Genomic DNA, 40,400 nt, shown 5'->3' on the forward strand with positions numbered 1-40,400 from the left:
ATTCATGGCCGGAATTTACGGGGCTGGGTCAGGCAAAGCCGACGTCGAGGCGCACCGGTCTGCCCATCCAGATCTATGACGCCGGCCGGCAGGCAGCCTTCGCGAGCCAGCTGAAGGCCACCCCCGGCGCCATTCTGGTTGTCGGCCATTCCAATACGATTCCGGACCTTGTGGACCTGCTGGGCGGCAAAGCCGGCGCCCCGATTGTGGAGGCCACAGAGTATGACCGGCTCTACGTCGTGACGGTGACCAAAGGCCGTGTGAAGAGCGAGCTGCGCCGCTACGGAGGATAGCTCTCACTACCTTAAAGGGAACTCCGGTGTTGGATAAGCCGACCTTCAGACCATGAATTATCCAATGAATAGACCATGTATACGCCATGTATAGCGGCGTCTGACGGGCCCTATTTGCGCTTTTTCGCTTTTGCGGCCAGCGCGACGGCGAAGGCCCTCCGGCCCCATTCGCTGGCGAGGTCTGCCTCGTCCATCGCATCCGGCGGCAGGCTGACATAGCCCATGTCGGTCTGCTTGCCGTCGCTCGGTCGGGTCCAGATGAAGGGCTCGCAGTCTTCGGCTTCCAGCTCCGTACGCAGGCCCGCGTCGGTTTTCAAATAAATCACGTCATCCGCCAGCAACGCGAACATCAGCCCGTCCTTGAAGACGCCGGCGCCGCCGAACATGCGCCGGACGCTGACCGGCCCCATCGGCGCGAACAGTTCCATGACGAATTCATGGAACGGATCCGGCGGCTTGGCCATCAGCTCGCCGCCGGACGTCCGAGCCGGTAGACGCCCTTGAAGGCGTTCGGATCTTCCACCGGCTTGCCTTTCCGGTAGATCAGGACGGTGCCTTCCTTGTGCAGGCGGATCGCCTCGGCGCGCACATCCTTGAGGACGCGCTGGAAGTTCTTTTCGCTGACAGCCCGGGCCGCCTGCTCCGCACTGATCGACTTGCCGGGACCGGCCGCCTCCGTCAGGTCCAGGATCGCCTCGCGGACGGGGTTTACGTGTTCGCTCATGTGTGTGGCGCTTCTTTCAAATAATCGACAAGGTCAGCGAAGTTCTCTGGAAACACAGGTTCCTGCAAGGCCCGGATGTCATCGGGGGACAGCCAGGCGACCTTTTGGATCATTTCCTGCTCGACCGGTTCCCAGCCGGACCTGTTCACAGCGCCAGATTCCACGCGCAGGCAGAAATAGCGCTCATCCGCCTCCACACTGTTCCCCGAGGGTCCGGTGAAGACAGTGTAGCGGCGGTGCACTTCCGCCGAGAGCGTGCCGCGAAATCCGGTCTCTTCATGTAGTTCCCGGTAGGCTGCTTCCTCGAATGTCTCGCCTTCATCTACCGCACCGCCGGGGGTCGCCCAGAAGGTACGGTCGGGAAAGCGGAACCGGAACAGGAGCGCCCGTCCCAATCCATCCAGAATGACGAGGCGTGCGCTGGGCCTTCGTCGCGGAGCAGCCTCATCCGGCACTGTTTACCAATCGACAGCCGCATAGGCGAGTTGCTGGAACTGGGGCCGCATCGGATAGGTCGAGGACGGCATCAGCTGGGTCATCTGGATACCGATGATTTCCTCTTCCGGATCGACCCAGAAGAAGGTGGAGGCGAGGCCGCCCCAGCTGAACGTACCTTCGCTGCCCGGCTGCTGTGTGTCCACAACGTCGGTGACGACCGAGCCGCCGAGGCCGAAGCCCGTGCCGCCTGTGATCACTTCGCTGAACAGGGAGCGACCCATGTCGCGGATCGTCTGCCCGCCGGGCAGATGGTTCTGGCGCATGAACTCCCAGGTCTTGGGGCTGATGATGCGGGCCCCATCCAGCGTGCCGCCGCGTAGCAGCATAAGGCAGAAGCGGTGATAATCGCGCACCGTCGAGACAAGCCCGCCGCCGCCGTTCAGCAGTTTCGGCCGCTTCGAATAGAGCTTCGACGACGCGCCGGCGCCGTCCGACTGTTTAACTTCGCCGGTGATTGCGTTTTTCTCATAGCAGGCCATGAGACGGTCGATCTTGTCTTCGGGCACCCAGAAGTCCGTATCGACCATGCCGAGCGGCCCGGTGATCCGCTCCCGGAAGAACTGGTCCAGCTCCATGCCGGAGGCGATTTCGACAATCGCGCCCAGCACGTCGGTCGAATGGCTGTACCACCACTCATCACCCGGCGAGCATTCCAGCGGCAGTTTGGCGAGGCGTTTCGCCATCTCCTGCAGTGTCTCGTCCGGGCGGCCGATCTTTTCCTTGCGGTAGAGGGCATCGACTTCCGACTGCATCATGAAGCCATAGGTGAGGCCGGACGTGTGTGTGAAGAGATCCAGCACTTTCATCGGCCGGTCGGGCTTGCGCGTCTTGTAGTCTTCGCGGCTGCCGCTGTCGAAAACCTCGACATCGGCAAATTCCGGGATGTAGCGGGCGACGTCATGGTCCAGGCGCAGCTTGCCTTCCTCGAACAGCATCATCGCGGCCAGCGACGTGATCGGCTTCGTCATCGAATAGATGCGGAAAATCGTCTCCGGCCCGATGGGCTTGCCGCCGCCGAGTTCGGTCGTCCCGCGATAGTCTTCCAGCGCGATCTCGCCATTGCGCGAAATCAGCGTCGCCATGCAAGGCAACTTGCCGGTGTCGAGATAGTTCTTCTCGAAGAAGGCCGGAACCGCCGCGAGGCGTTCCGCATTGAGGCCAACTTCATGCGGGTCGGTTGGGTCGTGTTCGAACATCTGCGTGCGTTTCCTGTTTCCCGGTTATTCTCATTATGGCCCCAGCGGGGAGAAGCGCAAACCGCCGGTCTCCCCGCCGAGGAAAAGATCACGCCTAGAGCTTACCGGTCTTGGCGGCGCGGGCCAGTTCACGGGCGATGATGATCTGCTGGATCTGGCTGGTGCCTTCATAGAGGCGGAAGATGCGGACGTCGCGATAGAAGCGCTCGATGCCATAGTCGGCAACATAACCGGCGCCGCCGAATACCTGCACCGCGCGATCGGCGACGCGGCCACACGCCTCGGTGGCGAACAGTTTCGTCGACGAGGCGAGCAGGGTCACGTCCTCGCCTGCATCGCGGCGGCGGGCGGCGTCCATGATCATGCACTCGGCCGCGTAGGTCTCGGCCTGGCTGTCGGCGATCATCGCCTGGATCATCTGGTGTTCCATGATCGGCTTGCCAAACTGTTTGCGCTCCATGGCGTAGTTTACCATTTCGCGGATCAGGCGCTTGGAGACACCGGTCGCCACGGCGGAAATGTGCAGGCGGCCCTTGTCGAGCACGCTCATCGCCACCTTGAAGCCTTCGCCTTCCTTGCCGATCATGTTGGACGCTGGTACGCGGGCATCCTCGAAGATCACGTCGCAGATATGGGCGCCCTGCTGGCCCATCTTCTTCTCCGGCACGCCGACCGAGACGCCGGGCGTGTCACGCTCGACCACGAAGGCCGAGACGCCCTTGGCACCGGGCGTGTCCGGATCGGTGCGGGCCATGACGGTGAAGATGTCGGCCTTGTTGGCATTGGTGATGTAGCGCTTCGTGCCGTTGAAGACGTAATGGTCGCCATCGCGGATGGCTTTCGTCTTGAGGCCTGCGGCGTCGGAACCGGCTTCCGGCTCGGTCAGCGCGAAGGAGGCGATCAGGTCGCCCGAGGCGACGCCCGGCAGCCATTTCGTTTTCTGCTCCTCGGTGCCGAACAGGACGAGGGCCTGAGAGCCGATGCCGATGTTCGTGCCTGCGACAGAGCGGAAGGCCGGGGACGTCTGGCCAAGCTCGAACGCGACCAGGCATTCAGTTTCCATGTCCAGCTGCAGGCCGCCATATTCTTCCGGCACGGCGATGCCGAACAGGCCGAGATTCTTCATCTCGTCGACGATGGACTGCGGCACCTCGTCATTCTCTGCGACTTCGGCTTCGGCGGGCACGCATTTCTCGTTCACGAAGCGGCGCACCTGTTCGATGAGGGCGTCCCGGATCTCGGCGTCGAAGGCCATGGTCTGCTTCCTTTTCAATTCATTCTGACTTTTCGCCCGCGCAATCTATTCCCCAACGGCACGCTTGTCGAAGGGTAACCGTGCGGTATCGTGCCGCCCGTAATGCAGGGAGGCAATGTGAGCACGACAATCGAGGAATCGGGAGAATTCGCGGGCTGGACAACCTGGAAGGAGGAGCCGTTCGAGTATGAGACGGCCGGGCCTTTCTATTTCAGGGTCGACGAAAAGGGGCCGGTCGCCGCGTTCCGCGTGCAGCGCAAGCACATGAATGCCGGCGGCGTCGTCCATGGCGGCTGCCTGATGAGCTTTGCGGATTTCTCGCTGTTTGCCCTCGGCCATGAGGCGATGGAAGGCTCCTACGGCGTCACGGTCGCTTTCACGTCGGAATTCATCGACGGCGCGGTCGAAGGCGAGCGCCTGGAAGCGCGCGGCGACGTGCTGCGCAAGGGCGGCTCGCTGAGCTTCGTCCGGGGAATCATAAGCGGAGAAGACGGACGTCCTGTCCTCAACTTCTCCGGAACAATCAAGAAAAGAAGGAAACAGCCATGAGCCAGCCGCCCTATGAAGCGCTTTCGCGCTCGATCAAAGGCAAGACCGCCCTCATCACCGGCGCCGCCAGCGGCATGGGCCGGGCTACCGCCCACCTCTTCGCCCGCGAAGGCGCAAACGTCGCCGTCACGGACCTGAAGCAGGACGCCGTCGATGCCGTGGTCGAAGAGATCAAGGCCGCGGGGGTCGACCATGTCAAAGGCTGGGCGATGGATGTTGGCGATGCCGACATGATCAAGCGTGTGATCGACGAAACGGCGGCCCATTTCGGTGGGCTGGAAATCCTGGTCAACAATGCCGGCTTCGCCATTCCTGCCAACATCGCCGAGGAAAGCTATGAGGACAGCTGGGGGCCCAGCATTAATGTCATGCTGACCTCGCACCAGCGGGCGATCCGCGCGGCGCTGCCCTATATGCGCAAGGCCGGTTATGGCCGCATCGTGAATGTGGCGTCTACGGAAGGCCTGGGCGCCACGCCGGGCAACAGCCCCTACGTTGCCGCAAAGCATGGCGTCATCGGCCTGACCCGCGGCCTCGCCGTGGACCTTGGCCGGGAAGGCATCACGGTGAACTGCATCTGTCCCGGACCGATCCGCACCGGCATCACTGCCGGCATTCCGGACGAGCACAAGGAAATCTACGCCAAGCGCCGCGTGCCGCTGCGCCGGTATGGCATTCCGGAAGAGGTGGCGAACATCACCCTGTCCTGCGTGCTGCCGGCCGCCAGCTTCATGACCGGCGTGTTCATCCCGGTCGATGGCGGCCTGACGATCAAGAACGCTTAGGGCAAGAACGCTTAGAGCGTACGCCTATCAAGGTGCAGCGGCGAAGGCGGCTTCAAGGTCTGCCTGCGTCGCGGCCTTCTGCGCGATGCAGAGACTGATCTGCTCCCGCGCCTGCGAGAGCGCGCGTTCGTGGCCTTCGGCGAGATCGCCATATTCCTCGAATAGGGCGTTCAGCGCGCCCAGTCCGTCAGTATCGCAGAAATAGGCGGCGAGCCCCGGCGTGCGGCGCTTCCACTGTGCCGGGATCGCTTTCAGGAAGGCCGGGAAATTGGCCTCGAGGAACGTCGACATCGCCTCACGCGTTTCCGGCGTCCGCATCTGCAGCAGTGCCATCGTGTAAGTTTCGCGCGGGCCAAGCTCCGCCGAGGCGATCAGGCCGCGCGTGCGGGCCGCCTGATCCGGATCCGTCACATTGCCGAGGGCGATCGCAACCGACTGGCCAAAGGCCGGATCGTCGATCTCGTCATAAGCCTGCAGCACACGGTCATATGCCGCCTGTCCGCCTTCATCCAGCAGGACAAGAAGCCCGGACGCATAGAGATCGCTGGACAGGTTCACGTCCGCTTCCGGATCATTCAGCCACTTGTCCATTTCGGAGGCGAGTTCCGTCCGCGCCGCTTCCTGCTTCAGGATTGTGGCGTCGAACTCGATCAAGGCGGCTTCCAGTTCCGGATCTTCGTCACCTTCGGCGATGCGTGTGTGCAGGCGGGTAGACGCCAACTCCGCATCGGCCTGCAGGCCAGCCGCGTCTGCGCCCTCCAGCCGGTCCATCAGGTCCGCATAAATGCTCAGTACAGCCGAGGCGACGGCCGCGTCGTCATGCTGCGCACCTGCCGACAGCAGGCTCCGAAACGTGGCCGCGCCCATTTCTCCGGCCGCAAAGTCCGCCTCCGCGCTGTCGATGGCAGTCAGTGCTTCGGTGGCTCTCAGCTCCGGCAGCGCAGCGATCAGCTTGTCCCATCCGTCGCCGGCGAGATTGAACCGGTAATAGCCGGTGCCGTTGGCATTCGGGTGGTAGGTATCGGGACAGCTCGCGCCTTCCAGCGGCAGCACCTTGCGGTGGGATTTCATCAGTGTGCACGAACGGCCTCTGTCTTCGCCTTCGTGCCAGGCGACGCAGACGGGAATGATCCAGCTACGGTCCGGGTCCGCGTCAGATCCAAGCGGACGATACCGGCTCTGTTCCAGAACCACCTTCGCGCCAGCGCTCGTACACTGAAGTTCTGTCGCCAGCAGTGGGACACCATTCTGCGTCACGAAGGATTTCAGCGACCGGCCAATGTTCGGATTGCCGGTCGTGCGGCCGATGGCACGGAAGAACTGCTCGCTGTCGGCCGCCTTGTCGGCATATTGGGCGATATATTTGCCGAGCGCCGGGCGGAATTGTTCCGGTCCGAACCACGCATCCACCATGCCGAGGACGGCGAGGCCCTTGTTATAGGTGATGGCATCATAGGCGTTGCGGATATCGGCATTCTCCGTGATCGGCTGGGCCACGGCGCGTGCACTGGCCAGGCTGTCCAGCTGCATTGCCGAAATCGTATCCACAACGGCCTGAATGTCGTGCCCTCCATTCGGCTCGAGCGTGCCCAGCACTGCCGGTTCCGCCCAGCTGGCAATGCCTTCCTTCAACCAGAGATCATCCCACCAGGGCGGGGTCACGAGATCGCCGAACCACATGTGCGACAGCTCATGCGCATGCACGCCTTTCATCGACCGCAGGAACATCGCGCCCGACTTCTCATTGGCGAGAATGCGGCTTTCCCGGTAGGTGATCGCTGCGGCAAGCTCCGTCGCGCCGGACGGCCATTGCGGCGCGGCGATGATGTCCAGCTTCTCATAGGGATAGGGCTGTTCCAGCGCTTCCTCGAAGAACTCGATCATGGCCGGCGTGATGGAGAGGATCGCTTCGAGCTCATCACCCTTGCCCATGCGCGCGTAACCGCTGAGTGGCACCGGCCAGTCGCGCCAGGCATTGACCGGGATCGTGCCGGCAGAGACCTTCTCGAAATTGCCGACGGCGACCGACAGGAGATAGGTCGACAGCGGACGGGTGCGCAGGAAGGTCACGCGATCAAAGCCGGGCCTTGCCGGGACGCGAGAGGCGACCGGCGTGTTGCCGATGGCGAGCATGTCTTCCGGCACGGTCAGCGTGATGTCGAACGGCGCCTTGAAGCCCGGCTCGTCGAAGCTCGGCAGGAAGCGGCGGGCCTGGATGCTCTCCGACTTGGCCAGCGCATAGGCTTCGCCCTTTTCATCCACCCGGAACAGGCCGGCGAGGTTTGCATCGAACGCTGCCGTGTAGTCGATGGTCAGCGTGATGCCGCCCGCATGAACTCGGTTCGGAAAACCTACCCAGACGACGCCGGTCGGATCGACTTCTGTCCAGCTGGCCGGCCGGGTCTCGCCGCCCGCAGTGACCTGAACCGACGACACGTCGAGATCGGCCCCGTGCATCCAGATACCCGTAGCAGAGGTCATCAGGTTTACGTCGATCTGGACATGACCGGAAAAAGCGGCTTCGCGCGGATCGACCATCATCTCCACCCGGTAGGCCACCGGCTGGGCGACACCTGACAGCTGGCCGGCGGGCGCGGCGGCCTTCAACTCGTCCATCGGCACGGCCCGGACCTGTGGGCCGAACGAGGAGGCCTGCGCACAGGCCGTCAGGAGCAGGAGAAGGGACGCCGCTAAGATCCGCATGAATCGTTTCCTTGTCTTGTTTCGCCCCCCTGCATAGCGCATCACGGGGGCTATGAAACCAGCCCTGTCGATACTTGATCCCTCGCCCCTGTTCGAGGGCCAGACCGCGGCGGACGCTTTCGCGAACACGCTCGCGCTGGCCGGAGCGCTGGACGGGCGGGGCTGGCGGTCCCTGTGGGTGCAGGAGCATCACAATGCGCGCAGCTTTGCCGGCTCTGCACCGGAAGTGCTGATCGCGGCGCTGACCCAGCGCACCCAGCATTTGAAGCTCGGCTCGGGCGGGGTGATGCTGCCGAACTATTCGCCGCTGAAGGTCGCCGAACAGTTCTGCGCGCTGGAAGCATTGGCACCGGGACGGATCGAACTGGGCGTCGGCCGGGCGACCGGGGCCGACCCGCGCACGTCAGCTGCCCTGCTCGGCCCGGGCGCGCAGGCCTTCCCGACCATGCTGCGCATGCTGATGGACTGGATGCTGGATGCGAGCTGCGAGGTGCCCCTACCTGAGGGCCATCGGGCAACGGGCATTCATGTCGGCCCGCGGGGTCAGCGCCCGGACCTTTGGATGCTGTCCTCCTCGCCGGACTCCGCCGCCTTTGCCGGGGCGATGGGCCTGAAGCTCGCCTTTGCCGATTTCCTGGCACCGGGCGCGGCGGGCGCAGCCCTTGAGGCCTATCGGAAAACCTTCGAGCCGTCGCCCTTCGCGTCAGAGCCCTGCGCCGCCGTCGGCCTTGTGGCCCTCGCTGCAGAGACCGAGGCGGAAGCCCGCCGCTTGTCGAAACCCGCCATCGCCTGGAACCTCGCCCGCAGCGCGGGCGACTTCCGCGCCTTCGTTCCGTCCACGGAGGCCGATGCCGTGATCGCGACCGCGTCGCCGGAAGCGCTGGCGGCGGCGGAGGGACGCGGCGTGATCGGCGCGGCGGATGATGTGGCCGGGCGCCTCACTGCCTTTGCGGGCGAGCATGGCGCCGACGAGCTGTTCATCCTGACGCTGGCAGAGCGGAACGAAGACCGTATCCGCTCCTACCAGCTGATCGCGGAGTCGATGGCCTAGCCCGCGAAGCCGCGTGCTTTCATGGCTTCAAACCAGCGGCCGAGATTGGCGTGTTCCTTGTGCGGCGCCCATTTCATCACGCCGCAGAAACCGCAGCCGATGAAGAGGGTGATGTCCGCGATGGAGAAGCGGCCGGCGGCGAGGAACTCATTGTCGGCGAGATGCGCATCGAACCGCTCGGCCATCTTCTTCGCGGCCTTCTCGCCCTTGGCGGCGGCTTCGGCACTTTGCGGCACTTCCAGCGGCGCCATCATGGGATGGGCGTTACGGAACCAGGTGGCGAACTGCATGAAGAACATCAGTTCCACGCGCCGGTCCCACATCTCGATCAGCGCCTTTTCCTTCGGGTCTGTGCCCATCAGGTTCGGCTCCGGGAAGATACCTTCGAAATAGGTGCAGATCGCCCGGCTCTCGGTGATCTTGGTGCCGTCGTCCAGAACCAGCGCAGGGACTTGCGAGAAGGGCGAGACTTCGCGGTATTCCGCGGTCTTGTGCTCTTGCTGCATGATGGAGACTTCCTGGAGGTCCACCGCGTCCAGCTTGCCCTTGGCACGCAGGAAATAGACGACACGGTCCGGGTTCGGTGCCTTGGGGCTGTGATAGAGCTTCATGGGGTTCCTCCTGAATTCTTGCCTAGAATGTTCTGCTGATCCCCACAGTGGCATTTACGGGCTCTCCGGGGAAGTAGCGCGGATTGCCGAAGGAAACGTCCGCCCGGTCGGCATAGCGCTCGTCCGTCAAATTGCGGATGTTGATCCAGACCGTGTGCGTGTCCGTCCAGGCCCAGGCCGCACGGGCGCCAAGCAAGGTGTGCCCCGGATAGGTGTTCTGGTTGCCCGGGTCGGTGAAGTATTCGCCGACATGTTCTACATTCAGCGACAGGGCGAGGCGGTCGGTCGCCTGCCAGTCCAGCCGCGCATTGGCGAGCCATTCCGGCGCGGTGTCGATCTCGTTGCCATCGAGGATGCTGCTGGAGGCGGACGCGACGATCCGGTCGAATGTGTAGGTCTGGTCGGACCATGACACATTCCCTGACAGGGACAGCGTGTCGGTGATGTCGTAGGCGGCGGAGACTTCGACGCCTTTATGCTCGGTCGAGCCGTCGGGCACGTTCAGGCCGTCGGAGTCGCGGAAGAAGAAATTCTCCTTGTCCATCCAGTAGGCGGCGACATCGAAGACGAGGCGTCCGTCCAGGGCGGCGCCGCGTGCGCCGATTTCCACGCTGTCCAGCGTTTCGGTGTCGATCTGGCCGACGACCTGCAGGCTTTGCAGCCGGTAGAGGTCTGACACCTGCGGGGCACGGGCGCCGCGGGCATAGTTGGCATAGAGATCGAACGTGTCGGAGACTGACCAGACAGCGCCTAGCTTCGGCGTCACGAACTCATAGGAATCCGACCGGTCGGCGGGCACGTTGAAGCGGCCATTGATGCCGGCGGGCACCTTGGTCGAATAGTCATAGTCATGGCTCTCGCCGCGCAGGCCCGCAAGGATGCGGAAATCCTCCGAAACCGTCCATTCCAGCTCGGTCCACAGCGCCGCAACGGTCGTGTCGACGTCATAGTCATAGTGGACGCCTTGCGGGAAGCGGGAGTCGCCGGGGAAGAAGCCGAACGGGTCCGGCTGGATTTCGCGCAGGTAACCGCTGGCCGCGTCGAGGTCTGTGCCGACGCGCCAGGTGAGCTGTTCGGAAAGCGGCTGTTCGTAACGCACCATGACGCCGCCGCCGGTATGGCCGTTCTTCTCCACGCCGCCATTCGGCAGGAAGTGCTGGGAGAAGATCATTGCCTGCGAGTGCGCGTAGGGCATCAGGATCAGAGTGCCGTCAAACAGGGGCCGTTCGAGCCGCGCGCCTACCCGGGCGGACCAGGCATTGCGGTACGCATCCGGATTGGGGTTCGTCTTTGCGATGTCCTCGTCCTTGTAGGCATCGGCGCCGACGATATAGCCGCCGGATTCCTGTTCGAGGTTCTGGCCGGACAGCCAGACGGTCGCGTCCCAGAGGCCCGGATTGAACTTGCCGACAACGGAGAGTTTCTGCTGGCTGACATCGGTATTGTCGCGCCAGCCTGTGTCTTTCTGGAGGGAGAGATTGAACAACCAGTACTGCCCCTCGTCCAGCTTCATGTCTGTGCGCCAGCGACCGAGCGTGCCATAGGAGGCGCGGAACTCGCTGCCTTCGCCCGGTTCCGGCAGGATGACGTTGATCAATCCGTGTACCGCGTTGGAACCATATTTCGCGCTGCCCGGCCCGCGCACGACTTCGATCGCGTCGGCGATCTCGTGGTGCGGTTCGATCAGGGAGTTCACATTGCCGAAGGCAGGGGAGCGGGTGGGGACACCGTTCTCGAGGATCAGGAAGCTGCCCTGCCCGGCCCCACCGGTCAGCACCGGCGAGCGGATAGCGATCAAATGCTCCTGCCCGGAATTCATCTGCACGTTCACGCCGGGCAGCTGGTTCAGGATTTCAGCTGGGTGGTCGGCAGCGGTGGCAGCGATTTCGGAAGCATCAAGTGCCGCATAGCTTCCGGGGTCGTTGGCATTCCGATCCCCCCAGACTTCAATCGGCGAGAGAACTTCGCGCGTGGCAGTTTCCTCATCGGCCTGCGCCGGCAGCGCACACAACACCAGTGCGGCGCCTGTCGCGGACAAAAGCGCGGAGCGAGTTATTACGGACGAACGCTTCGCGTTCCCGTGAGTTTTACGGTCTGTGTGACTCTGCATGAACGCTTCCTCCCAAGCGGAAGCCTTGTGTTTCGTACGTGCCGCAGCGGCACGCAAGGGGCAGCCGGTCACGCCTGTGTGTCAGGCACCTGTCAGGAAAGCCTGCCGGTCACAGTCCGGCAAGGCTGCGCCAGAGGTTCCAGGCGCTGATAAGGCAGATGGCAACGCCAACAACAATCGTGAACAGTTTCCGCGGGATACGCCGCGCGGCGAACACCGCCACCGGCGCGGCCAGCACGCCGCCGACCAACAGGCCCAGCGCCGCTTTACCGAATGTGGCGCCAAGCGCCAGCAGGAAAGCGCCGGAGACGGCCAGCGTCACAAAGAACTCCGCAAGGTTTACCGTACCCACCATCCTGCCGGGATCGCCGCCCCGGGCGATGAGGTTCGACGCGACGACCGGCCCCCAGCCACCGCCGCCGATCGCATCCGCCATACCACCGAACAGGCCAAGCAGGCGCACCCGGTGAAGGCGCGGTGCCTGTATGCGCGGCCGCAATCCCTTCCAGATAACGACCACGCCCATGCCGAAAAGGTAGGCCGCGATTACGGGGCGGAAGGTGTCTGTGTGAAGATGGCTGACGAGGAACGCCCCGGCGATGCCCCCGGCCGACCCGAACAGGGCGAGGCGCCAGAAGACGTGCCAGTCGACATTCTTCGCCGCGGAATGGGATATGCCGGACGCCGCCGTCGTGAACACTTCCGCGGCGTGGACATTGGCGCTGGCATAGGCGGGCGGCATGCCGAGCGCGATCATGAAAGTTGTGGAGATGACGCCATAGGCCATGCCGAGGGCGCCATCGATCAGCTGTGCGATAAATCCGATCAGGACAAACCACAGGAAGAGTTCGTCAATCAAGCAAGTTGCTCCGCCGGACCTCGCCGACGGCTGTTACTTACTACGTTGCAGGGCGACCTGAGAAGAGAGCGTTTCTAAACTCAGCCCCATACGGATCAACCGGCATGCCCGGCGAAGAGCTGGTAAGGCAACGCGCCGACGACGGCTGCCGACAGGCAGGTCGCGAAGGTGCCCGCCACCAGCGTGCGCCAGGACAGGGAGAGGAAGTCATCCCGGCGGCTCGGCTCGATGATCGAGAGGCCCCCGATCAGGATGCCCATGGAACCGAAGTTCGCAAAACCGCAAACCGCATGGGCGGTGATCATGCGGGTGCGCGGGTCCATCGCATCCGGCGGCACTTCGGCCAGCTGGAGGAAGGCGACGAATTCGGTCAGCACCGTCTTCACGCCCATAAGGGAGCCCGACTTCGCGGCCTCCTCCATCGGCACGCCAACCATGTACATCAGCGGGGCGAAGATCCAGCCGAGGACGCGCTCGATGGAGAGCGGTGCACCGGCGACATCCGGCAGGGCGCCAAGCCCGGCATTGACCAGCCAGAGCAGCGCCAGCGCCGCGATCAGCATGGTTGCGATATTGAACACGATCTGCAGGCCGTCTGTCGCGCCGCGCGAGAAGGCGTCCATGGTGGACGCGTAGTTGAAGTCCGGCTCCTTCATCCGCTCGGTCGCGGGTGTGGTTTCCGGGATCATGGTGAGCGCGACGGCGACGGCGGCAGGCGCGGCCATGATGGAGGCGGTCAGCAGCTGGGCCAACGGGTTCGCCATCTTGCCTTCCAGAAAGGAGCCGTAAACCACGAGAACGGAGCCCGCGATGGTGGCGAAACCGGCCGTCATCATGATCAGCAGTTCCGAGCGGGTCATGCCCTTGATGTAGGGCCGGATCAGAACCGGCGCCTCGGTCATGCCCATGAAGACATTGGCGGAGACAGCCAGCGACGTCGCGCCGCCAAGGCCCATGCCGCGCCGGAAGATAAAGGCGAAGCCATTGGTGATCCATTTCAGGATGCCCCAGTGCCAGAGCATGGCCGACAGGGCGGCCACGACGATCACGATGGGCAGGATCTGGAAGAAGAAGAGCGGCGGCGGCGTGCCATCCATCAGCTCGGCGCCGGCGACATTGTCCCCGACATAGCCGAACACGAAGCCCGTGCCCGCGCGGGTGGCGGCCTGAAGGCCGTCGACCACATCATTGGCGCGGAAAAGGATGGAGCGGATGAAGGGGATGCCAAACAGGATCAGCGCGAAAACGAACTGCATCACCGTGGCGCCGATCACGACTTTCCACGGGAAGAGCTTCCGTTTTTCAGACCAGGCCCAGCACAGGCCATAGATCATGGCGATGCCAAGCAACGCGCGGGCGTTGTCCCAGCCCCATTCGAAACCCATGATGTTCATCCCGGCCCAGTCTCCCTTCCCCAAAGATATCAGCCATATGGATTAAACGTGACATCGCCGCAGGGGAAGCTTTCATGTGCGCGCCGGATGCGATGCCAGGCAGGCGGCGAACCGGCAGGCAGGGCGCCCGCCAATCGCACACCCGGTTCAACCTTCATTTGACGTCCCGAAAAGCGATGGATAGGTTTTCGCCTTAGTATTCAGGCCTCTGGCGCCATCTCCTGGGAGACGGCCCGCCCGATGCCGAGGAGAAGTGACCCAAATGAAACTGCGCGCTCTTTTCATGGCTGCCCTGATGGCCATGACCGCCCCTGCCTTTGCCGAAACCGACAGCGCCGAAGCGGCAAAGGAAACCGAAGCCAATACAACTTCCAGGCCCGTGCCCGAGCCGGTGATGTTCGTCACCCAGCATTCCGGCACGTTCGGCCGGCAGAAAATGTCCTACAAGGTCGAGGCGGGCGAGACGCAGATCAAGAATGATGAGGGCAAGCCCGCGGCGAGCCTGTTCACGATCTCCTACGTTCAGGAGAAGGCCGGGTCCGACCGGCCGGTGACGTTCGTATTCAATGGCGGGCCGGGCTCTGCCTCGGTCTGGCTGCATCTTGGCCTGCTCGGCCCGAAGCGCGTTGTGGTGGCCAGCGACGCCGACGAGGATGATGGCGCCGCGCCTTATCGGATGGTAGACAATCCGCTCTCCATCCTGGACATGACGGATCTCGTCTTCATCGACCCGGTCGGCACCGGCTTCAGCCAGGCCATCGGCGAAGGCGAGAACAAGGATTACTGGAGCGAAGCGGGCGACAAGGAATCCATCGCGGAATTCATCCGCATCTGGATTACCAAGCACAAGCGCTGGAACGCCCCGAAATACCTGATCGGTGAAAGCTTCGGCACGACGCGCGCGGCTTATCTGGCCGATGAGCTGACGGTGGGCGACGTGGACATTGCCCTCAACGGCATCGTGCTGGTCTCGCAGGCACTGGACTATGAGGGGTCCACCTCCGTCCATGACAATGTCTATTCCTATGTCACCTACCTGCCCTCGATGGCCGCGGTGGCACAGTATCACGGCCGCGCCGGACAAGGCATTCCGCAAGCGGAGTTCCTGGCAGAGGCCCGCGCCTTCGCCCGCGACGAATACGGCCCCGCCCTCTGGAAAGGCGACCGGCTGAGCCCGGAGGAGCGCACCTATATCCGCGACAAGCTCGTCTTTTTTACGGGGCTCGACCCGCAATATATCGAGACCTCGAACCTTCGCATCCTGATGCACCGGTTCCAGAAAGAGCTGCTGCGGGATGAGGGGGTGGCACTTGGTCGGCTCGACGGGCGTTATCTGGGGGATGAGGCCGACGACATCGCCGAAGGCCCGGAAGATGACGTGTCGAGTTATGCGGTCAGCTCGGCCTATTCGGCCCTGATGAACCAGTATCTCGCCACCGACCTCGGCGTTGAGATGAACCGGCCCTATATGGTCTCCAGCCCGGAGGCCGGCGAGCAGTGGAATTTCCGCGATGTGCCGGAAGGCCAGTACTGGGAGCCGCACTATGTGAATGCGGGGCGCAAGCTGACCACGGCGATGCGCCACAATACCGGCCTGAACGTCATGGTCGCGAGCGGCTATTACGACCTGATCTGCCCCTTCTTCGACGCGGAGATCACCTTCGCCCGCTATGGCATCCCGCAGGACCGGGTAGAAATGACCTACTATCAGGGCGGCCACATGATGTACCTGAACGAGGGTGCGCTGGACGCTCTGGTGAAGGACATTCGCAGCTTCTATGCCGGGCAGCTGGAAGACCAGCGGCCGGACTGATCAGTTCAATCCTGATACCGGAGTAAGGTATTGCCAAATATCCTCAAAAGGCTCGTCGTTCTGGCGATCCCTGTGCTGGCATTCGTATTGCCGTGTCCGGCCTTTGCCGAAGACGACTCCCGTCTCGCGCAACGGATCGACGCCTTCCTGTCAGCTGCCGAGCCCCATCATTTCTCGGGCGCTGTCCTGGTCGCGAAGGGCGATGAGGTGCTTTTATCCAGAGGGTATGGGTATGCTGACTATGAGGCGGGCGTGAAGGTTTCGCCGGAGACCGTGTTCAACATCGGCTCGGTCACCAAGCAGTTCACCGCGGCAGCCATTCTCAAACTTGTAGAACAGGACAAACTCCACCTCGGCGACACGCTTGGGGATCTGTTTGACGACACCCCCAAAGACAAGGCTGGGATCACGGTGCACCAGCTGCTGACCCACACAGGCGGCATCTCCCGTCAGGATCTTGGCTTTCGCTATGATGAAGCCAGCAAGGAAGACTTCCTGACGGCCTTCTTTGCCTCAACCCTCGCAACCGAACCTGGCACCCGTCATGAGTATGCCAATACCGGCTATACCCTTTTGGCGGCGATCGTGGAGCAAACGTCCGGCCAACCCTTTGAGGACTATCTTCAACAACACCTTCTGGAACCAGCTGGCTTGAGCCAGACCGGGTATCTGCAGCCGGACTGGCGCGCGGACCGGATCGCGAACGGATACTATTTCGACCTGGAGACCGCCACCTGGAAAAGCTGGGGAACTACTTTCCGGCAATGGGGCAACGGTCCGGTCACCTGGTTCGGCATTGGCAAGGGCGACCTGCACTCAACGACCGGTGATCTCTACAACTGGCACAAGGCCCTGCGTGACGGAACGGTGCTGAGCCGAGAAAGCGTCGCCCTGCTCCAGGCACCTCATGTTCCGGAGACTGAAGGCGGCACGACATTTTATGGCTATGGTTGGAGTATTCAGAGCACGAACGATGGCCGCCGCATTGTCACGCACAATGGGTCGAATGGCCTCTTCTTCGCAGATCTCATCCGGTTTGTGGACGAGGACCTGGTCGTCGTGTTCCTGACAAATGTGTCCCTGCCGGAAGCTGTCGACTCGATCGCCTGGCGCGTCGCCAGACTGGCCCGCGATGAGAACTATGTGCCGCCGCCGATCGCTCCTTTGAGCTATGAACTCGTCTACCGATTCATGGACAGCCATACGGCATCAGAGGCCGGCATCTTGCTGTCCTTCATGGAAGCCGGGCTTGGCCGGCCTGTAGAAAACCCCGCCATCCTGAACCGCATCGGCTTCCAACGGCTCAGGGAAGATGATTGCGATTGGTCGACCGCCCTGCTGCGGCTGAATGCTGGCCAATTTCCCGACGATGGCAATCTCAGGGACAGTCTGGGGGAAGGCCTGCTGGCCTGTGGCCATGAGGCTGAGGCGGCAGATGCCTTCAGGCGGGCGCTCCAACTCGCCCCGGACGTGGATTGTCACTGGTGCCAAAACGCCAATGCGCGGCTCGAACAGATATCCGGAGCGAGGTGACGTCCCCTCCCCACCGGAGAGGAGACGAAACCACTTAGCCCAGCTTGCAGACGCAGATCTTGTTGCCGTCCGGGTCGCGGAAATAGGCGCCGTAGAAGGTCGGCATGCGGTTGCCGGGTTCGCCTTCGTCCTTGGCACCGAGTTCGATGGCCTTCTTGTAGACCTTGTCGACCGTCGCATTGTCCGGGCAGGCAAGCGCCGGCATCACGCCGTTGCCGCAGGTCGCCGCCTTCTCGTCGTACGGGCCGCCGATTGCCAGCATGGGCGCGCCCGGCCCCGTGCCGTAGAAGTGAAGTCGGCCATTATTGAAGACCTGCTTGGCCCCCATTTCGCCGAGAACCGCGTCATAGAAGGCGCAGGCCCTGGCCGTATCATTCGAGCCGAGCGTGACATAAGCGAGCATGATGTTTCCTCCTCTGGTGAATTCCAGAATGGAACGGATACACACCGCGACAACACGCGCAAGGGCTGACGTAAGGGATGTGCTTGACGTTGACGTGAGCGTCTGGTGTGAAACCCCCAAACTTTTCAGGAGAAAGCCCATGTCTGACATCCGTTTTGACGGTCGCGTTGCCATTGTTACGGGTGCCGGCGGCGGTCTTGGCCGCTGCCACGCCCTCGAACTCGCCCGCCGCGGCGCAAAAGTCGTCATCAACGACCTCGGTGCGTCGATGGACGGTTCGGGCGGCAGCTCCGACGCCGCAGAAGCCGTGGTGAAGGAAATCGAAGCCATGGGTGGCGAAGCCATCTCCAACGGCTCGTCCGTCGCTGACGAAGCCGGCGTGAAGAAAATGATCGACGACACCATGGAAAAATGGGGTCGCATTGACATCATCATCGCCAATGCCGGTATCCTGCGCGACAAGTCGTTCTCGAAAATGACGACCCAGGACATCGACCTGGTTCTCGCCGTTCACCTGCGCGGCACGTTCCTGCCGGTGCATGCTGCCTGGGACATCATGAAAGCCCAGAACTACGGCCGTATCGTCGTGACCACCTCCTCCACCGGCCTCTATGGCAATTTCGGCCAGGCCAACTATGGCGCCGGCAAGCTGGGCGTGGTCGGCATGATGAACACCCTGAAAATCGAAGGCGCGAAGAACGACATCAAGATCAACGCCGTCTGCCCGGTCGCCGCGACACGCATGACCGAAGGCCTGATGCCGCCGGAAGCGCTGGAACAGCTGAAGCCGGAATATGTCACGCCGGGCGTGATGAACCTGGTGAAAGACGACGCTCCGACCGGCCTGATCCTGTCGGCTGGCGCCGGTGCCTTCTCGATGGCCCGCATCGTCGAAACCCGCGGCGCCTATGTCGGCCAGGGCGAAGAGCTGACCGCCGAAGCCGTTGCGGCCAAGTGGGACGAGATCACCGACACCAGCAAGACACTGCCGGCCTTCACTTCCGGCGGCCAGCACGGCCAGAACATGTTCTCGCTCGTCGCTGAAGGCAAAGCCAAGGGCTAAGCCCCGGCTCCAGACTTGCCAAAAATGATGGCGAGGCGCAGGCTGTTCTCCCGAAAGGAGAATCCCATGCGCCTCGCCATCCTTTTATTTTCCTCAATCTTTCTCGCCGGTTGCGCCTGGTTTCTCGAACCGGGCGTTGTGCCTGACCGGGCCGTTCCAGCCGACGAAGTGGCCGCGCCCGTGGAGACCCCCGCGGAAGCCCCCGCGACCGGCGAAGGCGCTATGTGCGGTGGCATCGCCGCCTTCCAGTGCGATGACGGCCTGACCTGCATCTTTGAAGATGGCGCATGCCACTCGATCGCGGATGCTGCCGGCGTCTGCCGGAAGACGGGCCCGATCTGCACCAAGGAATACCGCCCGGTCTGCGGTTGCGACGGCAAGACCTATGGCAACCGCTGCGAAGCCTATGCCGAAGGCGTCAGTGTCGCCTATCCGGGCAAATGCGAAGTGAAGGAAAGCTGACGCAAACCCCGGCAACTGCATGAAAAAAGGCCCGTATCCTTTGGGTACGGGCCTTTTTGGCGGTCTGCCTGCGGACTATTCCGCGTTTTTCATGGCTTTCAGATACATGGAGTTCTTCGGCTTGGAGAAGACGCGCTCCACCATCTGCTCGAAAAATTCCAGCGGCTCGCTTTCATAATCCGGGTCGAAAGCCGCCTGATCATACTTGTGGCAGAACTCGGCGCAGCGCTGGTAGTGCGGGCTGTCCTTGAACTGTTCGCGCATATTCTTGTCGAGGCCGAGATACTCGAAGAAGTAATAGCCCTGGAACGCGCCATGATTGGCGACCATCCAGAGGTTTTCCTCGGAAACGAACGGCTTGAGGATCGCGGCAGCCACGTCCGGATGGTTCATGCTGCCCAGCGTGTCGCCGATATCGTGTAGCAGGGCGCAGACGACATATTCCTCGTCTCGCCCGTCCCGGTGGGCGCGGGTCGCCGTCTGCAGCGAGTGCTCAAGCCGGTCGATCGGGAAGCCGCCGAAATCGCCATCCAGCAGGCGGAGGTGGTCCAGCACCCGCTTGGCGAGGCCCTTGTTGAAGATGCGGGAATTCTCCGCGATGATATCCCAGTCTTCCTTGGTGCCTTCCAGCATTTCGCGGAATTTTGCGCGTTCGCCGCCGGCGTGTCCGTCAGCCATCTCATTTCCTCCGGTTTCTTATTGTCCCGCAGCAGGATAGCCTCGCCGCGAGAGAGTTCCAATCCCCGTTCCGTCAGATCGGCGGCGCCGCCGAGGGCGGTACGTCGGAATCTTCCTCGTGTACTTCGATCAGGCCAAGGCCGACATGGCTGCGTTTGCGGCTGTAGAAGAAATAGATCGCGAGCCCGATGGCACCCCAGACCGGCAGAACCATTTTCGCCACGAAGGGCAGGTTCAGATAGAGGCCAAGACAACCGATCGCGGCGATCGGCGCGATGATCCAGACAAACGGCGTGCGGAACGGGCGGAACCGGTCCGGATCCGTCCGACGCAGCATCATCACCGCAATCGCCACCATGAAGAAGGCGAACAGCGTGCCGGAGTTCGAAATGTCCGCCAGCTGGCCAACCGGGAAGAAGGCCGCCGCAATGGCCACGCAGATACCGGTGAAGATGGTCATCTTCCACGGTGTCCTGAACTTCGGGTGCACATCGGCGAGGTTTTCGGGCAGCAGGCCGTCGCGGGCCATGACGAAGAAGATCCGCGTCTGGCCATAGATCATCATCAGGATCACCGAAGGCAGCGCGATGGAGGCCGCGAGGCCGACAAGGTTGCCGATCACCGGGAAGCCGATGGTGCGGAGCGTTTCGGCGAGCGCCTCGTCCGAACAGACGATGGGGGCCTCGCCCACCGCCCGGAGTTCGGCGCAGCGGGCGGCAAAACCTGCCCCATCCGGTGGCAGGACCGCGCCGGCGGCATCGCGCACCGGCTGGGCCCCAACCGTGCCGACCACACCCGCTGCCACGAGGAAATAAAACACGGTACAGATGGCCAGAGAGCCGAGCAGTCCGATCGGTACATTGCGCTGCGGGTTCTTGGTCTCTTCCGCAGCTGTCGAAACTGCATCGAAGCCGACATAGGCAAAAAAGATGGTCGCCGCCGCTCCGACGACGCCGAGGCCGTCATGGCCGAGGAGGCCCGTTGGCATCAGCGGCGTGAAGTTCTCTCCCTTCAGGATCGGTAAACTCAGCACGATGAAGGCCGTAAGGGCCGTGACCTTGATGGCGACGAGCACGGCATTCACCGAGGCGCTTTCGCTGGTGCCGATGACCAGCAGCCACGTGACGACGGCCGCCACCACGATGGCCGGCAGGTTCACCACGCCATGGCTGAAGTCGACGCTCGGAATGCCGCCTGCAAAGCCCCAGGCCGGGCCGCTACTGAGCGCCGCGGGTAAGGTGAACCCGGTTAAGTTCTCGACGAGGCCCATGACGTACCCGGACCAGCCGACACACACGGCCGAGGCTGCCACGGCATATTCGAGGATCAGCGCCCAGCCGACCATCCAGGCCAGCAGCTCCCCCATCACGGCATAGGTGTAGGTATAGGCAGAGCCCGACACAGGCACCATGGAGGCGAGCTCTGAATAACAAAGGGCCGCCACCGCGCAGACGAACCCGGCGATGACGAAAGAGAACATCATGCCCGGTCCGGCCTTCTGGGCCGCCGCGGCGGTCAGCACGAAAATGCCTGTCCCGATCACCGCGCCGATGCCGAGCATGGTCAGCTGGAAGGCGCCGAGGGATCTGTGCAGGGACTTCTTTTCCGCAGTCGCAAGGATGGCGTCGAGCGGCTTGATACGGTCGAATATCATGGGGGAATGCTCCGATAGGCGGCGCTGAGCCTATCCGCAATTCCGGACTGTACAAGATACTTCCGTGAGAAGACGCCTCCCCGTTTCCGGAGAGGCGCCTCCCTTCGGGCGCCCGGATCAGTCCCAGAGAGAGCCCAGCATCAACCGTTCTTCCCAGGTTTCCCGCACCGGGACATGCGCCGGACCGCACCGGCCGCACACATGCTCATGCAGCCGGCGGGCAAGAACCCAGCTGGACTCGCCTGTCCGCCCGCCTGCCAGTTCCACGGCATCGACAATGAACCGGAGCGTTTCCTCGCGCAGGTCCGAATTGTCCTTGCCTTTCGCCTCGGCGAGCCGCCAGCCAGCCGTATCCCGGCGCAGGGCCAGGACGGCCCGTTCCACGCCATCACGCAGGACGTAGACCGCCATATGCCCGGCCGCGATGTCGCTGGTGAAATCCCGCAGGCAATTGCGGAATTCCAGCGCGACCTGTTCCAGCGTTTTCCTGTCGCCGACCCGGAAGAAGGCAGGCGGCAGGTCCGGCGGGGCCAGCATGTTGCCGAAGCGGACGGGCTGCAGGTCTTCCGCCGCCATGTCGAACAGGCGTTCGGACGATGCAGCCCGCTCCCACCGGCGGGCAACCGACGCCGCCTGATCCTTGCCGCGCATGCGCACGGCAAGTCGGAACGCTTCGGCCAGGTCATCGACAGCGCCCTTACTGTCCGGGATATGCCGAAGAATTTTCGGCACCCGGAGCAGGACCGGCAGCCTGCGGATCAGATGAAGCTGTTCCGGACGAATCTCGTCCGTGTGCCGAAGCACCTGCGCCGTGTTCTCGTCGGAGAACAGGGACAGGAACAGATTATAGTCGGATGCCTCCCACAGGATCTCGCCCAGCCGGGACAGCGACTTCATCAGTCCGCCAGCTGCCTGGCCATGCATGAGATGTTTCGCAACATCCCCGTCGCGTCCAAATTCCACAAGACGGGCGATCTCGTTCAGTTCGAGATCACGAGCAAGCAGGATCGCCGCCGCGTGGCGGCGGGCGGACGGCAGGGCCAGAAAACCCGCATGCGGCGCAGGCCATACGATGGCCAGTGCTTCTGCGTGCGTTCCAGCAAGGAACCGCAGCAAGGGCGTCATGGCACCGGTACGGCCGAGTGGCCGCACAGGGCGCCGGGTCATGGGATTGCCCATGATCCACCTCCTTCCAGATCGTCCGCCGACCAGGATGCCGGGCACGGACAGATTGAAGTCAGAAAAATTTGAGGTCAGGCGCCCACCGGCAAACGCGCGGGGGACGCTGACTGCGCTCCCCATCGACTGAGGAGCAGGATTGTTGCTGTACAACCGTGCTTCATCTGTTTGGTCCGTTGTTTGGTTTGAGCAGCCATCCGTATCCGGATGGCTGATCAAGAAGAAGGAGGCGTATAAGACGAGCCACAGTTAACTGTCAAGGCTGCGCCAAAACTTATTCGATCAGCCTTTGACACACACGACCTGTTTCAGCGTGTGGACGATGTCCACAAGGTCCGATTGGGCGGCCATGACGGCGTTGATGTCCTTGTAGGCCATCGGCGTTTCGTCGATGACGCCCGCGTCCTTGCGGCATTCCACACCCGCCGTTGCGGCGAGGTGATCATCCACCGTGAAGGTGCGCTTGGCCTCGGCACGCGACATGGTCCGCCCTGCCCCATGTGAGCACGAGCAGAACGACTCCGCATGGCCCTTTCCGCGCACGATGAAGGATTTCGCCCCCATCGAGCCCGGAATGATGCCAAACTCCCCCGCGCCGGCGCGCACGGCGCCCTTGCGGGTGACCCAGACATCAGCGCCGAAATGGTGTTCCCGCTCCACATAATTGTGGTGGCAGTTCACAGCCATCTTGCCGAGCGTGAAGGCCGGGAGCAGATCACGCAGGGCGATCAGCACACGGTCCATCATCACCTCGCGGTTGAGGCGCGCATAGTCCTGCGCCCAGCCGACAGCCATGACATAGTCGTCGAACAACTCCTCGCCTTCCACGAAGAAGGCGAGATCCTTGTCCGGCACGTGATAGCCGAGCACCCGCTTCTCCAGCGCCTCGCGGGCTTCCTGGATGAAGTAGGTGCCGAGGATGTTGCCCGTCCCGCGCGAACCGGAATGGAGCATGACCCAGACACGGTCCACCTCATCGAGGCAAAGTTCGATGAAATGGTTCCCGCCGCCGAGCGTGCCGAGCTGCGTCGCAAACTTCGTGCGCTGGATGCGCTTGTGCTTCACCAGGATCGCCTCGAGCCGCTCCTCGAGCCCGGACCGGCGCAGGGCCGAGGCCGCACGCGACGGGGTATCCTTGTGGTTCCCGCCCGGTCCGTTGCCAACCGGCACCTTCCGCTCGATCTCGCTGCGGACGGCCGAGAGGCTGTCCGGCAGGTCGTTCGATGTCAGGCTGGTGCGTACCGCCATCATCCCGCAGCCGATGTCGACCCCGACCGCGGCCGGAATAATCGCGCCTTTCGTCGGAATGACGGAGCCGACCGTCGCGCCGCGCCCGAAATGCACGTCAGGCATGACGGCAAGGTGCGAGTGCACGAACGGCAGCCCGGCAACATTTTCCAGCTGCTCACGTGCGGCCTCTTCGAGCGGCACGCCTTTTACCCAGGCCTTGATACGGCCCCCGGCGAAGGTCTCGAACACTTCAAACTCACTCATCTTCTCGCAGTCTGCTGCCCGCAGACTCCTCCTGACAAGCCCTCCGCGCGAATCCCTTTGGGTGAGAGAGAAAAGAAAACCCTCCGGGCGGAACGCGCGGAGGGCGGCATATGACCTTCAGGCCATCGGGCTGACCATCACCCCTATCCAGCAACCTCCATGCGGAACGGATCGCGTCCTTGAACCAGGGCGCCGTCCTTCCGTGTCTGACTTGGGAACCGATAATTCATCGGAACTCTCCGCTGCTGAGTGGAGGCGCCGTATGATGGATCGGAGAAGAAGCGTCAACCGCAAAAACAAAAAGCCCCGGAGGAAAACTCCGGGGCTCTTTGATTTTCTTGCGGAAAATTCTTTGCGCGGATTATTCGCCGGCTTCGAGTTCAGCCTCGTGGCGGGCCTTGTCGGCGGCGCCTTTGGCGGACTCATCCCGGTCGACCATTTCCAGGACAGCAACCGGTGCGTTGTCGCCATGGCGGAAGCCGGCTTTCAGCACGCGGGTGTAGCCGCCGTTGCGGTCCTTGTAGCGGTCGCCGAACACGTCGAACAGCTTGCGGACAGCCTCTTCGTCGCGGACCTTGGAGAGAGCCTGACGGCGGGCAGCAAGATCGCCCTTCTTGGCCAAGGTCACCAGCTTGTCCATCAGCGGCGCCATTTCCTTCGCTTTGGGCAGGGTCGTAACGATCTGCTCATGCTCGATCAGGCTTGCGGCCATGTTGGCGAACATCGCCTTGCGGTGCGAAGTCGTCTTGTTCAGTTTGCGGTATCCAAGGCGATGGCGCATGGTTTCAATCCTTACAGGAGGTGGTCAGGCCCCCGGCTGTTTTCGGGTCCTAGAGGTGGTCGTCGTATTTCTTGGCAAGGCCTTCGATGTCTTCCGGCGGCCAATCCGGCACTTCCATGCCGAGGTGCAGGCCAAGACCAGCGAGGACTTCCTTGATTTCGTTCAGCGACTTGCGGCCGAAGTTCGGGGTACGCAGCATTTCCGCTTCCGACTTCTGGATCAGGTCACCGATGTAAACAATGTTGTCGTTCTTCAGGCAGTTTGCCGAACGCACGGACAGTTCCAGCTCGTCCACCTTCTTGAGGAGGACCGGGTTGAAGCCGAGGTCGGTTTCTTCCGTCTGGGTGCCGGCTTCCAGCGTCGGCTCTTCGAAGTTGATGAAGAGCTGCAGCTGGTCCTGCAGGATGCGAGCGGCGTAAGCGACGGAATCTTCCGGCGTGACCGAGCCATCGGTTTCGATGTCGAGGGTCAGCTTGTCGAAGTCCAGCTTCGTGCCTTCACGCGTGTCTTCCACCTGGTAGCCGACGCGGCGGACCGGTGAATAGATCGCGTCAATCGGGATATAGCCGATCGGGGCGTCTTCCGGACGGTGTGCCTCGGCCGGGACATACCCCTTGCCGGTAGCAACGGTGAATTCCATGCGGACTTCAGCGCCGTCATCGAGGGTACAGATCACGTGATCGGGGTTGAGGATCTTCGTATCGCCCGAGGTCTCGATCTGGCCAGCTTTCACTTCACCCGGGCCGGTCGCTTTCAGGACCATGCGCTTGGTGGTGTCGCTTTCCATGAAGATGGCGACTTGCTTCAGGTTCAGGACGATCGTGGTGACGTCTTCACGCACGCCCGGAATGGCGGAGAATTCGTGAACGACGTTGTCGATCTGGACGCCAATGATGGCAGCCCCTTGCAGCGAGGACAGCAGCACGCGGCGCAGGGCGTTGCCCAGCGTCGTACCATAGCCACGCTCCAGCGGCTCGATCACGAGCTTCGCCTTGCGCTTCGGGTCGTATCCAGCCTGAACCACAGGGCGGTTCGGGCGGATCAGTTCTTTCCAGTTACGGTCGTTGACGGCGGTGTTCTCGGCCATGTGTGGCGATCCTCAAAAAGCGGATGGCGGCGCGATATGGTCGCGCCACCGGGAAGGTTCAATCCGTTTAGACGCGGCGGCGTTTCGGCGGGCGGCACCCATTGTGCGGGATCGGCGTCGTGTCGCTGATCGCCGTAACCGTCAGGCCAGCAGCCTGAAGGGCACGAAGCGCGCTCTCACGGCCCGAACCCGGACCACGGACGAGAACCTCGACGGTTTGCAGGCCATGCTCCATGGCCTTCTTGGCAGCATCTTCTGCCGCCATCTGGGCAGCATACGGGGTCGACTTGCGCGAACCCTTGAAGCCCATCGTACCCGACGAAGACCAGGAGATGGTATTCCCCTGTGCGTCGGTGATGGTGACCATCGTGTTGTTGAAGCTGGAGTTCACATGAACAACACCCGAGGTGATGTTCTTGCGTTCCTTGCGGCGGACGCGGGTCGTCTCACGAGCCATGACGAACTACCCCTTACTTCTTCTTGCCGGCGATCGGCTTGGCCGGACCCTTGCGGGTACGGGCGTTGGTGTGCGTCCGCTGACCGCGAACCGGCAGCTTACGGCGATGGCGAAGGCCACGGTAGCAGCCAAGGTCCATCAGGCGCTTGATGTTCATGGACGTGTCACGGCGCAGATCACCCTCGACCATGTAATCGGCGTCGATCGTTTCGCGGATCTTGATGACCTCAGCGTCGGTCAGTTCGTTCACGCGGCGAGATGCGTCGACGCCCACCTTTTCGCAGATTTCCTGTGCGAAGGCCGGACCAATGCCATGGATGTACCGCAGCGCAATGACGACGCGCTTATTGGTCGGGATATTTACGCCTGCAATACGGGCCAATGCCGGTTCTCCTCAAGCGGACTGTTCAAACATTAAAAGCGCGCCGAGCCGGAATACGGTCCGCCTCGCGCGCCGGCGATTAAGCCTTAAGCTAAGAAAGGAGGCTTATAGCCGTGGAAATTAACGCGTCAACAGCGGAATCCCAGCTTTATGCCGTCTCTTTCAGCGCAGCGTCGATCTGCTTTGCGACCTCGTCGATCGCGGCCATCCCGTCGACTTCCGTCAGGATGCTCCGCTCAGCGTAAATCGGCACCAGAGGCGCTGTGTCCTCATAGTATTTCTCAAGACGTTTCGAGAAGGTTTCCGGATTGTCGTCCTTGCGCCCCTGCTCTTCAAAACGCTTCGTGACGCGCGCCAGAAGCTGCTCGTCATCGACGACCAGACGGATAACCCGGTTCACTTCGGTGCCACGGGACTTCAGCAGCTCGTCCAGGGCGCCGGCCTGACCGACCGTGCGCGGGAATCCATCAAAAATGAAGCCGGCAGCCCCCTTGTTGGCGGTCAGCTGTTCGTCGATCAGGGCGATCACGATCTCATCGGAAACGAGGCCGCCTTCATCCATGATTGTCGCAACGCGCTGGCCCAGTTCAGAGCCTGATGCGCGAGCGGCGCGCAGCATGTCGCCTGTGGAGAGCTGGATGAAACCGCGCTCCTCAACCAAGCGTTTCGCCTGCGTACCTTTCCCGGCCGCAGGCGGCCCGAACAGTATTAGATTCATTTCTTCCGGCCCCCGAGCTTCGACTTCTTGATCATGCCTTCATATTGATGCGCAATCAAATGCGACTGTATCTGCGTCACGGTGTCCATTGTCACCGACACCACGATCAGCAGCGACGTACCCCCGATGTAAAACGGGATCTCGGGGTAATAACGCCGAAGCAGTTCGGGCAGAACACAGACAAAGGTCAAATACAGCGCACCGATCACGGTGAGGCGAGTCAGGACGTAGTCGAAGTAGGCTGCCGTGTTGGAGCCCGGCCGGATGCCCGGGATAAAACCGCCATATTTCCGGAGGTTATCCGCCGTTTCCTCGGGATTAAACATGATCGAGGTGTAGAAGAAGGTGAAGAAGATCACGAGCACACAATAGGAGATGATGTGCGTCCAGGTGCCGGCTGAGAAGTTCGCAGCGAGCCAGGAAAGGATGCCATTCACTTCCGTGTCCGTCGCTGCACCGGCCGCATTGCCGCCCATGAAGCCCACAACGGTGAGCGGCAGCATCAGCAGGGCCGAAGCAAAGATCGGGGGAATCACACCCGCAGTGTTGATCTTCAGCGGCAGGAAGCTCTTCTGCCCCTGCGCCACACCATGCGCCTGCTGCCGTTTCGGATACTGAATCAGCAACCGCCGCTGCGACCGCTCCATGAACACGATGAACACGACCAGAGCGATCACCATGGCCGCAATCGCGATGACGAACACCACGTTCACCGAGGTCGCACGCGCCTGGCTGATCAGGTTCACGATCGCCTTGGGCAGCTCGGCCACGATGCCGGCGAAGATGATCAGTGAGACGCCGTTGCCGATGCCGCGGGCGGTGATCTGCTCACCCATCCACATCAGCAGCATCGTGCCGCCCGTGAGGGTCACCACACCGGTAAGGATGAAGAACGGCCCGGCGATGCCATCGATCCGGACATGCGACAGGCCGGATGAGATCGCGAAGGACTGAACCAGCGCAAATGCCAGCGTCAGGTAGCGGGTATACTGGTTTATCTGCTTGCGGCCGGCTTCGCCTTCCTTCTTCAGCTTCTCAAGCGTCGGGGAGGCCTGGGTCATCATCTGGATGATGATGGAGGCAGTAATGTACGGCATCACGTTCAGGGCGAAGATGCCCATCCGCTCCACTGCCCCGCCGGCAAACATGTTCATGTTGCCCAGCAGGCCGCCGGACTGGCTTTCGAAGATCGAGGCATAAGCGATCGGGTCGAGACCCGGAATCGGGACGAATGTGCCGAGCCGGTAGAGCAGCAACATGCCCAGAGTAAACAGGATGCGGTTCTGGAGGTCCTTGGCCTTGGCAAAGGTTCCCAGATTTACATTGCGAGCCATCTGTTCTGCGGCATTGGCCATCGACGCTCGATCTCCCTGAAAATGCGTGCGCCGCCAAAATCGGCGGCGTCACGGTGTTTGTGAAGGGGTTCCGGGTAAAAACCGCTGTTTATTCTGCAGCCGTGTCTTTCGCGGCACCCGTAACCGTCACCTTGCCGCCAGCCTTTTCAACGGCTTCGATGGCAGCCTTGGAGGCACCGGTCACTGTGATGTTGAGGTTTTTCGGGGCAGCGCCCTTGGCCAGCAGGCGAACGCCGTCACGGACGTTGCGCACGAGGCCGGAAGCGACCAGCGTTTCTTCCGTCACATTGGAAGCGTCCAGTTTGCCGGCTTCGACCGCCTTGGTGACGCGGCCCAGGTTGACCCAGGACATCGTCTTCTGGCCGCGCGGAGTGAAGCCCCGCTTCGGCAGGCGCATGTAGATCGGCATCTGGCCGCCTTCGAAGCCATTGATGGCAACGCCGGAACGGGCCTTCTGACCTTTAACACCGCGGCCACCCGTCTTGCCTTTGCCCGAGCCGACGCCGCGGCCAATGCGCATGCGCTGCTTGGTGGAGCCTTCAGCGGGGGACAGTTCGTTGAGTTTCATCGTTCTATCTTCCGATACGTCTTGATGGTTGGGGCGGCGGCGATGCGGCACGGAGGCCTTATTCGCCGACCACCTCGACCAGGTGGGCCACTTTGCGGATCATGCCGCGCACAGCCGGAGTGTCTTCGAGTTCCTTGGTCCGGCCAACCTTGTTCAGGCCGAGGCCAACCAGCGTCTGACGCTGTTCGGGCTTGCGGCCGATCGGGCTGCCGGTCTGGCGGACGGTAAGCTTGGATTTCGACATGTCGTTACCCTTCCCTAGGCTCAGGCTTCAACGACGCCGGCTTCCGACGCACCATCGGTGCGGCGTCCAACCACGTCCTGAACTTTCAGGCCACGCTTGGAAGCGACGGAACGCGGGCTGGCCTGTTCCTTCAGAGCATCAAACGTTGCACGAACCATGTTGTACGGGTTCGAGGAGCCGATCGACTTGCCGACGACGTCCTGGACGCCCAGCACTTCCATCACGGCACGCATCGGACCACCGGCGATCACACCAGTACCGGGAGGGGCTGCGCGCAGCACGACCTTGCCAGCGCCCCAACGGCCTTTGCCGTCATGGTGAAGCGTGCGGCCTTCGCGCAGCGGGATGCGGACCATGTTGCGCTTGGCTTCTTCCGTCGCCTTGCGGATGGCTTCCGGCACTTCGCGGGCTTTCCCCTTGCCGAAGCCGGCGCGGCCCTTCTGGTCACCCACAACGACGAGAGCTGCGAAACCGAAGTTCTTACCACCCTTCACCGTCTTTGCGACGCGGTTGATGCCAACCAGCTTGTCGACGAATTCGGACTGCTCCTCGTCGCGATCGCGATTCCGGCGGCCTCTTCCTCTTTCTTCAGCCATAGGGCCTCTCCTTAGAATTTGAGACCGCCCTCACGGGCGGCGTCTGCCAGGGCTTTCACCCGGCCGTGGAACATGTAGCCGCCGCGGTCGAAGACAACGTCTTCAACACCGGCTTTCTTGGCGCGCTCTGCCAGGATCTTGCCGACCTGCGCAGCTGCGGACGTGTCAGCGCCGGTCTTGGCACCGCCGAGAACGTCTTTTTCCAGCGTCGAAGCCGAAGCGAGCGTGATGCCCTTCTCGTCGTCGATGATCTGGGCGGAGATGTTCTTGTGGCTGCGCGCAACCGACAGACGCGGACGGCCTTCGGCGACCTTCCGGAGCTTGGTGCGGACCCGCTGGGCGCGGCGCTGCATCTTTTCGCGTGAGCTTTTCATGGCGTTACTTCTTCTTGCCTTCCTTACGGCGGACATATTCGCCCGCGTAACGGATACCCTTGCCTTTGTAAGGCTCCGGCGAGCGGTACTTGCGGATCTCGGAAGCTACCTGGCCGACAACCTGCTTGTCAGCGCCGGCAATGACGACTTCCGTCGGCTTGGATGAAGACAGCGTGATGCCTTCAGGCGCCGCGTAGACCACATCATGCGAGAAGCCGAGGGCCAGTTTCACATCTTTACCCTGCATCTGGGCACGATAACCGACGCCGACCAGTTCGAGCGTCTTTTCGTAACCCTTCGACACGCCTTCAACCATGTTGGCAGCGCGCGAACGTGCAGTGCCCCACTGGGTGCGGGCAACCGGATCCATGGCCTGAGCGAGCGTCGGAGGACGTTTGCCCCGGGCCTTCTCGGCTTCGATGCGATCGTTGGCAGCCTTCATGATGTCTTCGCGCGGCGAAACGGTCAGCTCATTGCCTTCCAGTTTCGGCGTGATGACTTCGGCAACCGTCAGGGAGAGTTCACCCTTCGGGCCTTTTGCCTTGATCGTCTGTCCTTCGACCGTCACCGTGGTGCCGGCTGGGATCTCAATCGGGAGTTTTCCAATACGTGACATGGTGCTCTCCTAGAAGACCCGGCAGAGCACTTCGCCACCGACATTCTCGGCGCGGGCGACGTTATCGGACATCACACCTTTCGAAGTCGAAAGGATGGAGATGCCGAGGCCGTTACGCACCAGCGGAATGTCGGAGACCGAAGAGTACACGCGGCGGCCGGGCTTGGAGACACGTTTGATCTCCGAGATGACCGGCTGGCCTTCGTAATACTTGAGCTCGATTTCCAGGTTCTTGTGACCGTCTTTCTCGATTTCCGTGTAGCCACGGATGTAGCCTTCGGACTGGAGAACCTCCAGAACGCGGCCCCGGAGCTTGGAAGCCGGAGTGACAACTGTAGACATGCCGCGCATCTGAGCGTTGCGGATGCGGGTCAGCATATCGCCGAGGGGATCAGAAATGTTCATGTGTACCCTCCTCTCTTACCAGCTGGACTTCACGAGGCCGGGGATCTGACCGTTCGAGCCAAGCTCGCGCAGCGCGATCCGCGACATTTTAAGTTTGCGATAGTAACCGCGCGGACGCCCGGACACCTCGCAGCGATTACGAACACGGTTCGGTGCAGAATTGCGCGGCAGCTCAGCCAGTTTCAGGCGGGCCTTGTAGCGCTCTTCCAGCGACAGGTTCTCATCCATCGCCGCCGCTTTCAGCTTCGCGCGCTTCTCAGCGTAGCGCTCCACCAGCTTCTGGCGTTTCGCGTTCTTCTCGATTGCGCTCTTCTTTGCCATATCAGCAGTCTCCTGGGCGCTAGTTGCGGAACGGGAAGCCACACTCCGCGAGGAGTGCCTTGGCTTCTTCGTTCGTTGCGGCGGTGGTGCAGACGATGATGTCCATACCGCGGATGTCATCGACTTCGTCGTAATTGATCTCCGGGAACACGATGTGTTCCTTCAGACCCATGGCGTAGTTGCCACGACCATCGAAGCTCTTGCCGTTCAGACCACGGAAGTCTTTCACGCGCGGCAGGGCAATGTTGGTCAGACGATCGAGGAATTCATACATGCGGTCGCGGCGCAGGGTCACCTTACAGCCGATCAGCATGCCTTCGCGGAGCTTGAAGCCTGCGATCGACTTGCGGGCCTTCGTGGCGACCGGCTTCTGGCCGGCGATCCGCTCAAGCTCGGCCAGGGCCGACTTGATCTTCTTGGAGTCCGCAACAGCTTCGCCGACGCCCATGTTGATCACGACCTTGTCCAGTTTCGGGATCATCATCGGGTTCGAGTAGTTGAACTGATCCTGCAGCTTGGTGCGGATCTGCTCGCGGTACTTCGTCTTCAGACGGGGTTCGTATGCCTTAGACATCGATGGATTCCCCAGAGCGTTTGGCATAGCGCGTCTTGCGACCATGCTCGTCGGTTTTGAAACCCACGCGGACAGCCTTGCCATCGCGCGGATCGGTGAGCGCCACGTTCGAGACGTGAAGCGGTGCTTCGAACGTCTTCAGACCGCCGGCATCCATCTGGGACGGCTTCTGGTGACGCTTCACAACGTTCACGCCGCGCACGACGACGCGGTTCTCATCCGGGATCACCTTCAGGACTTCGCCCGTGGTGCCCTTGTCGCGGCCAGCGATCACGACAACCGTGTCGCCTTTTTTGATCTTCGCAGCCATCTTACAAGACCTCCGGGGCCATGTTGGCGATCTTGACCTGGTTCTTGCCGCGCAGTTCACGCGGAACCGGGCCGAACACACGGGTGCCGATCGGCTCGCCATTGTTGTTGATCAGGACGGCAGCGTTCGTGTCGAAACGAATGGTGGAGCCGTCCGGGCGGTTAATGTCTTTTGCCACGCGAACGACGACGGCCTTGCGGACGTCACCCTTCTTCACGCGGCCGGTCGGGATCGCTTCCTTCACGGAGACCACGATCACGTCACCGACGGAGGCATAACGACGGCCTGCGCCACCCAGCACCTTGATGCACTGGACGCGGCGCGCGCCGGAGTTGTCAGCCACCCGCAGGTTGGTCTGCATCTGGATCATGCGTCACTCCCTTCGCCGGTAACGAGTTCCCAACGCTTCAGCTTCGACTTCGGCGTGCACTCTTGAATCGTGACTGTCTGCCCTTCGACGGCGACATTGCCCTCGTCGTGAGCGTGATACTTCTTCGAGCGGCGAACGATCTTTTTCATCACCGGGTGGGTGAAAGTCCGTTCGACGCGGACAATTGCGGTCTTGTTCTGCTTGGCGGAGACCACGACGCCTTCCATGATACGCTTGGGCATGATCCCTCTCCTTACGCCTGACCTGCCTGAGCCTTCTCGCGCATCAGAGTCTTCACGCGAGCAATGTCGCGGCGGACTTCAGAAACGCGGGAAGTCTTTTCCAGCTGGCCGGTAGCCGCCTGGAAACGCAGGTTGAACTGTTCCTTCTTGAGCTTGACCAGATCGTCCTTGAGCTGGTCAGCCGACTTCGCCTTCAAGTCGTCGAGGCGTGCTTTGGTCTTGCGAGCCATGATCAGATCCCCTCAATACGCTTGATGATTTTGGTTTTGATCGGAAGCTTGGCTGCACCGAGGCGCAGGGCTTCGCGGGCAATGTCTTCCGGCACGCCGTCGATCTCGAACAGGATACGGCCCGGGGCAACGCGGGAGACCCAACGGTCCACGGAGCCCTTACCTTTACCCATACGCACCTCGATCGGCTTGGCCGACACCGGCACATCCGGGAAAACGCGGATCCACACCTTACCCTGACGCTTCATCTCGCGGGTAATGGCACGGCGGGTTGCTTCGATCTGGCGCGCGGTGACGCGTTCCGGCTCGAGTGCCTTCAGGCCGAACTCGCCGAATGCCAGCGAGAAACCGGCCTTGGAGTTCCCGCGGATCTGGCCCTTGAAGGCCTTGCGGAATTTGGTTCGCTTCGGTTGACGCATCTCTATGCTCCGGCGGTCTGTGCGCCCGTTGCCGGGCCGCGCTGGTTAGCATTTGCACGTGCACGGGACTGGCCGGACGATTCCAGGCGCTTGTCCTGTGCCATCGGGTCGTGCTCCAGGATCTCACCTTTGTAGACCCAGACCTTGATCCCGATGATGCCATAGGTGGTTTCGGCTTCGGCAGTGCCGTAGTCGATGTCGGCGCGCAGCGTGTGCAGCGGCACGGAACCTTCAGCATACTTCTCGGTGCGGGCGATTTCGGCGCCACCAAGGCGGCCGGAAACCATGATTTTCACACCGTCTGCACCGAGGCGCATCGCGGACTGAATGGCGCGCTTCATCGTGCGGCGGAACGATGCCCGGCGCTCGAGCTGGCGGGCGATGTCGTCAGCGATCAGCGTCGCGTCGATTTCCGGCTTGCGGATCTCGACGAGGTTCACGCGGACTTCGTCGTCGGTCATCTTCGACAGGTCCTTGCGGAGCGTCTCGATGTCCCCACCCTTCTTGCCGATCACGAGACCCGGGCGAGCCGTGTGAATCGTGATGAGGCATTTCTTGTGCGGGCGCTCGATGATGATCTTCGAGATGCCGGCTTGCTTGAGGCGCTTGCGGATCTCCTTGCGGATCGCAATGTCCTCATGCAGCAGACGGCCATAATCGGCGCTGTCTGCGTACCAGCGGCTGTCAGACGTCCGGTTGATACCAAGACGCAGGCCGATCGGATTAACTTTCTGACCCATCAGGCAGCCTCCGCTTCCATGCTCGTGTCACGCAGCACAATAGTGAGCTGCGCAAAGGGTTTCTGGATCGGTGCCGCGCGGCCACGGGCGCGGGCCCGGATACGCTTCATCACCAGGTTCTTGCCAACGTGGGCCTCAGCAACGACCAGGCTGTCGATGTCGAGGTTGTGGTTGTTCTCGGCATTCGCGATCGCGCTCTGCAGCAGCTTGCGAACATCCTTGGCCGGACGTTTCGGCGAGAACTGCAGCTCCGCCAGAGCCCGCTCGACCGGAAGGCCGCGGATCTGCTGTGCCAGCAGGTTCAGCTTCTGCGGGCTGGAACGGTACATGCGCAGAACAGCGCGTGCTTCGTTCGATGCCTGCTTCGGAGGATTCTTGGCCTTTCCCATGGCTTACTTCCTCTTCGCTTTCTTGTCCGCGCCGTGGCCGTAGTAGGTGCGGGTCGGAGCGAATTCGCCGAACTTGTGACCCACCATCTCTTCCGACACGGTGACGGGAATGAACTTGTTGCCATTGTGGACCTGGAAATTCAGGCCAACGAATTGGGGCATGATCGTCGAGCGGCGCGACCAGGTCTTGATCACGGTGCGCTTCTCAGAGGAACGGGCTTCCTCTGCCTTCTTCAGCAGGTAGCCGTCGACGAACGGGCCTTTCCAGACAGAACGTGGCATGTCTCGTGGCTCCTGTTAGCGTTTCGCGTTACGGCGACGGATGATCAGACGATCCGTAGCCTTGTTCTTGCGGGTCTTCGGACCACGGGTCTTCTTACCCCACGGCGTCACCGGGTGACGGCCGCCGGAAGATTTACCCTCACCACCACCGTGCGGGTGGTCGACCGGGTTCATCACGACACCGCGGACAGACGGGCGCTTGCCGAGGTGGCGCTTGCGGCCAGCCTTGGAGAGCACCTGGTTCATGTTGTCCGGGTTGGACACAGCACCGACCGTCGCCAGGCAGGTGTCCATCACCATGCGAAGCTCGCCCGAGGTGAGCTTGATCTGGGCATAACCACCGTCACGGCCAACGAGCTGGGCGTAGGTGCCAGCGGAGCGGACCATCTGGGCGCCCTTCTGCGGCTTCAGCTCGATGTTGTGAATGATCGTACCGACCGGAATGTTCTTCAGCGGCAGCGTGTTGCCCGGCTTGATGTCAGCCGTTGCGGAGGTGACGACGGTGTCGCCGACTTCCAGGCGCTGCGGCGCGATGATGTAGGACAGCTGGCCGTCTTCATACTTGATCAGCGCGATGAAGGCCGTGCGGTTCGGGTCGTACTCAAGGCGCTCGACGGTCGCCGGAATGTCCCAGCGGTTACGCTTGAAGTCGACCTTGCGGTACAGCTTCTTCGCGCCACCGCCGATACGGCGTGCCGTGATGCGGCCTTTGTTGTTACGTCCGCCCTTCTTGGTCAGGCCCTCGGTGAGTGCCTTGACCGGCTTGCCCTTGTGGAGCTCGGAACGGTCGACCAGAACGAGCTGGCGGCGGCCGGGCGAAGTCGGATTGAATGTCTTCAGTGCCATAATATTCGTCCTTCCCGCTTACAGGCCTGTCGTGATGTCGACAGACTGGCCTTCAGCAAGCGTCACAATGGCTTTCTTGATGTCGTTGCGACGACCAGCATAGCCACGGAAGCGCTTGGTCTTGCCCTTCTGGAGGATCGTGTTGACCTTGGTCACGTCGACCTTGAACAGGGCCTCGACAGCGTCCTTGATCTGCTTCTTGTCGGCATCGATGGCGACTTCGAACACGATCTTGTTGTGCTCAGCGACCAGCGTCGACTTCTCGGTGATGAGAGGACGGCGCAGGACGTCATAGTGGTGGGGTTGCACGTCAGCCATGACGATCAGGCCTCCTTCGATCCGTCGAAGCGTGCCTGGATACCTTCGGCAGCTTCCTTGGTGATGACCAGCGTCTTGCGGCGCAGAATGTCGTAAACGTTCAGACCGGCAACCGGCAGCACGTCGATGTTCGGGATGTTGCGAGCCGCCTTGGCGAAGTTCTCGTCAACCGCAGAGCCCGAAATGATCAGCGCGTTCTCGATACCGAGACCTGCGAACTGGCCAGCCAGCTCCTTGGTCTTGGCGGAGGTCAGCACGGCTTCGTCCAGAACGAGGATCGCCTCACCCTTCACTTTCGAAGAGAGCGCGTGGGCCAGAGCCATCTTGCGGATCTTCTTCGGCAGGTCATGGGCGTGGCTGCGGACGCGCGGGCCGTGAGCAATACCACCACCGACGAAGATCGGAGCGTTACGCGAACCGTGACGTGCGCCGCCGGAACCTTTCTGGCGGATGTACTTCTTGGTCGTGCGGTTCACTTCACCACGCGACTTGGTCTTGTGCGTACCGGCCTGACGGCGAGCGAGCTGCCAGCGAACGGTGCGCTGCAGGATGTCGTCGCGGATCTCGTCGATACCGAAGATCGCATCGTCGACCGTGATATTGCCGGCAGCTTTGCCGGCCAGGGTTTTGACTGCGAGTTCCATTATTCGGCGCTCTCTTGATTGGTGGTGCCTTCAGGGGCCTTGAACGAACCGGCCGCCGGCGTATCGGCATGCGGAGCCTTCTTCACAGCGTCGCGGAGCTCGACGAACGCGCCATCGTGACCCGGGACAGCGCCCTTCACGAGGATCAGGCCACGATCAACGTCCGTACGAACGACTTCGATGTTCTGGGTGGTCACGCGCTCAACGCCGTAGTGACCGGCCATCTTCTTGCCCTTCCACACGCGGCCCGGATCCTGGTTTGCACCAGTTGAACCGTGGGAACGGTGAGAGATCGAGACACCGTGGGTGGCGCGCAGGCCGCCGAAGTTCCAGCGCTTCATGGCACCGGAGAAACCTTTACCGATCGTCAGGGCAGCAACGTCGACTTTCTGGCCAACAGCAAAGTGGTCAGCAAGGACAGTCGCGCCAACTTCCGGCAGGTCGCCAGAGACGCGGAATTCTTTCAGTTTGCGCTTCGGCGCAACGCCGGCTTTCGCGAACTGGCCGCGCAGCGCCTTGGTCGTGCGCTTTGCCTTCTTGTCGCCGACACCCATGATGACAGCCTTGTAGCCGTCGGTGCGGGTGACTTCGCCGCCTTTCTTGGTGGTGACGGTGCGCTCGTCTTCCGTGCGCACGCCGACGACCTGACAGCCGTCGAGCGACAGAACGGTCACCGGGACGTGGCGACCCTGGTCATCGAATACGCGTGTCATGCCGACTTTGCGGGCAAGCACGCCGGTACGGGCTGCTGGCAGAGCCATTAACGGCCTCCCTCAAGCTTGATTTCGATACCAACGCCGGAGGACAGGTCGAGCTTCATGAGGGCATCGACGGTCTGCGGGGTCGGGTCCACGATGTCGAGGATGCGCTTGTGCGTGCGGATCTCGAACTGTTCGCGGGATTTCTTATCGATGTGGGGCGAGCGGTTCACGGTGAAGCGCTCGATACGTGTCGGCAGCGGGATCGGGCCTTTGACTTCAGCGCCCGTGCGCTTTGCCGTGTTCACGATCTCTTTCGCCGACATGTCGAGGGCGCGGTGATCGAAGGCTTTCAGCCTGATCCGGATATTTTGTCGTTCCATCGTCTCGGTCCGTCCGCACAAAACACATCCGCCCGTGGGCAAATCAGCATGCGCCCGGGCGTCCGTGGGATTGAATTGTCTGTTTCGAGGGAGCGTTCGCTGATAAAAAGCGCTGCCATCCCGGCGAAGTGGGCGGTCTATGGGATAGTCACCGCGCCGTCAACTCCTGCCCCGCTTATTTTTGCTGTTGATCTGCAGTGGCCACGGGCGGTTTAGCCCCCCCCACAGACGCCCCCTTCCCCACGGCCAATGTTGCTGCCCGGAAGCAAGGGTGAAGCAGGTTCCGAACGTGGTTAACGGATCCGGACCGGAATCCGAAGAGATTCCAAGGAAATCGTCAGGCGTTTCCAGCAATCTTCACCGAAATTTTCCGGATTCCTGAGACGGTCGGGACAAACAGGATGGCAGGGCAGACAATGAATACAGTCAGAAAAATCGAAGCGAACTGGCCGGAACACGCTCCGGAACCGGCAGAGGGCGTTGGCGCATTCGAACTGCTGAAGCATCTGCGGTCGGAATTCGAAGGCCAGACAGCCCGGGATCTCGAGCTGACCATCCTCATGCCGTGCCTGAATGAGGCTGAAACTCTCGCGTCCTGCATCCGCAAGGCGCTCGACTATCTCGAACGCTCGGGAATCAAGGGCGAAGTCCTCATCGCCGACAATGGCAGCACCGATGGCTCCCGCGAAATTGCCAAGGCAGAAGGCGCCCGGGTTCAGCCAGTTTCGGCACGCGGCTATGGAGCAGCACTGATCGGCGGGATCCGTGCGGCCCGCGGCAAGTATGTCATCATGGGCGACGCCGATGATTCCTATGATTTCTCCAGTCTCGACGCATTTGTGTGGGAACTGCGTGAAGGGGCCCAGCTGGTCATGGGCAACCGGTTCCAGGGCGGCATCGCCCCCGGCGCGATGCCCTTCCTCCACCGGATGCTCGGCAACCCTGTCCTGTCCTTCATTGGTCGCCTGTTCTTCAAGATCCCGGTCGGCGACTTCCATTGCGGCCTGCGCGGTTTCAACCGCGACACCATTTGCGACCTGAAACTCTCGAGTCCCGGCATGGAGTTCGCCAGCGAGATGGTGGTGAAGGCGTCCCTCAATGATCTCGACATCCGCGAAGTGCCGACCACCCTGTCGCAGGACGGCCGGTCACGGGCCCCTCACCTGCGCACATGGCGCGATGGCTGGCGCCATCTCCGCTTCCTTCTGTTGCATAGCCCGAAATGGCTGTTCGGTGTGCCGGGCTCGACCCTGCTCGGCGCGGGCCTTGTCGGCATTGCCGCCCTGATCGGCGGTCCGCTGGAAATTGCCGGCATACGGCTGGACCTGCTGACGCTTGTCGCCTCCTGCTTCTCGGTGATCCTCGGCATCCAGCTTTTGACCTTCTCGTTGCTGACCCGGGTCTATGCTGGTGAGTTCGGCGTCCTGCCGAAGTCGAAGCACCTCGATCGCATCTTGCCCTTCCTCACGCTGGAGCGTCAGTTGCAGCTGGCAGCCGTGCTTTGTCTTGCGGGCCTCGCCGGTGCAGGCGCTGCCTTCTCCGGCTGGGCCGCTTCCGGTTTCGGCGACATTGTTGGCAATTCGACCCTGCGCTGGTTTTCCCTGTCGCTGACCTCCGTCGCGATCAGCGTCCAGCTCGCAGCTGCCGCCTTCCTGGCCTCTTTCATCCGCCTGCCAAAGCCGGGCAAGTAATCCGGCGATCCGGACAGCCACTCCAAAGCAAAAAGGCCGCCCGGATTGGGCGG

At 62.1% G+C, this 40,400-nt stretch carries 50 protein-coding genes and 1 pseudogene; 9 read left to right on the forward strand and 42 right to left on the reverse strand.

Annotation, left to right across the window (positions count from 1 at the left end; genetic code table 11):
* Positions 1–293, forward strand: a pseudogene (locus HY26_RS19025) (hypothetical protein); the annotation flags it as partial.
* Between the two features lie 110 nt (positions 294–403).
* Here the strand turns inward: HY26_RS19025 and HY26_RS11305 are convergent.
* The 5 genes from HY26_RS11305 to HY26_RS11325 form a co-directional block, all read right to left on the reverse strand.
* Entirely contained in the window at positions 404–757 is a 354-nt protein-coding gene (locus tag HY26_RS11305; protein ID WP_034765893.1) for a TfoX/Sxy family protein, read from the reverse strand.
* Entirely contained in the window at positions 757–1,017 is a 261-nt protein-coding gene (locus HY26_RS11310) for a DUF3253 domain-containing protein (protein WP_034765891.1), read from the reverse strand. Before HY26_RS11310 ends, HY26_RS11305 begins: the two co-directional genes overlap by 1 nt.
* Positions 1,014–1,472, reverse strand: coding sequence for an NUDIX hydrolase (locus tag HY26_RS11315; RefSeq protein WP_034765888.1), 459 nt, complete (start codon positions 1,470–1,472; stop codon positions 1,014–1,016). Before HY26_RS11315 ends, HY26_RS11310 begins: the two co-directional genes overlap by 4 nt.
* A 3-nt stretch (positions 1,473–1,475) precedes the next feature.
* The gene (locus HY26_RS11320) at positions 1,476–2,711 is read right to left on the reverse strand and encodes a serine hydrolase (protein ID WP_034765886.1); all 1,236 of its coding nucleotides are present in this window, start codon (positions 2,709–2,711) and stop codon (positions 1,476–1,478) included.
* A gap of 94 nt (positions 2,712–2,805) precedes the next feature.
* On the reverse strand, positions 2,806–3,966 hold the full coding sequence (locus tag HY26_RS11325) for an acyl-CoA dehydrogenase family protein (RefSeq protein WP_034765884.1): 1,161 nt from the start codon (positions 3,964–3,966) through the stop codon (positions 2,806–2,808).
* A 102-nt stretch (positions 3,967–4,068) separates the two neighbouring features.
* On the opposite strand from HY26_RS11325, the gene HY26_RS11330 reads away from it, so the two are divergent.
* Both HY26_RS11330 and HY26_RS11335 read left to right on the forward strand, forming a co-directional pair.
* The gene (locus tag HY26_RS11330; RefSeq protein WP_199288552.1) at positions 4,069–4,515 is read left to right on the forward strand and encodes a PaaI family thioesterase; all 447 of its coding nucleotides are present in this window, start codon (positions 4,069–4,071) and stop codon (positions 4,513–4,515) included.
* Positions 4,512–5,300, forward strand: a complete 789-nt coding sequence (locus tag HY26_RS11335; RefSeq protein ID WP_034765882.1) for an SDR family NAD(P)-dependent oxidoreductase — start codon at positions 4,512–4,514, stop codon at positions 5,298–5,300. Before HY26_RS11330 ends, HY26_RS11335 begins: the two co-directional genes overlap by 4 nt.
* A 27-nt stretch (positions 5,301–5,327) precedes the next feature.
* Here the strand turns inward: HY26_RS11335 and HY26_RS11340 are convergent, their stop codons facing one another.
* The gene (locus HY26_RS11340; RefSeq protein ID WP_158531481.1) at positions 5,328–8,003 is read right to left on the reverse strand and encodes a M1 family metallopeptidase; all 2,676 of its coding nucleotides are present in this window, start codon (positions 8,001–8,003) and stop codon (positions 5,328–5,330) included.
* A 52-nt stretch (positions 8,004–8,055) separates the two neighbouring features.
* Here HY26_RS11340 and HY26_RS11345 point away from each other — a divergent pair, with 52 nt between their 5' ends.
* The gene (locus HY26_RS11345) at positions 8,056–9,054 is read left to right on the forward strand and encodes an MsnO8 family LLM class oxidoreductase (protein ID WP_034765881.1); all 999 of its coding nucleotides are present in this window, start codon (positions 8,056–8,058) and stop codon (positions 9,052–9,054) included.
* Here HY26_RS11345 and HY26_RS11350 read toward each other — a convergent pair.
* From HY26_RS11350 to HY26_RS11365, 4 genes are all read right to left on the reverse strand, one after another.
* Positions 9,051–9,665: a glutathione S-transferase family protein gene (locus HY26_RS11350; protein ID WP_034765880.1), complete on the reverse strand. Its 615-nt coding sequence runs from the start codon at positions 9,663–9,665 to the stop codon at positions 9,051–9,053. The two genes, HY26_RS11345 and HY26_RS11350, sit on opposite strands and share 4 nt — an antisense overlap.
* Positions 9,666–9,687: 22 nt before the next feature.
* Complete coding sequence (locus HY26_RS11355; RefSeq protein ID WP_112073634.1) at positions 9,688–11,775, reverse strand: TonB-dependent receptor; 2,088 nt, start codon at positions 11,773–11,775, stop codon at positions 9,688–9,690.
* Between the two features lie 109 nt (positions 11,776–11,884).
* Complete coding sequence (locus HY26_RS11360; protein ID WP_233351607.1) at positions 11,885–12,634, reverse strand: sulfite exporter TauE/SafE family protein; 750 nt, start codon at positions 12,632–12,634, stop codon at positions 11,885–11,887.
* A gap of 95 nt (positions 12,635–12,729) precedes the next feature.
* Entirely contained in the window at positions 12,730–14,028 is a 1,299-nt protein-coding gene (locus HY26_RS11365) for a NupC/NupG family nucleoside CNT transporter (protein ID WP_233348719.1), read from the reverse strand.
* Positions 14,029–14,290: 262 nt separating this feature from the next.
* Here HY26_RS11365 and HY26_RS11370 point away from each other — a divergent pair, with 262 nt between their 5' ends.
* Together HY26_RS11370 and HY26_RS11375 are read left to right on the forward strand one after the other, a co-directional pair.
* Positions 14,291–15,841: a S10 family peptidase gene (locus HY26_RS11370; protein WP_112073635.1), complete on the forward strand. Its 1,551-nt coding sequence runs from the start codon at positions 14,291–14,293 to the stop codon at positions 15,839–15,841.
* Positions 15,842–15,871: 30 nt separating this feature from the next.
* A complete protein-coding gene (locus HY26_RS11375) occupies positions 15,872–17,374 on the forward strand; it encodes a serine hydrolase domain-containing protein (protein ID WP_112073636.1) in 1,503 nt (500 codons plus the stop codon).
* A 34-nt stretch (positions 17,375–17,408) separates the two neighbouring features.
* Here HY26_RS11375 and HY26_RS11380 read toward each other — a convergent pair whose 3' ends face one another.
* Positions 17,409–17,777 (reverse strand): VOC family protein, encoded by a 369-nt coding sequence (locus tag HY26_RS11380; protein WP_112073637.1) that lies wholly within the window; start codon positions 17,775–17,777, stop codon positions 17,409–17,411.
* A gap of 139 nt (positions 17,778–17,916) precedes the next feature.
* Between HY26_RS11380 and HY26_RS11385 the strand changes: the two genes are divergently transcribed.
* Both HY26_RS11385 and HY26_RS11390 read left to right on the forward strand, forming a co-directional pair.
* Positions 17,917–18,840 (forward strand): SDR family NAD(P)-dependent oxidoreductase, encoded by a 924-nt coding sequence (locus tag HY26_RS11385; RefSeq protein ID WP_034765866.1) that lies wholly within the window; start codon positions 17,917–17,919, stop codon positions 18,838–18,840.
* A 66-nt stretch (positions 18,841–18,906) separates the two neighbouring features.
* Positions 18,907–19,302, forward strand: a complete 396-nt coding sequence (locus HY26_RS11390; RefSeq protein ID WP_112073638.1) for a Kazal-type serine protease inhibitor — start codon at positions 18,907–18,909, stop codon at positions 19,300–19,302.
* Positions 19,303–19,377: 75 nt separating this feature from the next.
* On the opposite strand, the gene HY26_RS11395 is transcribed toward HY26_RS11390, so the two are convergent.
* The 31 genes from HY26_RS11395 to rpsJ all read right to left on the reverse strand — a co-directional run bounded on the left by HY26_RS11395 (position 19,378) and on the right by rpsJ (position 38,656).
* A complete protein-coding gene (locus HY26_RS11395; RefSeq protein ID WP_112073639.1) occupies positions 19,378–19,980 on the reverse strand; it encodes an HD domain-containing protein in 603 nt (200 codons plus the stop codon).
* Positions 19,981–20,053: 73 nt separating this feature from the next.
* A complete protein-coding gene (locus HY26_RS11400) occupies positions 20,054–21,634 on the reverse strand; it encodes an amino acid permease (RefSeq protein ID WP_034765858.1) in 1,581 nt (526 codons plus the stop codon).
* Positions 21,635–21,751: 117 nt separating this feature from the next.
* Positions 21,752–22,813 carry a hypothetical protein gene (locus HY26_RS11405; RefSeq protein WP_112073640.1) on the reverse strand — a complete coding sequence of 354 codons (1,062 nt, stop codon included), beginning with the start codon at positions 22,811–22,813 and terminating at the stop codon, positions 21,752–21,754.
* 282 nt (positions 22,814–23,095) lie between these two features.
* Entirely contained in the window at positions 23,096–24,307 is a 1,212-nt protein-coding gene (locus tag HY26_RS11410) for an RtcB family protein (protein ID WP_112073641.1), read from the reverse strand.
* Between the two features lie 361 nt (positions 24,308–24,668).
* Positions 24,669–25,088, reverse strand: a complete 420-nt coding sequence (rplQ, locus tag HY26_RS11415; RefSeq protein ID WP_034765855.1) for a 50S ribosomal protein L17 — start codon at positions 25,086–25,088, stop codon at positions 24,669–24,671.
* 49 nt (positions 25,089–25,137) lie between these two features.
* Positions 25,138–26,175, reverse strand: coding sequence for a DNA-directed RNA polymerase subunit alpha (locus HY26_RS11420; RefSeq protein ID WP_034765854.1), 1,038 nt, complete (start codon positions 26,173–26,175; stop codon positions 25,138–25,140).
* A 67-nt stretch (positions 26,176–26,242) separates the two neighbouring features.
* Positions 26,243–26,632 carry a 30S ribosomal protein S11 gene (rpsK, locus tag HY26_RS11425; protein ID WP_034765851.1) on the reverse strand — a complete coding sequence of 130 codons (390 nt, stop codon included), beginning with the start codon at positions 26,630–26,632 and terminating at the stop codon, positions 26,243–26,245.
* Positions 26,633–26,645: 13 nt separating this feature from the next.
* A complete protein-coding gene (gene rpsM / locus HY26_RS11430) occupies positions 26,646–27,014 on the reverse strand; it encodes a 30S ribosomal protein S13 (protein ID WP_034765849.1) in 369 nt (122 codons plus the stop codon).
* 148 nt (positions 27,015–27,162) lie between these two features.
* Positions 27,163–27,732, reverse strand: coding sequence for an adenylate kinase (locus HY26_RS11435; RefSeq protein ID WP_034765846.1), 570 nt, complete (start codon positions 27,730–27,732; stop codon positions 27,163–27,165).
* Positions 27,729–29,087 carry a preprotein translocase subunit SecY gene (gene secY, locus HY26_RS11440; protein ID WP_034765843.1) on the reverse strand — a complete coding sequence of 453 codons (1,359 nt, stop codon included), beginning with the start codon at positions 29,085–29,087 and terminating at the stop codon, positions 27,729–27,731. Before secY ends, HY26_RS11435 begins: the two co-directional genes overlap by 4 nt.
* A gap of 88 nt (positions 29,088–29,175) precedes the next feature.
* Entirely contained in the window at positions 29,176–29,655 is a 480-nt protein-coding gene (gene rplO, locus HY26_RS11445; RefSeq protein WP_034765841.1) for a 50S ribosomal protein L15, read from the reverse strand.
* A 58-nt stretch (positions 29,656–29,713) separates the two neighbouring features.
* Positions 29,714–29,899, reverse strand: coding sequence for a 50S ribosomal protein L30 (gene rpmD / locus HY26_RS11450; RefSeq protein ID WP_034765840.1), 186 nt, complete (start codon positions 29,897–29,899; stop codon positions 29,714–29,716).
* 20 nt (positions 29,900–29,919) lie between these two features.
* Positions 29,920–30,495: a 30S ribosomal protein S5 gene (gene rpsE, locus HY26_RS11455; RefSeq protein WP_034765838.1), complete on the reverse strand. Its 576-nt coding sequence runs from the start codon at positions 30,493–30,495 to the stop codon at positions 29,920–29,922.
* An 11-nt stretch (positions 30,496–30,506) separates the two neighbouring features.
* The gene (gene rplR, locus HY26_RS11460; protein WP_034765836.1) at positions 30,507–30,869 is read right to left on the reverse strand and encodes a 50S ribosomal protein L18; all 363 of its coding nucleotides are present in this window, start codon (positions 30,867–30,869) and stop codon (positions 30,507–30,509) included.
* 4 nt (positions 30,870–30,873) lie between these two features.
* Positions 30,874–31,485, reverse strand: coding sequence for a 50S ribosomal protein L6 (gene rplF, locus HY26_RS11465; protein WP_034765833.1), 612 nt, complete (start codon positions 31,483–31,485; stop codon positions 30,874–30,876).
* 9 nt (positions 31,486–31,494) lie between these two features.
* On the reverse strand, positions 31,495–31,890 hold the full coding sequence (gene rpsH, locus HY26_RS11470) for a 30S ribosomal protein S8 (RefSeq protein ID WP_034765830.1): 396 nt from the start codon (positions 31,888–31,890) through the stop codon (positions 31,495–31,497).
* 15 nt (positions 31,891–31,905) lie between these two features.
* Positions 31,906–32,211, reverse strand: coding sequence for a 30S ribosomal protein S14 (gene rpsN / locus HY26_RS11475; RefSeq protein WP_034765827.1), 306 nt, complete (start codon positions 32,209–32,211; stop codon positions 31,906–31,908).
* Between the two features lie 19 nt (positions 32,212–32,230).
* Entirely contained in the window at positions 32,231–32,785 is a 555-nt protein-coding gene (gene rplE / locus HY26_RS11480) for a 50S ribosomal protein L5 (protein WP_034765825.1), read from the reverse strand.
* Positions 32,778–33,095, reverse strand: a complete 318-nt coding sequence (gene rplX, locus HY26_RS11485) for a 50S ribosomal protein L24 (RefSeq protein ID WP_034765822.1) — start codon at positions 33,093–33,095, stop codon at positions 32,778–32,780. Before rplX ends, rplE begins: the two co-directional genes overlap by 8 nt.
* A 1-nt stretch (position 33,096) precedes the next feature.
* Entirely contained in the window at positions 33,097–33,465 is a 369-nt protein-coding gene (gene rplN / locus HY26_RS11490; protein WP_034765820.1) for a 50S ribosomal protein L14, read from the reverse strand.
* The gene (rpsQ, locus tag HY26_RS11495; RefSeq protein WP_034765817.1) at positions 33,462–33,707 is read right to left on the reverse strand and encodes a 30S ribosomal protein S17; all 246 of its coding nucleotides are present in this window, start codon (positions 33,705–33,707) and stop codon (positions 33,462–33,464) included. The genes rplN and rpsQ overlap by 4 nt, the downstream gene beginning before the upstream one ends.
* 11 nt (positions 33,708–33,718) lie before the next feature.
* Positions 33,719–33,937, reverse strand: coding sequence for a 50S ribosomal protein L29 (gene rpmC / locus HY26_RS11500; RefSeq protein WP_034765816.1), 219 nt, complete (start codon positions 33,935–33,937; stop codon positions 33,719–33,721).
* Positions 33,938–33,939: 2 nt separating this feature from the next.
* Positions 33,940–34,356 carry a 50S ribosomal protein L16 gene (gene rplP / locus HY26_RS11505; protein WP_034765815.1) on the reverse strand — a complete coding sequence of 139 codons (417 nt, stop codon included), beginning with the start codon at positions 34,354–34,356 and terminating at the stop codon, positions 33,940–33,942.
* A gap of 2 nt (positions 34,357–34,358) precedes the next feature.
* On the reverse strand, positions 34,359–35,096 hold the full coding sequence (gene rpsC, locus HY26_RS11510; RefSeq protein ID WP_034765814.1) for a 30S ribosomal protein S3: 738 nt from the start codon (positions 35,094–35,096) through the stop codon (positions 34,359–34,361).
* Positions 35,096–35,485 carry a 50S ribosomal protein L22 gene (rplV, locus tag HY26_RS11515; protein WP_034765813.1) on the reverse strand — a complete coding sequence of 130 codons (390 nt, stop codon included), beginning with the start codon at positions 35,483–35,485 and terminating at the stop codon, positions 35,096–35,098. The genes rpsC and rplV overlap by 1 nt, the downstream gene beginning before the upstream one ends.
* Before the next feature lie 3 nt (positions 35,486–35,488).
* Positions 35,489–35,767, reverse strand: a complete 279-nt coding sequence (rpsS, locus tag HY26_RS11520; RefSeq protein WP_034765812.1) for a 30S ribosomal protein S19 — start codon at positions 35,765–35,767, stop codon at positions 35,489–35,491.
* A gap of 15 nt (positions 35,768–35,782) precedes the next feature.
* Positions 35,783–36,613 (reverse strand): 50S ribosomal protein L2, encoded by an 831-nt coding sequence (gene rplB, locus HY26_RS11525; protein WP_034765811.1) that lies wholly within the window; start codon positions 36,611–36,613, stop codon positions 35,783–35,785.
* A gap of 18 nt (positions 36,614–36,631) precedes the next feature.
* Entirely contained in the window at positions 36,632–36,931 is a 300-nt protein-coding gene (locus HY26_RS11530) for a 50S ribosomal protein L23 (RefSeq protein WP_034765810.1), read from the reverse strand.
* A 5-nt stretch (positions 36,932–36,936) separates the two neighbouring features.
* Positions 36,937–37,575 carry a 50S ribosomal protein L4 gene (gene rplD, locus HY26_RS11535; protein WP_034765809.1) on the reverse strand — a complete coding sequence of 213 codons (639 nt, stop codon included), beginning with the start codon at positions 37,573–37,575 and terminating at the stop codon, positions 36,937–36,939.
* A complete protein-coding gene (gene rplC, locus HY26_RS11540) occupies positions 37,575–38,336 on the reverse strand; it encodes a 50S ribosomal protein L3 (protein WP_034765808.1) in 762 nt (253 codons plus the stop codon). Before rplC ends, rplD begins: the two co-directional genes overlap by 1 nt.
* A complete protein-coding gene (gene rpsJ / locus HY26_RS11545; protein WP_034765807.1) occupies positions 38,336–38,656 on the reverse strand; it encodes a 30S ribosomal protein S10 in 321 nt (106 codons plus the stop codon). Before rpsJ ends, rplC begins: the two co-directional genes overlap by 1 nt.
* A 416-nt stretch (positions 38,657–39,072) precedes the next feature.
* Between rpsJ and HY26_RS11550 the strand changes: the two genes are divergently transcribed.
* Positions 39,073–40,347: a glycosyltransferase family 2 protein gene (locus tag HY26_RS11550; protein WP_233351608.1), complete on the forward strand. Its 1,275-nt coding sequence runs from the start codon at positions 39,073–39,075 to the stop codon at positions 40,345–40,347.
* The last annotated feature ends 53 nt before the right edge of the window (positions 40,348–40,400 follow it).

This window comes from Hyphomonas sp. GM-8P (genome assembly GCF_003263315.1).
In the GTDB taxonomy this organism is placed as follows: Bacteria; Pseudomonadota; Alphaproteobacteria; order Caulobacterales; family Hyphomonadaceae; genus Hyphomonas.

What these genes read in the sequence shown, in the direction of transcription:
- rplV (WP_034765813.1), bottom strand. Translation starts at nt 35,485, where the DNA reads ATGGGAAAGGCCAAGAATCCTCCGAAGCAGGCATCGAACGAAGCACGC.
- HY26_RS11420 (WP_034765854.1), bottom strand. Translation starts at nt 26,175, where the DNA reads ATGGCCGAGAACACCGCCGTCAACGACCGTAACTGGAAAGAACTGATC.
- rpsQ (WP_034765817.1), bottom strand. Translation starts at nt 33,707, where the DNA reads ATGCCCAAGCGTATCATGGAAGGCGTCGTGGTCTCCGCCAAGCAGAAC.
- rpsN (WP_034765827.1), bottom strand. Translation starts at nt 32,211, where the DNA reads ATGGCAAAGAAGAGCGCAATCGAGAAGAACGCGAAACGCCAGAAGCTG.
- rplR (WP_034765836.1), bottom strand. Translation starts at nt 30,869, where the DNA reads ATGAAAAGCTCACGCGAAAAGATGCAGCGCCGCGCCCAGCGGGTCCGC.
- HY26_RS11395 (WP_112073639.1), bottom strand. Translation starts at nt 19,980, where the DNA reads ATGGCTGACGGACACGCCGGCGGCGAACGCGCAAAATTCCGCGAAATG.
- HY26_RS11390 (WP_112073638.1), top strand. Translation starts at nt 18,907, where the DNA reads ATGCGCCTCGCCATCCTTTTATTTTCCTCAATCTTTCTCGCCGGTTGC.
- HY26_RS11435 (WP_034765846.1), bottom strand. Translation starts at nt 27,732, where the DNA reads ATGAATCTAATACTGTTCGGGCCGCCTGCGGCCGGGAAAGGTACGCAG.
- HY26_RS11310 (WP_034765891.1), bottom strand. Translation starts at nt 1,017, where the DNA reads ATGAGCGAACACGTAAACCCCGTCCGCGAGGCGATCCTGGACCTGACG.
- HY26_RS11345 (WP_034765881.1), top strand. Translation starts at nt 8,056, where the DNA reads ATGAAACCAGCCCTGTCGATACTTGATCCCTCGCCCCTGTTCGAGGGC.
- rpmD (WP_034765840.1), bottom strand. Translation starts at nt 29,899, where the DNA reads ATGTCGAAATCCAAGCTTACCGTCCGCCAGACCGGCAGCCCGATCGGC.
- rplE (WP_034765825.1), bottom strand. Translation starts at nt 32,785, where the DNA reads ATGTCTAAGGCATACGAACCCCGTCTGAAGACGAAGTACCGCGAGCAG.
- rpsK (WP_034765851.1), bottom strand. Translation starts at nt 26,632, where the DNA reads ATGGCTCGTGAGACGACCCGCGTCCGCCGCAAGGAACGCAAGAACATC.
- rpsS (WP_034765812.1), bottom strand. Translation starts at nt 35,767, where the DNA reads ATGCCACGTTCTGTCTGGAAAGGCCCGTTCGTCGACGGCTACCTGCTG.
- rplO (WP_034765841.1), bottom strand. Translation starts at nt 29,655, where the DNA reads ATGAAACTCAACGAACTGTCCCCCGCTGAAGGCTCCACCAAGCAGCGC.
- HY26_RS11380 (WP_112073637.1), bottom strand. Translation starts at nt 17,777, where the DNA reads ATGCTCGCTTATGTCACGCTCGGCTCGAATGATACGGCCAGGGCCTGC.
- rpsH (WP_034765830.1), bottom strand. Translation starts at nt 31,890, where the DNA reads ATGAACATTTCTGATCCCCTCGGCGATATGCTGACCCGCATCCGCAAC.
- HY26_RS11320 (WP_034765886.1), bottom strand. Translation starts at nt 2,711, where the DNA reads ATGTTCGAACACGACCCAACCGACCCGCATGAAGTTGGCCTCAATGCG.
- rplQ (WP_034765855.1), bottom strand. Translation starts at nt 25,088, where the DNA reads ATGCGCCATCGCCTTGGATACCGCAAACTGAACAAGACGACTTCGCAC.
- HY26_RS11385 (WP_034765866.1), top strand. Translation starts at nt 17,917, where the DNA reads ATGTCTGACATCCGTTTTGACGGTCGCGTTGCCATTGTTACGGGTGCC.
- HY26_RS11330 (WP_199288552.1), top strand. Translation starts at nt 4,069, where the DNA reads ATGCAGGGAGGCAATGTGAGCACGACAATCGAGGAATCGGGAGAATTC.
- rplP (WP_034765815.1), bottom strand. Translation starts at nt 34,356, where the DNA reads ATGCGTCAACCGAAGCGAACCAAATTCCGCAAGGCCTTCAAGGGCCAG.
- rpsE (WP_034765838.1), bottom strand. Translation starts at nt 30,495, where the DNA reads ATGGCTGAAGAAAGAGGAAGAGGCCGCCGGAATCGCGATCGCGACGAG.
- rplB (WP_034765811.1), bottom strand. Translation starts at nt 36,613, where the DNA reads ATGGCACTGAAGACATTCAATCCGACTTCGCCCGGCCGCCGCCAGCTC.
- HY26_RS11370 (WP_112073635.1), top strand. Translation starts at nt 14,291, where the DNA reads ATGAAACTGCGCGCTCTTTTCATGGCTGCCCTGATGGCCATGACCGCC.
- rpsJ (WP_034765807.1), bottom strand. Translation starts at nt 38,656, where the DNA reads ATGGAACGACAAAATATCCGGATCAGGCTGAAAGCCTTCGATCACCGC.
- rpsC (WP_034765814.1), bottom strand. Translation starts at nt 35,096, where the DNA reads ATGGGTCAGAAAGTTAATCCGATCGGCCTGCGTCTTGGTATCAACCGG.
- HY26_RS11400 (WP_034765858.1), bottom strand. Translation starts at nt 21,634, where the DNA reads ATGATATTCGACCGTATCAAGCCGCTCGACGCCATCCTTGCGACTGCG.
- rplC (WP_034765808.1), bottom strand. Translation starts at nt 38,336, where the DNA reads ATGGCTCTGCCAGCAGCCCGTACCGGCGTGCTTGCCCGCAAAGTCGGC.
- HY26_RS11365 (WP_233348719.1), bottom strand. Translation starts at nt 14,028, where the DNA reads ATGAACATCATGGGTTTCGAATGGGGCTGGGACAACGCCCGCGCGTTG.
- rplF (WP_034765833.1), bottom strand. Translation starts at nt 31,485, where the DNA reads ATGTCACGTATTGGAAAACTCCCGATTGAGATCCCAGCCGGCACCACG.
- rpmC (WP_034765816.1), bottom strand. Translation starts at nt 33,937, where the DNA reads ATGGCTCGCAAGACCAAAGCACGCCTCGACGACTTGAAGGCGAAGTCG.
- HY26_RS11350 (WP_034765880.1), bottom strand. Translation starts at nt 9,665, where the DNA reads ATGAAGCTCTATCACAGCCCCAAGGCACCGAACCCGGACCGTGTCGTC.
- rplN (WP_034765820.1), bottom strand. Translation starts at nt 33,465, where the DNA reads ATGATCCAGATGCAGACCAACCTGCGGGTGGCTGACAACTCCGGCGCG.
- HY26_RS11355 (WP_112073634.1), bottom strand. Translation starts at nt 11,775, where the DNA reads ATGCAGAGTCACACAGACCGTAAAACTCACGGGAACGCGAAGCGTTCG.
- HY26_RS11340 (WP_158531481.1), bottom strand. Translation starts at nt 8,003, where the DNA reads ATGCGGATCTTAGCGGCGTCCCTTCTCCTGCTCCTGACGGCCTGTGCG.
- HY26_RS11550 (WP_233351608.1), top strand. Translation starts at nt 39,073, where the DNA reads ATGAATACAGTCAGAAAAATCGAAGCGAACTGGCCGGAACACGCTCCG.
- HY26_RS11335 (WP_034765882.1), top strand. Translation starts at nt 4,512, where the DNA reads ATGAGCCAGCCGCCCTATGAAGCGCTTTCGCGCTCGATCAAAGGCAAG.
- HY26_RS11530 (WP_034765810.1), bottom strand. Translation starts at nt 36,931, where the DNA reads ATGGCTGACGTGCAACCCCACCACTATGACGTCCTGCGCCGTCCTCTC.
- HY26_RS11325 (WP_034765884.1), bottom strand. Translation starts at nt 3,966, where the DNA reads ATGGCCTTCGACGCCGAGATCCGGGACGCCCTCATCGAACAGGTGCGC.
- HY26_RS11410 (WP_112073641.1), bottom strand. Translation starts at nt 24,307, where the DNA reads ATGAGTGAGTTTGAAGTGTTCGAGACCTTCGCCGGGGGCCGTATCAAG.
- HY26_RS11305 (WP_034765893.1), bottom strand. Translation starts at nt 757, where the DNA reads ATGGCCAAGCCGCCGGATCCGTTCCATGAATTCGTCATGGAACTGTTC.
- rplX (WP_034765822.1), bottom strand. Translation starts at nt 33,095, where the DNA reads ATGGCTGCGAAGATCAAAAAAGGCGACACGGTTGTCGTGATCGCTGGC.
- rplD (WP_034765809.1), bottom strand. Translation starts at nt 37,575, where the DNA reads ATGGAACTCGCAGTCAAAACCCTGGCCGGCAAAGCTGCCGGCAATATC.
- secY (WP_034765843.1), bottom strand. Translation starts at nt 29,087, where the DNA reads ATGGCCAATGCCGCAGAACAGATGGCTCGCAATGTAAATCTGGGAACC.
- HY26_RS11405 (WP_112073640.1), bottom strand. Translation starts at nt 22,813, where the DNA reads ATGGGCAATCCCATGACCCGGCGCCCTGTGCGGCCACTCGGCCGTACC.